Below are 57,671 nucleotides of genomic sequence, written 5' to 3'. Positions count from 1 at the left end.
CGCGAATGCGGCGGATGAGCAGCACCTCATGGTGCTGGTAATAGCGGCGGTTGCCGCGCCGCTTCATCGGCTTGAGCTGGGTGAATTCCTGTTCCCAATAGCGCAGCACATACGGCTTCACGCCGCACAACTCGCTCACCTCACCGATGGTGAAGTAGCGCTTGGCGGGAATGGCGGGAAGCGTGATGTCCATTGGAATCAGGTGCTCCGGCAGCTGGAAGGGAGGTCAGACTCTACTCGAAGTCTCCGGCAGCAGGCGCGTTCCCTTGCACAGCTTCTTTCAATTTGTGACTGGCATGAAATGTCACAACGTTACGAGCCTTGATGGGAATCGCCTCGCCGGTGCGTGGATTGCGGCCAGGACGGGGCGCCTTGCGGCGGATGTTGAAGTTGCCATAGCCCGACAACTTCACTTCGCGGCCACTGGAGAGGCTGTCGTGGATGATGTCGAAGAAGGCCTCGACCATGTCCTTGGACTCGCGCTTGTTCAGGCCGAGCTTGTCGAACAGCAGTTCGGCCAGCTCCGCCTTGGTCAGCGTCGGCGTTTCCAGGCTGCCCAGCAGCACCCTCGCCTGGTCCTTGATGTCATCGTCGCTCATCGGCTTCCCTCTTCTCTCCCGCGTCCTCGTTCCTTTTCCTCAGCCGGGGCCACCCTGACCGGGGCGGCCCAGCGTGGCCGGGGCCTCAGCCCCGCAGACGGGCCCCGAGCTGTTCTCCCAGCCGGGTCACCACCTTGGCCACCGCCTGCTCGATGCGTTCATCGGTCAGGGTGTTGTCGTCATCCAGCAGCTCCAGGCGCACGGCCAGGCTGCGTTCACCCGCCTTCAGCTCCGCAGTCGGCTGGGCCGGCTTGAAGACATCGAACAGACGGGCGGAGCGTACCAGGGTCTCGCCGCTGCCTGTGATGGCATTCATCAGGGCGGCATGGGTGACCTGTTCGCCCACGATGACGGCCAGGTCGCGCTGCACGGCCTGCAAGCGCGCCACGCCCTTGCCCTGCGGCACCAGCCGCGACAGCACCGCATCCAACGCCAGTTCGAACAGCACGGGTGCGGACGGCAACTCGTAGCTTTGGCGCCACTTTGGATGCAGTTCACCCACCACGCCGATGTCCTGCCCGTCCAGCAGCACACGGGCGCTGCGGCCCGGATGCAGCGCCGGATGCACCGTCGCCTCGAACTGCAGGGCGCGCGGCGCAAACAAGGCTTCCAGGTCGCCCTTCACATCGAAGAAGTCCACCGGACGATCGCACTCACCCCACTGCTGCTGGTCCGCACTGCCCCAGGCCAGGCCAGACAGGCGCAGCGGCTGGCGCACGCCGGCAATGGTGGTGTCGCTCTCCAGCACGGTGGCGTCACGCAGGAATACGCGGCCGATCTCGAACAGCCGCACGCGCGGCGCCTTGCGGGCCAGGTTGTTGCGCAGGGCCTGGATCAGGCTGCCCATCAGGCTGGAGCGCATCACCGCCAGCGGCGCGGCGATCGGGTTCAGGAGCTGGATCGGCTGTTCATTGCCGGCCAGCTCACGCTCCCAGCGCGATTCCACGAAGCTGAAATTGATGGTTTCGAAATAGTCGCGTGCGGCCACGGCGTGGCGCAGCGCATGCACGCTGCGACGCGCTTCGCTCGGCACCTTGCCGACCACCGGCGCCAGCGGCGGCGTGGCGGGCAGCTTGTTGTAGCCCAGCACCCGCACGACTTCCTCGATCAGGTCTTCCTCGATCTGGATGTCGAAACGGAAACTCGGCGGCACCACCGTCAGCACGCCAGGGGCGGAGACGGTGTAATCCAGGCTCAGACGTGTGAAGACGGTTTCGCAGTCCGCTTGCGTGATGGCCATGCCGATCACCTTGGCGGCCCGTGCCACCCGCAGGGCCACGGGCCGGCGCTCCGGCATGGCGACCACGTGGTCGTCCATCGGGCCGGCTTGGCCGCCGCAGATCTCCTGGATCAATTGGGTGATGCGTTCGATGTGGTCGGTTGTGCCCGAGGGGTCCACGCCGCGCTCGAAGCGATGGCCCGCGTCAGTCGAGAAATTGAACTTGCGCGACCGGCCCATCACAGCCTTGGGCCACCAGAACGCGGCCTCGACATAGACATTGGCCGTCTCGTCCGACACGGCGGTGGCGTCACCGCCCATGATGCCGGCCAGCGATTCCACCTGTTGGCGGTCCGCGATGACCCCCACGGTCTCGTCCAGCTCAATGGTGTTGCCGTTCAGCAGCTTGAGCTGTTCACCCTTGCGACCCCAGCGCACCACCAGTTCGTCATGGATCTTGTCCAGGTCGAAGATGTGAGAGGGGCGGCCCAGCTCGAACATCACGTAGTTGGAGATGTCCACCAGCGGGGACACCGAACGCTGGCCGCAACGGGCCAGGCGGTCCACCATCCATGCGGGCGTGGCGGCCTTGGTGTTGACGCCGCGCACGATGCGGCCGGAGAAACGGCCACACAGGTCGGCGGCTTCCACACGCACGGGCAGCTTGTCCTGATGCGTCACGGCCACCGGCGTGATCTGCGGGGCCTGCAGCGGCGCGCCGGTCAGCGCGGAGACTTCACGCGCAATGCCGTAGACGCTCAGCGCATGAGCCAGGTTGGGGGTGAGCTTGAGGGTGAACAGCGTGTCGTCCAGCTGCAAGTGCTCACGGATGTTCTGGCCCAGGGGCGCATCGGCGGCCAGCTCCAGCAGGCCACCATGGTCCTCGGCCAGCTTCAGCTCACGGGCCGAGCACAGCATGCCGAAGCTCTCGACACCACGCAGCTTGCCCACCTTGATCTTGAAAGGCTTGCCGTCTTCACCGGGCGGCAGTTCTGCACCCACCGTGGCCAGCGGCACGCGGATGCCCACGCGCGCATTTGGCGCGCCGCAGACGATCTGCAGCAGCTCGGGCCCACCCGCATTGACCTTGCACACCCGCAGGCGGTCGGCATCCGGATGCTGCACGGCCTCGACGATCTCGGCCACCACGATGCCGTGGAAGGGCGGCGCCACCGGGCGAAGCTCTTCCACCTCCAGGCCGGACATGGTCAGCAGCTCGGCCAGCTCTTGTGTATTCAGCGAGGGGTTGCAGAAGGCCCGCAGCCAGGACTCAGGGAATTGCATGTCGATGTCTTTCGAGTTCTTCTTACTTGAATTGCGACAGGAAACGCAGGTCGCCATCAAAGAACAGGCGCAGGTCATTCACGCCGTAACGGAGCATGGCCAGGCGGTCGATGCCGGAACCGAAGGCAAAGCCGATGTACCGCTCCGGGTCCAGGCCCATGTTGCGGATCACCTGGGGGTGCACCTGGCCGGAGCCGGACACCTCCAGCCAGCGCCCCTTCAGCGGACCGGTGCCGAACATCATGTCGATTTCGGCGCTGGGTTCGGTGAACGGGAAATAGCTGGGACGGAAGCGGATCTCCATGTCCGTCGTCTCGAAGAACTGCTGCATGAAGTTCACGTAGACCGACTTCAGATCCTTGAAGCTGATGTTCTCGCCCACCCACAGGCCTTCGACTTGGTGGAACATGGGGGAGTGGGTGGCGTCGCTGTCCACCCGGTAGGTCCGGCCCGGCGCGATCACGCGGATCTCGGGCATGGCCTGGCCCGCATCGATCCGGTGCTGATGCTTCTTGACGTGCTGCACCGCATAGCGGATTTGCATCGGGCTGGTGTGGGTGCGCAGCACAAAACCGTTCTCGACATAGAAGGTGTCATGCATGGAACGCGCGGGGTGATCCGCCGGCGTGTTCAGCGCGGTGAAGTTGAACCAGTCGTTCTCGATTTCGGGGCCATCGGCCACATCGAAACCCATCGAACCGAAGATGGCCTCGATCCGCTCCATCGCCCGAGTGATCGGATGCAGCGAGCCCATGCCGCGTTGGCGGCCCGGCAGCGTCACATCCAGCGCCTCGGCCTTGAGCTGGGTCTCGAGCTCGGCATCCGCCAGGGCCTGGCGACGTGCCGTGAGCGCCGACTCGATGCCCTGCTTGAGCAGGTTGATCTGCGCACCGCGAGTCTTCTTTTCCTCGACCGGCAGTTGGGCCAACCCCTTCATCAGCTCGGTCACCTGGCCGGCTTTGCCCAGGAAGCGGGCCTTGGCGTTTTCCAGGTCAGCGGACGTGGCGGCGGCGGCGAATTCACCGCTGGCCTGTTGCAGCAATTGATCGAGATCGTTCATCGCGGGGCGACTCAATTCGGAACAGACAATAAGAAAAGGCCGAACACCGAGGTGCCGGCCTTTGAAAAGTGGCGCCTCGGCGAACCGAGGCGGCCGCAGCCGCCCGCGTGAGCGGGCAGCATGAGGCCATTAAGCGAGAGCGGCCTTCACCTTGGCGAAGATGCTGGCAAAACCAGCAGGATCGTTGACGGCGAGATCGGCCAGGACCTTGCGGTCGATGTCGATCTGAGCCTTCTTCAGGCCAGCCACAAACTTGCTGTAGCTCAGACCCAGGCCACGGCTTGCCGCGTTGATACGGGCAATCCACAGCTGGCGGAACACGCGCTTCTTGGCACGGCGGTCACGGTAGGCGTATTGGCCCGCCTTCATCACCGCCTGCTTGGCGATGCGGAAGACGTTCTTACGACGACCACGGAAGCCCTTGGCCAGAGCCAGGACCTTCTTGTGACGAGCACGTGCGGTTACACCACGTTTGACGCGAGGCATGTTGTATCTCCTTCTCTACAGCTGGATTACAGACCAGCGAAAGGCAACATCGCAGCGATGTGGCCCATGTTGGTCTCATGCACGTTCGTGGCGCCGCGGAGCTGACGCTTGTTCTTCGTGGTCTTCTTGGTCAGGATGTGGCGCTTGAACGCCTGACCGCGCTTGACGGTACCACCCGGACGAACGCGAAAACGCTTCTTCGCGCTGCTCTTGGTCTTCATTTTGGGCATGACTGCTCCTTAGAAATGCGTCCCTTCAGGCGGCCGCGTGAACCGCTGCACTTGATGGCCTGGAGGAGACTAATAAGCCCGTCGACGACCCATCGACGGGCTGAACCTGCACGGAATGTTTCCGAGGAGACATTCGCCGAGCCGCCCCACGTTCCCGTGAAGGACAAGGACGGCTCACGTGCATTCTTAACGGGCCCAGGTGACACACCTGGGTCTCGTTAAGAATGCACCCCCGAGGGGGAGGCACCCACCCTGTAGGGGTGGGGGATGGCCCCGCGTCGCTGCGGAGCCGGAAGCATCAGGACGGCCGCATCAGGACCGTTTCTTGGGCGCCAGCACCATGATCATCTGACGACCTTCGAGCTTGGGCATGTGCTCAACAACCGCCACATCCGACAGCTCATCACGAATGCGCTCCAGCATGCGCATGCCGATGTCCTGGTGGGTGATTTCGCGGCCGCGATAACGCAGCGTGACCTTGCCCTTGTCGCCGTCTTCAGCGATGAAGCGACGCAGATTGCGCATCTTGATCTGGTAGTCGCCTTCGTCCGTACCCGGACGGAATTTGACTTCCTTGACTTCGATGACCTTCTGCTTGGACTTGGCCTCCGCCGCGCGCTTCTGCTCCTGGTACTTGAACTTGCCGTAGTCCATCAACCGGCACACCGGCGGAACGGCCGTGGCGGCAATTTCGACCAGATCGACGTCCAATTCTCCAGCCATGCGAAGCGCTTCCTGGATGCTGACGATACCGATCGGCTCGTTTTCAGGACCATTCAGGCGGACTTCAGGGGCAAGGATTTCACGGTTCAGCCGATGCTTACGCTCGGGAATCGCACGACGGTCAGCAAAAGTAGCGATGGTGGTTACCTTTCAGCGGGCGTTGGCAGGGCCCGGATGATCAACAAAAAGCAAAGCGCGCCCGACTCAGGCCTTCTCAGCGATGGCGGAAGACAGCTTTGCAGCGAAGTCTTCCAGCGACATCACCCCCAGGTCCTGGTTGCCACGGGCGCGCACTGCAACAGCCCCGTTCGCCTTCTCTTTGTCGCCGACGACGAGGATGAACGGGGTCTTCTGCAGGGAATGCTCACGGATTTTATACGTGATTTTTTCATTCCGCAAATCCGCCTGGGCCCTAACCCCTTGTTTTTGCAGCGCTTTCACAATATCAGCGACGTAATCCGCTTGGGCATCAGTGATATTTGCCACGACGACCTGCGTCGGCGCCAGCCAAACCGGCAGTGCGCCGGCATGTTGCTCGATCAAGATGCCGATGAAACGCTCCAGACTGCCGACGATGGCGCGGTGCAGCATCACCGGGGCGTGGCGCTCGCCATCCTCCGCGACATATTCCGCCCCCAGGCGGCCCGGCATCGAGAAATCCACCTGCATGGTGCCGCACTGCCACTGGCGGCCGATGGCGTCCTTCAGCGTGTATTCGATCTTGGGGCCGTAGAAGGCGCCATCGCCCGGGGCGATGATGAAGTCCACGCCGGAGGCGCGCAGCGACTCCATCAGCGCGAACTCGGCCTTGTCCCAGACCTCGTCGGAACCGATGCGGGCCTCGGGACGGGTGGCGACCTTGTAGATGATGTCGCTGAAGCCAAAGTCCTTGTAGACCTTCTGCAGCAGCGCCGTGTAGGCGACGCACTCGGCCAGGATCTGGTCTTCGGTGCAGAAGATGTGGCCGTCGTCCTGCGTAAAGCCGCGCACCCGCATGATGCCGTGCAGGCCACCGGTGGGTTCGTTGCGGTGGCACTGGCCGAACTCGCCGAAACGCAGCGGCAAGTCGCGGTAGCTCTTGATGCCGTGCTTGAAGATCAGGATGTGGCCGGGACAGTTCATCGGCTTGAGCGCGTAGTCACGCTTTTCCGACTCCGTCGTGAACATGTTGTCGCGGTACTTGTCCCAGTGGCCGGTGGCTTCCCACAGCGACTTGTCCAGCAGCTGCGGGCCCTTGACCTCCTGGTACCCGTTGTCACGGTACACGCGGCGCATGTACTGCTCCACCTCCTGCCAGACTGTCCAGCCCTTGGGGTGCCAGAACACCACGCCGGGCGCGTGTTCATCGATGTGGAACAGATCCAGATCCTTGCCAAGCTTGCGGTGGTCGCGCTTTTCCGCCTCTTCCAGCATGCGCAGGTAGTTCTGCAGATCATCCTTGGTGGCCCAGGCCGTACCGTAGATGCGCTGCAGCTGTTCGTTGCGATGGTCGCCGCGCCAGTAGGCACCGGCCACCTTCATCAGCTTGAAGTGCTTGAGCTTGCCGGTGGAGGGCACGTGCGGGCCGCGGCACAGGTCGGTGAAACCGCCCTCGGCATACAGCGACACATCCTCATTGGCCGGGATGCTCGCAATGATCTCGGCCTTGTAGGCCTCGCCGATGCCCTTGAAGTAGCTCACCGCCTCGTCACGCGGCAGCACCGAACGGACCACCTTCTCGTCCTTCTTCGCCAGTTCGGTCATCTTGGCCTCGATGGTGGCCAGATCCTCGAGCGTGAAGGGGCGCTTGTAGGAGAAGTCGTAGAAGAAGCCGTTCTCGATGACAGGGCCGATGGTGACCTGCGCCTCGGGGAACAGCTCCTTGACGGCGTAGGCCAGCAAGTGGGCGGTGGAGTGACGGATCACATCCAGGCCTTCGGCGTCCTTCTCGGTGATGATCGCCAGCGGCATGTCGCGGTCGATCAGATAGCTCGTATCAACGACCTTGGCGTCTTCGCCGGCACCCACACGGCCGGCCAGGGCGGCCTTGGCCAGGCCTGTGCCGATGGACGCAGCCACTTCGGCCACGGTGACCGGCTGGGAAAACTCACGCTTGGAACCGTCGGGGAGTTGGATGGAAATCATGAACTGTTACTCCGGAAAACGAAAAGCGCGGCCCACTTGCCGCGCTTTTGCTGGGCCCCCACAGATGGCGCCTAGAGCGCCATCTGCCGCCCACCGCCCCCCAGGGGGCTGCGGGCCGGCTTGGGGCGCCCCGGCGCCAACCCTCTGCGCGCACCAGAACCCCGATGGAACCCCGCTTGAAAGGGCACTTGAAAAGGCGCTTGAACGGCGCTTGAACGGCGCTTGAACGACGTTTGAAAACGACGCTTCGCGCGTCCGGCGCGACTGGATGCAAAAAAGGCGGCACTGATCATAACCGAGGCCGCCTGAGGCTGGCCCGGGGGACGGGTCAGCGCGACAGACTGAGCCTGGCGGGGGAACGGTTCATAGTGCCTGCACTTCCAGGCTCGGGCGGGCGCAGGCGGCTTGCAATTCCTCGCGCAGGCGCTCCGCTTCGCGCACGGCTTTCAACCAGTCGCGTGCGCGGCTCGCCACGTCCTCGCCATAGAACCTGAAATCATTGCGATCAGGCAATTTGCCGTTGGGCAAGGTCTTCACCCATTCCGGATTCGGGGTCAGCAACACCACGTTGTCCAGGAAACCACTGGGGCGGTGGCGGTGGCGCAGCGCCTTGTCCAACCAGCCCGGGATGACCTGGCGCTGGAAATGCGGGTAGAGCACAAGCCCCTCCCCCACCATGGCCGCATAGTTGAGGTGGAGGTGATAGTCGGTGATCCCGCCGTCCCAATAAGCCCCAGTGGGCGCGCCGGCAATGTCCTGAACGGCCAGCAGCCAGAACGGGATGGAGCAACTGGCCAACACACTGGGCAGAAGATTGCCGGCATTCAACACCACCTGCTGACTGCGGTAGTCATGCAAGGGCATGGGCAGCGGTGAGCGCTCATCCGAAAACACCACCCGCTCCAGCCAGGTGCCCATGGCCCGCCGCGATACCGCGTTGGTGGCAAAGGCGCCCAGGTAGCCCAGCGGCGTACGCCAGCGGCTTTCGCGCCCCAGCACATGCCGCCCGCGCGAGGTGAAGACATGGAGCCGGTATTGCGGGTGGTTCAGCACCTCGGCCTCCCGCCCTCCAAACACTTCTTCCAGCTTCGCCAGAAACTGGCGCGAGACCGTGCTCGGCAACGGCTGCTTGCCAGGACGGGTGTCGTAGGTCTGGTGCGCATAGTCGTGCGCCAGCCGCGCAAATTCATCCCGCGTCTGAGCCGCTCCCCGAGCGACGCAGGCCGTGGCCATGCGCCACGCGCCAATGGAGGCCCCCAGCAAGTGGACCGGCAGCCCACCCGACGGCAGGAACTCGCCAAACAGGAACTGGTCCACCGGGTTGAGGATCAAGCCCTTGGGCCCGCCCGCCGCACCAGGCACCACATGAACATCTTCCGCGCGAAGGCCTCGTTCACGCAGACGCGCACGCGCCTTCGGGCCAGCCAGGATCTGCAATGCCTGCATCAGCGCAACGTCCTTTCTTCGCACCCGGGTGTGCCCCGGGGCGCCCTGTTGTCAGAGCTTCATTTCAAGGGCCACGCCCAGCCAGGTGCGCATACCGCGCTCGACCCAGCCGTAATCGCCCGCCACCGTGGTGAGCGTCTGCGTGTCCAGCGGGGCCAGATTATTGGCCGAGACACGCAAGGAAGTCCTGGGGGAGAAAGTCCATTGTGCGAATACGTCCAGTGACCGCGCACGCGAGGTCTCCAGCGACTGCAGGTCCGTCTGCCGGGTCACATACCCGGGCGTGAAACTCAGGTTGGCGCCGGTGCTCAGCGGCAGGCTGGTCATCCGGTAGTCAAAGCCGACGTTGCCCATCCACGGTTGCTGCTGGTCCAGCCGGTTGTCCGGCCCGTTCACGGCCTTCACGCGGGAGCGATACACGCTCAACGAACTGCGCAGGTTCAACGCCGTCTTGGGGTTGACCAGCCAAGGCAGGAGCTCCCCCGCCCTCCCCTTGAGCTCCATCTCCACGCCGGAGGTCTGCGCCCGCGAGAAGTTGGTGGGCCGCAGCACGTAACGCGGCGTCGGCACCAGAACGCTGGCGGGCTCCAGCGTGGTGACGTTGCGGATCAGGTTGTTGATGTTGCGGTGGAAGAAGCCCAGGCTGAACAGCCCGCCGCCGGTCAGGTAGTGCTCATACGCCACATCCAGCCCGGTAGCCAGCTCGGGCTTGAGCGTGGGGTTGCCCACCCGGTCCGGCGAGAGCTGGTCGTTGGCCTGCGTCTCCAGCGGGTACTTGCTGTTCAGCGTGTAGCGGCCCATCAGCTGGGTCAGCTCCGGCGCCTTGTAGCTGCGGGTGATGCTGCCCCGGATCATGTCCTTGCCCTTGGGGTCGAACTTGTAGTTCAGGTGCCACAAGGGGGTGAGCACGCTGCTGGTGTTGCGCGCGTCCAGGTCCACGCCGTGGCTGGTGCTGACGATGCGCTCGTTACGCAACCCGATGTAGGTGGACCACTGCGGGCTGATTTCCCATTCGTCCTGGATGTAGAAGGCCTGGCGCTGGATGCGCGCGCCGAAGTCCTCGCCGTTCAGGGTTTCCAGCTGCGGCAGGCCGTTCACCAGCGTGGTGCGTGATTCGGTACGGCGGCGCCATTCGAGATCCCAACCCACCGTGACGGTATGGTCCTCGCCCAGCAACTGGCTGTATTTGCCGGCCTGCGTGTAGCCCCGGTCGCGATTGCTGCCCAGCGCGTCGATCGGCTCATCCGGGTCGTAGGTGGTGTTGTTGAAGCTGGCGCGGGCATCCTGGATCCCCGCCTTCAACTCCACCCGCTGGGTGTCGCTGAAGCGGTTGTTCCACTGCGCATTTGCACGCAGCATCTGCCAGGTGCCGTCGTTGTCGGAGTCGTGGTCCAGTTCCGGGGTCTTGTAGACACCGTCCGGCGTGGTGCGCACGTCGGTGCTCCACCAGCCCTTCTGGGCAAACCCCTGCAAAGCCACGGTCTGGTCGTCGTCAATGCGCCAGTTCAGGCGCGGCGAGCTGTTGAAGCCGTGGCCATAGTTCAATTGGCTGCCATGCTGGGAGGCGACCACCGGCTGGTCGTTTTCGTCGGTGCCGGGCCGGGCCGCATCCACCGTGGTGCGGGCCCGCCACTGGAAGCCGGACAGCGGCACCGAGATGGCCGCCGGGCCGATCTTCTCGCCGAAGGTGAAGGTGGCGCTGGGCACCGGATGCTCGATGTTGTAGCCCAGCCCCACACGCAGGTCGCGCTGGCTGACGCGGGGAGCGTCCTTGAGGATGATGTTGATGGCGCCGGCCACCGCTTGGGCACTCTGGTCCGCCGTCGGCCCCTTGGTCATCTCGATGCGCTCGACCTGCGCGGGATCCAGCTGGTCCAGCTTGAAGCCGGGAGGCGCCGGGTCCCCATTGATCAGGATCAGCGTGTAGCCCGACCCCAGCCCGCGCATGCGAGGGGAACCGTCGGCCACATTCACGCCGGGGAGGCGCTTGAGTACGTCGGCCACATTGGTGTCGCCGTACTTGTCCAGTTCATCGCGCCCGTAGATCTGCTTGGCCACAGGCGCGCGGCGGCGCAGGTCGGTGTCGCTCTGCTGGCGGCCGGAAATCTCCACGCGATCCAGGCGGCGGGAGCTGGTTTCGGCGCCCGGGGCGCCGTTGATGTCCTGCGCGAGCAGGGCGGGAGACGTGAGGGCCAGGACGGGCAGGGCGACGAGGGCGGAGAGGGCCGTAAATGGACAGGTCCGGACGACGACATGCGAGGCAAAGAGGCTGGACTTCAAGCGGAACTCCGCAGTGGACAGTCAATGGAGGGGATGGCCGGCCCCCTACCCACCCCTCCCCTGCTGCCGCACCGGTTCTTCGCCCGATTGCCGCTCTTCCTGGGGGTCCAAGTACGGACGACTGCCACGATGCGCCCATCATGGCAGGCCCGTGTGTCCGTGCTGAAGGTCAGTGGCGCGCTTTCAACACAATCCCGCAACGAATCATGAAAAACGCCGCCCGAAGGCGGCGTTCAACACATCATCAGGCCCGGAGCCGGGCACGGGTCAGGCTGCCCGCCGGTGCTCAGCGCTTGAGCTTGGCGAACGCGGCTGCCATGGCATTGCCCGCCGGTGCGGCGCCGCGATCACCCCCGCGGTCACCGCCACGATCATTGCCACCGTGAGGCCGCCCACCCTGGCGCTCATGACGTGCCGCCGGACGGAAGCTGTTGTCCGGCTTCGCGCCGCCACGCGGGGCCTGGGCGTCCAGCTTCATGGTCAGCGAGATGCGCTTGCGGGCCATGTCCACTTCCAGCACCTTCACCTTGACGATGTCGCCGGTCTTGACCACCTCGCGCGCGTCGTTGACGAACTTGTTGGAAAGCTGGCTCACATGCACCAGCCCGTCCTGATGGACCCCCAGATCCACAAACGCACCAAACTGGGCCACGTTGGAAACCGTGCCTTCCAGCACCATGCCTTCCTTGAGGTCCTTCAGGTCTTCCACGCCGTCATTGAAACGGGCCACCTTGAAGTCCGGACGCGGGTCCCGGCCCGGCTTTTCCAGCTCGGCCAGGATGTCTTTCACCGTGATGGCACCGAAGCGCTCGTCGGCAAAGGCTTCCGGCTTGAGCGTGCGGATCACGTCGCTCTTGCCCATCAGCTCGGTGATCGGGCGAGCCATCTTGTCCAGGATGCGTTGCACCACCGGATAGGTCTCCGGGTGCACGCCGCTCACGTCCAGCGGGTTGTCGCCATCGCGGATACGCAGGAAACCCGCCGACTGCTCAAAGGTCTTCGGGCCCAGGCCACTCACGTCCAGCAGCTGCTGACGGTTGCGGAAGGCACCATTGGCATCACGCCAGCGCACGATGGCGTTGGCCACGCTGCCCGACAGGCCGGACACCCGTGACAGCAGCGGTGCGGACGCCGTGTTCAGGTCCACGCCCACCGAGTTCACACAGTCTTCCACCACCGTGTCCAGCGTACGCGCCAGCTCACTCTGGTTCACATCGTGCTGGTATTGGCCCACGCCGATGGACTTGGGATCGATCTTGACCAGCTCGGCCAGCGGATCCTGCAGGCGACGGGCAATGGACACCGCCCCGCGCAGCGACACGTCCAGTTCCGGCAATTCCTTGGAGGCGAATTCGGACGCGGAATACACCGACGCACCCGCCTCGCTGACCACCACCTTCTGGATCTCGGTGCCGGACGCGGCATCACCCAGCATCTGCTGGATGCGCTTGATCAGGTCGGCGGCCAGCTTGTCGGTTTCCCGCGAGGCCGTGCCATTGCCGATGGCAATCAGGTTGACGCCGTGGGTGGCGCACAGCCGGCCCAGCGTATGGATGGAACCTTCCCAATCCCGCTTGGGCTCATGGGGGTAGACGGTGGACGTATCCAGCACACGGCCGGTGTTGCTCACGATGGCCACCTTCACGCCGGTGCGGATGCCAGGGTCCAGCCCCATCACCACACGCTTGCCCGCCGGTGCGGCCAGCAGCAGGTCGCGCAGGTTCTCGGCGAACACCTTGGTGGCCACCTTCTCAGCCTCTTCGCGCAGGCGCGAGAACAGGTCGCGCTCCAGGCTCAGGGACAGCTTGACCTTCCAGGTCCAGGCGATGGTCTTGCGGATCAGTTCGTCCGAGGCACGCTTGGTATGGGTCCAGCCCAGGTGGCGCGCGATACGGCCTTCGGCCATCGTGGGCTGGCCAGGCACGACCTCCTCGTCCAGCACCAGCTTGGCGTCCAGGAATTCCTGCGTGCGGCCACGGAACACGGCCAGCGCCCGGTGCGACGGCACGGTACGGATGGGTTCTGCGTAGTCGAAGTAGTCGCGGAACTTGGAGATGTCGGGGTTGTTCTCGTCCTTGCCGTCCATCAGCTTGGACTTGAACAGGCCTTCTTCCCACAGCCATTCACGCAGCTTGCCGATCAGCGCGGCGTCTTCCGCCCAGCGCTCGGAGAGCAGGTCACGCACCCCGTCCAGCACCGCCAAGGCGTCGGCAAAACCGGCGTCGGCATTCAGGAAGCTGGCGGCCTCGGCCATGGGGTCCAGCGAGGGGTCGGCATACAGCTTGTCCGCCAGGGGCTCCAGGCCGGCCTCGCGGGCGATCATGCCCTTGGTGCGGCGGCGCGGCTTGTAGGGCAGGTAGAGGTCTTCCAGCTCCTGCTTGGTGGGCGCGGCGCTGATGGCGGCGGCCAGATCGGGGGTGAGCTTGCCCTGCTCCTCGATGCTCTTGAGCACCGCCTCGCGGCGCTCTTCCAACTCGCGAAGGTAGGACAGGCGCACTTCCAGTTCGCGCAGCTGGATGTCGTCCAGGCCATCGGTGGCTTCCTTGCGGTAACGCGCGATGAAGGGCACGGTGGCGCCTCCATCCAGCAGTTCCACAGCGGCGTTGACCTGTGCCGGGCGCACGTTCAGCTCGGCGGCAATCTGAAGAAGGATTTTGTCCAAGACAACTACGGCCCGGGTCGGGCGATGAGAACAGAAGGAACGTGGCAGTTTGCCACAGCCCCCGGGCTCGCCTTTCACCCCGTCAGGCGGGAAACGCGCGGGCCAACAAGGTATCTGCCGGTAACGCGGACACGTCCAGCGCCCCCACCACGCCCCCCCAGCCTGCGGCGGTGTCAGGCCCCCACCGTGTGGCGATGAAGGCGTCCGCCACGACGGTGGGCGCGCGTTCACGCAGCAGCGCGGCCTGGGCCAGCAGCACCAGGTTCATGGCCAGCCGGCGGCCCTGCCCTTCCAGCGTCTCGGGTGGCAGGCCCGTCATGCGGCGCAGGTCGGCCAGCGCACGGCGCAGCACCGGGTCATCACGGCTGATGGCGGCCAGTTCCTCCAGCAAGGCATGGAAGGCCTGCGGGTCCCGGGCCACCGCACGCATCACGTCCAGGCACATCACATTGCCCGAACCCTCCCAGATCGAGTTCACTGGCGCCTCCCGATACAGGCGCCCCATGATGCCGTCGTTGATGTAGCCATTGCCGCCCAACACCTCCATGGCCTCGCCGCTCAGCGCCACCGTGCGCTTGCAGACCCAGAACTTGGCGGCCGGCGTCACCAGCCGCATCCAGGTGCGCTCGCGCGGGTCGTCCTGGTGTTCGAAGGCCTGCGCCAGTCGCAGGCTCAATTGCAGGGAGGCCTCGCTCTCCAGCGCCAGGTCCACCAGCACTGCACGCATCAAGGGATGCGCCACCAGCGGCTTGCCAAAGGCCCTGCGGTGGCGCGCGTAATGCAACGCCTGCACCAGCGCCTGGCGCTGCATGCCGGCACTGCCCACCACGCAGTTGAGCCGGGTGTAGGTGGCCATTTCGATGATGGTGGGGATGCCACGGCCCTCCTCCCCCATCAGCACCCCATACGCATCCTGGAACTCCACCTCGGCACTGCTGTTGCTGCGGTTGCCCACCTTGTCCTTGAGCCGCTGGATCATCACCGTGTTGCGGCTGCCGTCCGGCCGCCATCGCGGCACAAAGAAGCAGCCGGGCGCACCGTCCGGCGTCTTGGCCACCACCAGGTGCGCATCGCTCATGGGTGCGGAAAAGAACCACTTGTGGCCGGTGAGACGGTATTCCTGGCCCCGACCACCCGCGCCCACCGGCTCCGCCCGGGTGGTGTTGGCCCGCACATCGGAACCGCCCTGCTTCTCGGTCATACCCATGCCAACGAGCAGGCTCATCTTGGACGGCATGGGCAGGTCGCGCGGGTCATGATCGGTGCTGTAGAGACCCGTGTGCAACGCGCTCCAGAGGCCAGGCTCGCGTTGCAGCACCGGGATGCTGGCCTGTGTCATGGTGGGCGGGCACAAGCTGCCGGCCTCCACCTGCCCATGCAGGTAGAAGCCCGCAGCCCAGGCGGACCAGCGGCCGCGGCGTTGGTCCCGCCAGGGCATGGCAATCAGGTCGGCATGCCGGTACATCGCCAGCAGCTCATGCCAGCCGGGGTCGACATCAACCTCATCCACGCGCCGGCCGCGCTTGTCAAAGCGTTCCAGTGCCGGGGTCAGTCGATTGACGCGTTCGGCCAGCGCGAAGGTCTCGGCCCGGCCCAATTGCCAGGCATAGTCCGACAGCCCCGGCTCAAAGGCGGCTGCTCCTGCGTGTCGCAGCCCATCCTTGAGCGCCTGATCCGTCTCCAGCAGCGAGTAATCCACCAGTTCATCGACCTGGTTGCTGATCTCGTGCGTCGCCCACGCTGGGGTGCCGGTCATGGGAGCCTCCTTGCCTGCGTGACGCCTGGCGCGGTCTCACGTCTCGGGCCAGTATAGGAAACCTCGGCTCGCGTGCGTTTGCAGAGGTCCCCAGGCGCATCATGCCGGCACGACCGGCCGCGGGTTTATTGCGCCGGCGTCGGCCGCTGCTGGCACCAGGCTGCCGCGCCGTCACCCGCCACCACACCGCTGGCCATGGCGGCCGTCAGCAGGTAGCCGCCGGTCGGCGCTTCCCAATCCAGCATTTCACCGGCCACGAACACGCCGGGGCGGGTTCGCAGCATCAGCGTCGGGTCCAGGGACTCCAGGCGCACACCACCGGCCGTGCTGATGACTTCCGCTACCGGCCGCGCCGCCACCAGCCGCAACGGCAGCGCCTTGAGGGTGCGGGCCAGGGTAGCGACATCCCCGTATTGCTGCTTGTCCAGCACCTCGTGCACCAGTGCCGCCTTGAGCCCATCCAGGTTCAGCCGGCTCTTGAGGTGCGAGGACATCGAGCGCGAACCCCGCGGGTAGGCCACCTGTTCGGCCACCCAGGCCGCCTCGCGGCCGGGAAACAGATCCAGATGGATCAGCGCTTCACCGTGCTGCTCGATGATGTCGCGCAACAGGCCGGACGCCGCGTAGACCAGCGAACCTTCGATGCCGGTGGTCGTCACCACGAACTCGCCCTGGCGGGCAAACGAACGGCCGTCCGGCGCGCTCACCTGCAGCGCCACCGGCTTGAGCGGCTGCCCGGCGAATTTCTCGACGAAAAACGGGGTCCAGCCCGCCGTCGTTTCCCCTTCGCGGCGCAGACCCAGGTCAAAACCGCAATTGGCCGGGCGCAGCGCACGGACGTCCGCGCCGGCAGCGCTCAGGTGCGGCACCCACTGGCCGTCCGAGCCCAGTTGCGGCCAGGAGGCCCCACCCAGGGCCAGCACCACGGCGTCCGCTTCCCAGGTGGTTTCCCCTTCGGGGCTCTGGAATCGGCAGGCACCGGTGTCGGTCCATCCCAGCCAGCGATGCCGCATGTGCAGGCGCACGCCCTGCCCACGCAGGCGCTGCAGCCACGCGCGCAGCAGTGGTGCGGCCTTCAGGTTGCTCGGGAAGACACGGCCGGAGGTGCCAACGAAGGTCTCCACGCCCAGCTCGGCCGCCCAGCGGCGGAGCGCTTCCCCGTCAAATCGGTCCAGCCACGGCGCGACATCGGCCTGGCGCTCGAAGTAACGCTCATCAAAGCGGGGCCGGGCTTCGGAATGCGTGAGGTTCAGGCCGCCCTTGCCGGCCAGCAGGAACTTGCGGCCGACGGTGGCCATGGCGTCGAAAAGATCGACCGCCACGCCGGCTCGGGCCAGCCGTTCGGCGGCCATCAGGCCGGCAGGGCCACCACCGATGATCAGCGCGCGCCGCTGCGGCGCTGCCGGCGCGGCCGGAAGGGAAGAAGAGGAAGAGGAGGAAGACACGGAGGAGGCGTTCTGATCGGGCATGTTGGACCCGGCGCTGCACCACATGAACAACAGACGCCGGGTCGGCAGTGTGCCAGATCAGGCTGCCGGCCTGCCCTTGACCTCATCAGCTGTCCGCATCAGCTGCCCCAAATGAACTGACCGTATCAGCTCTCTCGGAGCGCCTGGCGCAGCTTGGCACCAATCTCCGGCCTGTCCTTGAACGGGTCGGTCGGGTTGCGCCGCTGCATCACATCCTCCAGCCGCGTCTGCACGCCCTGCAGGGCCTGCGGGTGGCTGAAGATGTAGAAACGGTCCTCCTCCATGGCCTCGAAGACCAGCCGGGCCACGTCCGCGGCGGTCAGCTTGCCCGAGGAGACGGCCTTGTCCGTCTGGGCCTGCGAGATGAGCTGGCTGCGGGTGGGCTTGTCCGCACCCAGTGCGTCGGGCCGGTTGCGCTGGCTTTGCGTGATGCCGGTGGGCACGAAGAACGGGCACAGCACCGAGCAGCGCACCTGGTCGGTCACCAGCGACAGGTCCTGGTAGAGCGTCTCGCTCAGCGACACCACCGCATGCTTGGAGACGTTGTAGACACCCATGTTGGGCGGATTGAGCATGCCCGCCATGGAGGAGGTGTTCACGATGTGCCCCTGCCAGGCCGGGTCCGCCTTGGCCGCTTCCAGCATCATCGGCGTGAACAGGCGCACACCGTGCACCACCCCCATCAGGTTGACGCCCAGCACCCAGTCCCAGTCATTCAGGCTGTTTTCCCAGATCAGGCCGCCCGAGCCCACCCCTGCGTTGTTGAACACGAAGTGAGGCGCGCCAAAACGTTCCCGCACGGCGGCGGCCAGCGCCTCCATCTGGTCGGCCTTGGCCACGTCCACCTGGCGCGCCAGTACCGGGTGCGCCGCGAACTCTGTAGCCGCGCGGTCCAGCGCATCCTGCTGCACGTCACACAGCACCAGATTCATGCCGCGAGCAGCGGCGATGCGCGCCACCTCCAGGCCGAACCCGGAGCCCGCGCCGGTGATGACGGCGGTCTTGCCCTGATAGTCCTTCATGCGCGTGTCTCCTCTTTTCTCAGCGTGTATCGGATACGGGGGAAGTGCACATGGACACGGCCGGCGCGTTCGTCCTCACGCGCCAGGGTCACGGTGTGGGTGTCCAGGCCGACCAGCAGGCCGGCAACTGCATCGCGGGCGTAGTCACTTGGGGCGACCGTGACTGGGTCACCCAGGTTGAAGCCCAGGCCAGGCGTCACCCGCGCGGAGGCGGGTGTACTCGCTTGGGCGTGGGCAATGGCCTCGGTGCTGTCCAGCTTGCCCGTTCGCTCACCGTGGCCCAAGGCGGCCACGCGTTCCATCCAGGCTTTGAGGGCGGTGTGAGGAGAGAGGATCTCCGCCATGGGGCCCGCACGGCTGACGAACCACAGCGGGTGATAGACGCTCACATCCGCGATGCTGGGCTCATTGCCCAGCAGCCAGGGGCGGCCGTCCTGCAGCATGGCATCCAGGCACTGCAGATGGCTGGTCAATGCGGCGGTGGCATCCGGCCCGTTGGGGCGCGGCACACCTTCGGACATGGCGCGGCGGTCCGCTGCAAAGGCCTTCAGCGCTTCGGGCGGGGCCCCTGCAAACACGGCCTTGGCGCCTTCGGGCTGCATCGCGTAAGGCAAGGCGGTCCAGAACAGGTCGCTGTCGGCCCACTGCGCCAGCAGCCGGGCCTGGCCGGCCACGGCGCCGGGATACAGGCTGGGCATGGGCTGGCGACGTTCCAGCACATCGGCGATCAGGGCGGTGTCGCAATAGATGTCGGCACCGATCTGCAGGAAGGGGGTGCGGCGGTAGCCACCCGTCAAGGCCACGACATCCGGCTTGGGCAGGATCATCGGCACGGTGACCGATTGCCAGGCCAGGCCCTTGAGGCCGAACATCAACCGCGTCTTCTCCGCGAATGGCGAGCTCGCATAGTGATGCAGGATCAAATCACTCACAGCTGTCTCCTGTGTGTTGTCAGGACCGGCCCCGGTCTTTCTCGCAGGGGTCCCGTCCGGGAAGGATGTCTGCGGCCAGCGCCTGGCAACTCAGCCGGCGGCCTCGCGGCGCATGTCCACGTGCGGGATGCCGTCCTCGTCGTAGACCTCGGAGATCGGTTGAAAGCCGAAGCTGCCGTAGAAAGCCCGCAGGTGCGCCTGAGCGCCCAGCTCGATGGGTGCGCCGGGCCACAGCCGTTCGCAGCCCGCCAGCGCCTGGCGCATCAGCTCGCGGCCCATGCCCGTGCCGCGTGCGGCGGGCGCGATGATCACGCGGCCGATGCGGGCCACCTTGCTCTGGTGGCCGTCGTGGTTGCCGGGGCTGTCACCACTACCGTGAGCAGCGCCGGGCGCCAGCAGGCGCGCATACGCCAGCAGCGCACCGCCCTCGTCCAGCGCCTGCAAATGCCAGGCCTCTTCGTCCAGTCCGTCCGGGTCCAGGTAGGCGCACCGCTGCTCCACCACGAACACTTCGGAGCGCAGCTTCATCAGGCGGTACAGGCTGCGAGGTGTCAGCGCGTCCAGAACCTCGCAGCGCCAGGACAGTGCCACCATCAGATCAGCTTGACCAGTTGCTTGCCGAAGTTGCGGCCCTTGAGCAGGCCCAGGAAGGCGTCCGGTGCGCTGGCCAAGCCTTCTGCCACCGACTCCCGGAACTTGAGCTTGCCGGTGGCCACCAGGGTACCCAGCTCCTTCAGCGCCTCCGGCCACACGTCCATGTGCTCGGAGACGATGAAGCCTTCGATCTTCATGCGGTTGATCAGGATCAGCTGTGGCGCCGCCAAGGGGATGGGTTCGCCGTTGTAGCCCGCAATCATGCCGCACATGGCCACGCGGCTGAAGGCGTTGGCACGCAGCATCACCGCATCCAGGATCATGCCGCCGACGTTTTCGAAGTAGCCGTCGATGCCCTTGGGGCATTCGGCCTTCAGCGCCGCCGCCAGGGACTTCACGTCCTTGTGCTGTTTGTAGTCGATGCAGGCATCAAAGCCCAGCTCCTCCACCACATACCGGCACTTCTCGGCGCCACCGGCCAGGCCCACCGCCCGAGCACCGCGCACCTTGGCCAATTGGCCGACTGCGCCGCCCACGGCACCGCTGGCCGCGCTCACCACCACCGTCTCACCGGCCTGGGGGTTGATGATCTTCACCAGGCCGTACCAGCCCGTCACGCCGGGCATGCCCACAGCCCCCAGGTAGGCGGACAACGGCACATGCGTGGTGTCGACCTTCTGCAGCACACCGCGCTGGTTGGCATCCACCAGTTGGTATTCCTGCCAGCCGCCCATGCCCACCACCTTGTCGCCCACGGCGAAGTGGCTGTTCTTCGACACCACCACCTCGCCGACGGTGCCGCCGATCATCACCTGGTTCAGGGGCTGCGGGTCCGCATAGCTCTTGCTCTCGCTCATGCGGCCACGCATGTAGGGGTCGAGGCTCAGGTAATGGTTGCGCACCAGCACCTGGCCGTCCGCGACCTCCGGCAGCGGGGTCTCCACCAGCTTGAAGTTCTCGGCGCTGGGTTCACCGGCAGGGCGCGAAGCCAGCTGGATCTGGCGGTTGGTCTGGGTCATGGGAGGCTCCTCGTTGGTCATCGCCGCCGGCCGGCTCACCAGGTGTCCGGCTGGCAGATCACGGCAATTGAACCACGCCGTGCGCCGGAGCAAACGTCCCTTGGGTGACAAAAAAAGAACGACCGTTCGTTTCCCGGATCGAGCACTCCCGGGGGCGCCGCAGGCGCAGGCGATGCGCGCTCAGTCGCCCTCCATGACGCTCGCCCTCGGTGGCGATTGCTCAGTGACTCTCGGGCCCGTCCGTACGTTGCAGCGCCTTCAGGCTACGCCCTCGGCCCGGCAGCGCTTTCAGGTATTTGAAGGTGCCGGTGGCATGGGCGCAGAGCTTGCCGTCCTCGCCATAAACCGAGCCGTCGCAGAACGCCATGGTGGTGGAGCGGTGCAACAGGCGGCCGACGGCGCGCAGCCCCCCCTCGCCGGGCCGCATGAAGCTGGTCTTCATCTCCACCGTCACCACGCCGGGGCCCCAGCCGGGCTGGTCCCGGTGGATGCTGCGCGCGGCGTGGGCCATGGCCACATCCAGCAGGGTCATGAGCACGCCGCCGTGGGCAACCTCCCAGGAATTCAGATGCAGCTCGCGGATGGCCAGGCTCAGTTCCGCTTCGCCATCGTCAAGCCGCACGAGTTCAAAGCCCAGTTGCTGGACGAAGGGGATGTGCACGGGGAACTGCAGGGTGTCGCTCATGGTCGGGAGGATACCGCTCAGGCGCCGTGCACGGCGGACACCCCACCGTCCACGGCCAGCACCTGCCCGGTGATGTGCTTGCCGGCCCGGCTGGCGAAGAGCAGCGCGGCGCCCTTGAGGTCGTCGTCGTCGCCGATGCGGCGCAGCGGGGCGTGCGAGGCCAGTTTGTCCTCGCCGATGGTGGCCATCAGGCCCTTGGTCATCTTGCTGGGGAAGAAGCCAGGCGCGAGGGCATTCACGGTGATGCCGTACTCGCCCCATTCGCCCGCCAGTGCGCGGGTGAAGTTCACCGCCGCGCCCTTGCTGGTGTTGTAGGCAATGGTCTTCATGACACCAGTGTTGCCGCCCAGCCCGGCGATGGACGCCACGTTGATGATGCGGCCATGGCGGCGCGGGATCATGCTCTGGCGGGCGGCCTCCTGGCTCATCACGAACAGGCTGCGGATGTTCAGGCCCATCACCTTGTCCCAGGCCTCGACCGGGTGGTCTTCGGCGGGTGCGCCCCAGGTGGCACCGGCGTTGTTCACCAGGATGTCGATCTGGCCGAGCCGTTCCACGGTCTGGCTCACGATGCTGCGGGCCTGGGCCTCGTCGGAAGCGTCAGCGGCGATCCAGGCGGCCTCGATGCCACGGGCCTTCAGGTGGGCCACGGCCTCCTCCAGGTCGGCTGCCTTGCGCGAGCTCAGCATGATGCTGGCGCCCGCTTCTCCCAGTGCCTCCGCGATCTGCAGGCCCAGGCCGCGAGAGCCGCCCGTCACCAGGGCCACCTGGCCGTGCAGGTCAAACAGTTGCTGTACTTTGGTGCTCATGGGGGTCTCCTCTTGGTTCCTCTTGGTTCATCTGTCTCGGGTCAGAACCAGCGGTCCTGCATCTCGCGGGTCAGCGGCTCGCGGCGTTCCACCACCGACAGCCAACCTGGAATCTTGGGCACTTCATAAGCGAAGAAGTAGCGTTGCGCGGCGCGTTTGCCATGGGCCGCATCATCGTCCCGGCCTTGCACCGCCAGCGCCACATCCAGCCAGATCCAGGCCAGCACGGTGTGGCCGAAGGCCTGCAGGTAGGGCGTGGCATTGGCCAGCGCCTCTTCCGGATCGCCGGTCGCCCAGGCCTTCTTCGTGGCGGCGCCCACGGCGCCCAGCGCACCGGCCAACGCGTTAGCCGCCGCGGACAGTTCTGGGACCTGGGCCGCAGCTTGCACGGTTTCGTTGATGCGGTTGGCCAGGGCCAGCAGGGCTCGGCCGCCGTCCATCACCACCTTGCGGCCCAGCAGGTCCAGCGCCTGAATGCCATGGGTGCCTTCGTGGATCATGTTGAGGCGGTTGTCCCGCCAGTACTGCTCCACCGGGAAGTCACGGGTGTAGCCATAGCCGCCCAGCACCTGGATGGCCAGCGAATTCGCCTCCAGGCACCACTCGCTGGGCCAGCTTTTCGCGATGGGTGTCAGTACTTCCAGCAGCAGCTTGGCCTGAGCGGCGGCTTCCGGCGTCCCGGTGGCCTGCTCATCCACCAGCTGGGCGCAATACAGCGCCAGCGCCAGTCCGCCTTCCACATAGCTCTTTTGCGCCAGCAGCATCCGCTTCACGTCGGCATGCTCGATGATCAGCCGCTGCGGCTGTGCGGCGTCCTTGCCTGCGGCCGTCACGGGGCGGCCTTGCGGCCGTTGCCGCGCGTAGGCAAGACTTGCCTCATAACCGGCAAAGCCCAGCATCACCGCACCCAGCCCGACGCCGATGCGCGCCTCGTTCATCATGTGGAACATGCAGCGCAGCCCCTCCCCCGGCGCACCCACGCGGTAGCCGATCGCCCCAGCGCGTCCATCCGGCTTGAAGCGACCCTCGCCGAAGTTCAGCAGGCAGTTGGTGGTACCGCGATAGCCCAGCTTGTGATTCAGGCCCGCCAGGGTCACGTCGTTGCGTTCCCCGGTCAGTTGCCCATGGGCGTTCACCAGATGCTTGGGGACGATGAACAGCGAGATCCCCTTGGTCCCGGGCAAGGGCTTGCCATCGGGCCCAGGGATCTTTGCCAGCACCAGATGCACGATGTTCTCGGTGATGTCGTGCTCACCGCCGGAGATCCACATCTTGTGGCCGGTCAGCCGATATCGCGGCCCGAGCACGTCCGCCTCGAACGCCTCGCCGTCAGGCTCCGCCCGTGTTGACACGTCCGACAGCGACGACCCGGCCTGCGGCTCCGACAGGCACATCGTGCCGAACCACCGCCCGCTGAACTCGTTCATGGCAAACACGTCCCGTTGCGCGGGCGTGCCATGCGTCATCAGCAGGTTCGCATTGCCGTAGGTCAGCATGGCATAACCCCCGAGCGCCACGCTGGCCTTGCTGAAGAACGCATTTGCCGCCATCTTCACGGTCAACGGCAGCTGCATGCCGCCGATCTCGTAGTCCTGGGCGGCGGCCAGCATGCCGGAACCAACGTAGGCGGCCAGGGCCTCGTGGGTCGCCTGAGGCAGATGCACACGTTCACCGTCGAAATGGGGCTCCTCGGTGTCCACCAGGCGATTGACCGGCGCGAACTTCTCCCGTGCGATCTTTTCGCAAGTGTCCAGCACGGCATCGAAGGTCTCACGCGAATGCTCGGAGAAACGCTCGCGCTGCGTCAGCCCTTGCACCTTCAACCAGTCGTACAACAGGAAATCGAGCGTTTGACGCATGTCGGTCTACCTTGGGGCAACTCGCTCCGCCGGGGCTGAAGGCGGTGGGGGGCGGTGGGCGCGACGCGCGGTTCGACCGCGCCATCGCAGGACTGAGTCAAAGGACTTCGAACACCCCGGCAGCACCCATGCCCCCGCCGATGCACATCGTCACGCACACGCGCTTTGCGCCCCGGCGTTTGCCCTCGATCAACGCGTGCCCGGTCAGCCGCTGCCCGGACACCCCATACGGATGCCCCAGCGCAATCGCCCCGCCGTTCACATTCAGTCGATCCATCGGAATCCCCAGCGTGTCGGCGCAATACAGCACCTGCACCGCGAAGGCCTCGTTGAGTTCCCACAGGTCGATGTCCGACACCTTCAGCCCGAGCCGCTTCAGCACCTTGGGCACGGCAAATACCGGCCCGATGCCCATCTCGTCGGGCTCGCAACCGGCCACGGCAAACCCCAGGAAGCGCCCCAGCGGCTGGAGGCCCCTGCGCTGCGCATACGCCTCACTGACGATGGCGCAGGCACCCGCGCCGTCGCTGAACTGGCTGGCATTGCCGGCCGTCACCACCCCACCCGGCACGGCGGTGCGGATATCCCGGATGCTTTCGTAGGTCGTACCCACGCGCAGGCCTTCGTCGATGCTCACCGTGGCTTCCTGCGTCACCATGCCGCGCACCTTGTCGGCCACGCCACGCACCACGGTGATCGGGGCGATCTCGGCGTTGAACAAACCTTCGGCCTGGGCCGCGCAGGCCTTCTGCTGGCTGCCCGCACCGTACTGGTCCATCCGCTCCTTCGGGATCTTGTAGCGCTGCGCCACGTTCTCGGCGGTTTGCAGCATCGACCAATAGATCTCCGGCTTGTTCTGCGAGAGCCAGCTCTCATGCAGCATGTGGCGGTTGGCCTCGTTCTGCACACAGGAGATGCTTTCCACCCCGCCGGCCACATACACATCGCCCTCGCCCGCGATGATCCGCTGCGCCGCGGTCGCGATCGTCTGCAGCCCGCTGGAACAAAAGCGGTTCACCGTCACGCCCGCCACCGTCACCGGCAGCCCCGCGCGCAGCGCGATCTGGCGCGCGATGTTGCTGCCCGTGGCGCCTTCCGGCGTCGCGCAGCCCATCAACACATCCTCGATCTCTCCGGGCTCCACGCCCGCGCGCTCCACGGCCGCGCGCACCACGTGCCCGCCCAGCGTCGCGCCATGCGTCATGTTGAAGGAGCCCTTCCAGCTCTTGGCCAGCGGCGTGCGGGCCGTCGAAACAATCAGTGCCTTGCTCATTACCTTGCTCCTTCGCGTCTTATTCGGTGAAGCCCTTGCCCTGCTCGGCCAGGCGCGCCAGCAACGGCGCTGGCTCCCAGAACTTTCCGTCGTCCAGCGGGTTGCGCCCAAAGCGCTTCATCGTCTGCACCACGTTGTACAGGCCCACCGTGTCGGCGTAGCACATCGGGCCACCGCGCCACAGCGGGAAACCGTAGCCGGTCAGGTAGACCATGTCGATGTCCGAGGCCCGCAGCGCAATGCCCTCGTCCACGATGCGTGCGCCCTCGTTCACCAGCGCAAACACCAGCCGCTGCACGATCTCCTCGTCGCTGATCTTGCGCGAGGTGATGCCCAGCGTCGCGCGATGCATGTCGATCATCTGCAGCACGGTCTTGGACGGAATCGCATCGCGCTTGCCCGGCTGGTAGTCGTACCAGCCCGCACCGGTCTTCTGGCCAAAACGTCCCATCTCGCACAGGAGGTCGGCCGTCTTCGAATAACGCAGGTCCGGTTTCTCCAGGTAGCGGCGCTTGCGGATGTACCAGCCCACATCGTTGCCGGCGAGATCGCCCATGCGGAAGGGCCCCATCGCGAAACCGAAGCGCTCTACCGCCTTGTCCACCTGCTGCGGGGTGCAGCCCTCTTCCAGCAGGAAGCCCGCCTGGCGGCTGTACTGCTCGATCATCCGGTTGCCGATGAAGCCGTCACACACGCCCGACACCACACAGGTCTTGCGGATCTTCTTGCCCAGTGCCATCACCGTGGCCAGCACGTCCTTGGCCGTGGCCGCGCTGCGCACCACCTCCAGCAGCTTCATCACATTGGCCGGGCTGAAGAAGTGGGTGCCAATCACATCCTGAGGACGCTTGGTGAAACTGGCGATCTTGTTCACGTCCAGCGTGGACGTGTTGCTGGCCAGGATCGCGCCGGGCTTCATGACCTCGTCCAGCCGGCGGAACACCTGCTCCTTGACGCCGATATCCTCGAACACGGCCTCGATGACCAGATCGGCGTCGCCGATCTCGGAATAACTCAGCGTGCCCTGCAGCAGCGCCATCCGCTGGGCGTATTTGTCTTCCTTGAGCTTGCCCTTCTTGATCTGCGCTTCATAGTTCTTGCGGATGGTCTCGATGCCACGGTCCAGCGCCTCGACCTTCATTTCCAGCAAGATGACGGGGATGCCGGCATTCAGGAAATTCATCGCGATGCCACCGCCCATGGTGCCCGCACCGATGATGGCCACCTTGTTGATGGGGCGCAGCGGCGTGTCCTCCGGCACATCGGGAATCTTGGCAGCCGCACGCTCGGCGAAGAACGCATGCCGCAAGGCCTTGGACTCCGGCGTCAGCATCAGCTGGGCAAAGGCGTCTCGCTCCGCCTTCATGCCGTCTTCGAACTTCTGGCTCACGGCCGCAGCCACCGCATCCACGCACTGCAGCGGCGCGGGGAAGTTCTTGCTCATCGCCTGCACGGTATTGCGAGCGAACTGGAAGTAGCCCTGGGCCTCCGGATGCTGGGCCTTCAGGTCCCGCACACGCGGCAGCGGGCGCTGGTCCGCCACCTCCATCGCAAAGGCCACCGCGCCGTCGATCAGGTCCCCTTGGACGATCTTCTGGAACAGCACCTGGCCCGGCACCTGGGCCAGCAGTTCGCTGTTGACCGGCTCGCCGGTCACGATCATGTTCAGCGCCGGTTCCACGCCCAGCGCCCGGGGCAGCCGCTGTGTGCCACCGGCGCCCGGCAGCAGGCCCAGCTTCACTTCCGGCAGGGCCACCTTGGTGCCGGGCGCCGCCACGCGGTAGTGACAACCCAGCGCCAGCTCCAGGCCACCGCCCATGCAGACGCTGTGGATCGCGGCCACCACCGGCTTGCTGCAGGATTCCACCCGGTTGATCAGAGACAGCAGATTGGGCTCCGCCAGTGCCTTGGGCGACCCGAACTCCCGGATGTCGGCCCCACCGGAGAAGGCCTTGCCGGCCCCGGTGATCACCACCGCCTTCACGGCCGGGTCGTTCTCGGCCTGCTCGATGCCTTCCGCCGCAGCCTTGCGCGTGGCATGGCCAAGGCCGTTGACCGGCGGGTTGTTCAACGTGATCACGGCCACCGAGCCGCGAACTTCGTAACTGGCACTCATGCTTGTTCCTTCCAGTACTGGTGAGAGGCCTCGCGCTGGCCCCGGGCTTTGTCAGGCCTTGTCTCGAGCAGGGATGAGCGCGAAAAGAACGATCGTTCGATTCTAGGCAGTGCCGCACGCCCTGTGATGTCCCTGCGGCGACAAACGCACGCAGCATGCTGATCGCGGAACTTTGACGGAACTTGTCCAACCTGTGCGCGCACGAAAGGGCTTGCCTAGCTGCGGGAGCGTTTCATGTGGTGTTGTCGGCCCGCAAGACATTCAAACGCGGAGGCTGCAGTGGAGCCGGAGATCCGGATGGCGCTGCTTCCGGAGAGCCGGCGGCCGCGACTCTCGGGTCATCGCGACGAGCGCCCTGCAGGAACGAGCAGCACTCTCCTGGACATCCGCAACCTGACCGCAGCAGCGCTACGTGACTGGACGGATGCCGAGATCGCCCGTGCGGGTGCTTCCCTGCAGCAATTGATCCTGCCTGACGCCTGCGACGCGCGCACGGTTCAGCGCTGGTTACACGCTTGCCCCAATCTGCAGGACGTGACCGCCTGTGATATCCAGGAAGATGGCTGCGCGATCTACGCTCAGCAACTCCAACGCCTGCGCTGGTTTCGGACGGAGCCGCCAGGACCCAGCCAGCTCATCCTGGGGCTGGGCACGCGCATGGTGATCCCGGCCTGGCTCGTGACCGGGCCGCGTATGTATCAGCTGGACCAATGGGTTCAGGGACGCTCCCCCATGCCAGAGCTCAACACCGAGGTATGGAAGCTACTCATCAGGGGGGTAGCGCCTCTGATCGAGGAACCCGCTTCCCGTCACAGGCAGGGCATTGTGCTCGGTGTCAAACAGCGCCAGGCCGTGGTCGAGCTCCTGCGTGCCGCGCCCCAGGAGTTGCTATCCGGCCCGAACGCGCACAACCATCGTGCCGTACTCGCCCGGCTGCAGCGCGGCACGGGCGCCTGGGAAGTCGGCTACGCGGAGTTTCTAAACTTCCTGCAGCCAACACTCAGGGCCTGCTGGGAAGCCCTCACCAAGAGGGACGAGGGGCGCTCAGTCTGGGTGCGGAAATCAGCGTCCGACCTTCAATCGCTGGCGACCTTGCGCCGGTGGATGTGGCGAGCGGCTGCGGGTAAGAGCGCGGAGATACATCAACGGATAGCGGACGACCGACATGCCTGGGCACGGGCGCATGCGCCCTTCCAGCTTGACCCCATTCCCGAAGCGCCCCAGCCTGGCCCGTCCAATGCCCCGCCGGCACGCGGCCCGAGGGAGGACAGCACATCCTCCTCGCTGTTCCGCCTTGGCGCATGGCCCATCGGCAGCACAGGGCGCTCCAGTGACACCTACCCGTGAGCTGTTGGCCAGATGGAGCGGGAGTGATGCACTGGTTTCTTAACGACCGCGCGAGCGATCGAACTGCGTCGGTGCGAAGCCGCTCTTGTCGTCCGCCTCGTCGTAAGACGTGGGCACAAACCCGGCGCTCGCTTGCGGCGCCCGTGGCGCCAGTGCCACCACCTGCGTGGCCAGCGGCGAAGCCCCCCGAGGCTCCAGCGGCGGGCCCAGCGTGTCCGGTGGGCTCACCGTATTGGCAGCGCGGCGTCGCACCCGTTCCGCGATGATGCGCAGCTCCCCCAGCTCCAGCTGCAGCTGTTCGATCTGGCGGCGGGCCTGGCTGTTCTGCTGGTTCAGCAGATCGCGGGAGGCCTTCAATTGCTCGATCAACCGGCGGGCCTTGCCCAGCCGGGTGTTCCACCACCAGCTCACGCCCGCACCAGCCGCCACCAAGCCAGCGGCGGCGCTTGCGGCGATCATCCATGTGTGCCCGATGTCCATGTCTCGCTCCTTATATACAGCTGGTGCGAGTCAATGTAGCCCTCGGTCATCAGGCTGTAACGCAGAGCACCCACCCGGAACAGGGGAGCCGCTTCGCGGATTCACCCACAGGGGAAGCAATTTGTCACAGCTGACTGTCCCCAATTCAAACCTCCAGCCACTCCTTGCGAACATAGGCGTTGGCCTTCAATTCCGCCGGTGTGCCCTCGAAAACGATGCGGCCGTGACCCATTACGTAGCAGCGTTCGGAGATCTCCAGCGCGATGGCCAGCTTCTGCTCCACCAGCAGCACCGACACCCCGCGCCGCTTGAGTTCCTTCAGGTACTCCGCCACCAGCTCCACGATCTTGGGCGCCAGGCCCTCGGTCGGCTCGTCGATCATGATCAGGTCCGGATCGCCCATCAGCGTGCGGCACAGCGTGAGCATCTGCTGCTCGCCGCCGGAGAGCACGCCGGCCTCGGTATGCTGGCGTTCCTTCAGCCGGGGGAACATCCCGTACATGTCCGCGAAGTCCCAGCGCTGCCCCTTGGCTGCGGCACCGGATTTCTGCCCCAGCAGCAGGTTCTGGTGCACGGTGAGCTTGGGGAAGATGTCCCGGTTTTCCGGCACATAACCGATGCCCTCATGGGCGATCTCGTAAGCCTTCATCCCGAGCAGGGCGCGGCTGCCCCACTGGATGGTGCCCGTGCCCTCCACCTGGCCCATGATGGCCTTCACGGTGGTGGAGCGGCCGGAGCCGTTACGCCCGAGCAGACTGACGATCTCGCCAGGCCGCACCTCCAGGGTCACGCCATGCAGCACATGGCTCTTGCCGTAGAAGGCGTGCAGGTTCTCAAGCTTCAACATCCGGATCTCCATCGGACTTCATCATCGGGTGGCCATCAGCGGACCCACGTCAGGCCGCGGCGCCCTGCGCCTGCGCCTCGGCCAACACCGAGCCCAGGTAGGCCTCCTGCACACGCGGGTTGGCACGCACGGCCTCCGGCGTGTCGAAGGCGATGACCTCCCCATACACCAGCACGGCGATCTTGTCGGCCAGGCCGAAGACCACGCCCATGTCGTGCTCCACCGTCAGCAGCGTGCGGCCTTCGGTCACTTGCCGGATCAACTGGATGAACCGCCTGGTTTCGCTCTTGCTCATGCCCGCGGTGGGTTCGTCCAGCAGGATGACCTTGGCGCCACCGGCGATGGTGAGCCCGATCTCCAGCGCTCGGGCTTCGGCGTAGGTGAGGTTCATCGCCGGCACGTCACGCTTCTTGTCCAGGTGCAGCATCTCCAGCAGTTCGTCGGCACGGTCGTTCAGCTCGTCCAGGCCAGCCAGGAATTTCCAGAACGCGTAGCGATGGCCCATGGACCACAGCAATGCGCAGCGGATGTTCTCGAACACCGACAGCCGCGTGAACAGGTTGGAGACCTGGAAGCTGCGCGCCAGGCCGCGCCGGTTGATCTGGTGCGGCGGCAACGAGTCGATGCGTTCGCCAAAGAGGCGAATCTCGCCGCTGCTGGCGGCGAACCGGCCGCTGATGAGGTTGAACAGCGTGGACTTGCCGGCGCCGTTGGGGCCGATGATGGCCACCCGCTCGCCGGGCCGCACCGCCAGCTCCGCGCCACGGATGATCTCGCTCTTGCCAAAGCTCTTGCGCACGGCGCGCAGCTCCAGTGCATAGGGAATCTGCGGACCGGGCGCCGGGGTGGCGGCAGGCGGGTGGGGGGATGTCTGGCTCATGGAGAGGTCCTTGCCGTCTTCACAGGCTTTCCCTGCGTTTGATTTCCTTCTCGATCTCTTCCTGCGCCTGGTCCCACTCGCGGCGGAACTGGCGCCGGGCCAGCTCGAACAACGCCACGCCGGTCACCAGCACAAAGCCGGCACCGAACCAGGCGTCCAGGCCCTTGGCGTTGAGCGACATGCCCAGGTAGCGCATCTGCGGCCCGAGCGCCTCGTTGAGCTGCAGGTGGTAGAGCATCTCCACCATGGCGGAGCCGCCCAGCAGCGCCGTCAGCCCGGTAAGTGCGAGTGCCAGGTAGGAGGTCCACAGCGGCCGCAGCTTGCCAAAGGCGGCCACCCGCAGGTTCATCATGACCAGCGAGGCGAAACCGCCGGGCGCATACATCACCATGAACAGGAAGGTCAGGCCCAGATAGAGCAGCCAGGCCTTGGTCAGCTCGGACAGCAGCACCAGTGCCACCACCATCAGCACCGCACCGATGATGGGCCCGAAGAAGAAGGTGGCGCCGCCCAGGAAGGTGAACAGCAGATAGGCGCCGGAGCGCGCCGCACCCACCACCTCGGCCGTCACGATCTCGAAGTTCAGCGCCGAGAGGCCTCCGGACACACCCGCGAAGAACCCGGCAATCAGAAAAGCCAGGAAGCGCACCCACTGTGTGTCGTAGCCGATGAACTGCACCCGTTCCGGGTTGTCGCGCACGGCGTTGAGCATGCGGCCCAGCGGCGTGCGGGTGAAGGCGAACATCAGCCCTGTGCAGACGAAGCAGTAGACGGCGATCAGGTAGTACACCTGCACCTGCGGTCCGAAGCTGATGCCCAGCACCGGCTGGCCGACCACCCGGTTGCCGGAGATGCCGCCCTCGCCGCCGAAGAACTCCGGCAGCATCAGGGACATCGACCAGATCAGTTCGCCCAGGCCCAGCGTGATCATCGCGAACGGTGTGCCCGACTTCTTGGTGGACACATAACCGAACAGTGCGGCAAAGCCCAGCCCGCCCACGCCGCCGACAAGCGGCACCAGACTGACCGGCAGGTTCAGCTGGCCGGCGCTCACCGCATTCAGTGTGTGGATAGCGAGGTAGCCACCCAGCCCGCTGTAGACCGCGTGGCCGAAGCTCAGCATGCCGCCCTGGCCCAGCAGCATGTTGTAGGACAGGCAGGCAATGATGGCGATGCCGATCTGGGACAGCATGGTCTGCGCCAGGCTGCTGGTCCACAGCAGGGGTGCCACCAGCAGGGCCGCCGCATACAGGCCCCAGACGAGCCAGCGGCCGACGTTATGGGGTTTGAAGTGATAACTCTCGCCGCGCGGCACGCGGCCGCGTCGATGGGCGTGGGGGGTGGCGCCGGTGGACCCCGCCGGGGGGGACTGGCCGGTGACACTGTTGGAGGATGGGGGGGAAATCACGGCCGACATCGTCAGTCCTCCCGGTTGCCCAGCAGGCCCTTGGGCCGGAAGATCAGGATCAGCACCATCAGCAGGTAGGGCAGGATGGGCGCCACCTGGGCGAGCGTGAGCTTGAGCAGCGGATAACCGAAGGTCTGGGGTGTGGCGTTGAAGAGGCCGGCCAGGGAGACGTCCACGGTCAGTGGCAGGGTCTGCAGCAGGCCGATCAGCAGCGAGGCCACGAATGCGCCGGCCAGCGAGCCGACGCCCCCGATCACCACCACCACGAAGATGATGGACCCGACGATCACGGCCATGGACGGTTCGGTCACGAAGGTGATGCCACCGATGACACCGGCCAGCGCGGCCAGGGCGCAGCCGCTGCCGAACACCAGCATGAACACCCGGGGCACGTTGTGGCCCAGGGACTCCACCATTTCCGGGTGGGTCAATGCGGCCTGGATGACCAGCCCGATGCGTGTGCGGGTGAGCAGCAGCCACAGGGCCACCAGCATGGCCAGGGCCACCAGCATCATGAAGGCGCGGGTCAGCGGGAACTTGGAGCAACTGGCGGCGGCGCACAGGGCTGGCGCGGCTTCGCCCCACACCCATTGCAGCGCCTGGCCTGGCGCATGCACCAGCGTGAAGGCGGCGCCTTGCAGTGATGGGGGTGGTGAGAACGGCAAGGCGCTACGGCCCCACACCAACTGCACCAATTCCAGGGCCACGTAGGACAGCCCGAAGGTGATCAACAACTCGGCCACATGGCCGAACTTGTGCACGCGCCGCAGCGCAGCGCGCTCGAACAGGGCGCCCAGCAGGCCTACGGCCAAGGGTGCCACCAGCAGCGCTGGCCAGAACCCGATCCAGCCGGACACGCTATAGGCCACATAGGCTCCTAGCATGTAGAAGCTGGCGTGGGCAAAGTTCAGCACGCCCATCATGCTGAAGATCAGGGTCAGCCCTGAGCTGAGCATGAACAGGAGCAATCCTGAGGACAGCCCGTTCAGCAGATTGATCAGTATTTGTTGCACGACATCACCTGAAACCCCTCGTCATTTTTCGCCCCGCCCCAGACTCGTCAAACAGCCACCACGCAGACCCCAAAACGGATCCCAGTCGAAAACCTGGCCACGCAGCTGTATCGGTTGGTCCAGCTTCCGTAGCGAGCGGCCCGAGGTTGCGTCGAAGCGCGCAGCCGTACTTGCGTACGGCGAGCACTGCAGGCGCAAGATCGGGCCGCGCAGTAGGAAGATGGCCCAACCGATGCGAGGTTGCGTCGAAGCGCGGAGCCGTACTTGCGTACGGCGAGCACTGCAGGCGCAAGATCGGGCCGCGCAGTAGGAAGATGGGCCAACCGATCAGGGGCGTTTCATTTGGCAGGAGGTCGGGGTGGAGGAGACATACGCGTCATACGTCTTCACCGCCGCGAAGTTATACCCGGTGTTCTCCACGTTGTAGGGGTGTTTGGCGTCCACCTTGTCCCAGACGGAGATGTAGAGCGGTTGCTGCAGTTGGTGGTCGGTCTTGCGCAACTCCACGTCGCCATTGAAGGTCTTGAACCGAAGCCCTTCCAGCGCGGCGGCCACCTTCACCGGGTCTGTGCTCTTGGCTTTGGCGATGGCGGTGCCCAGGGCGTTGTAGATGTGGATCACGCTGCCGGTATAGAAATCGTCGGCGAATTTGGCCTTGTACTCATTGGCCCACTGGTCCATCTGGCCGCCCATGTTGCTGTAGTTGTAGGCGACCATATAGACCCGCCCGGCGCCCGCCGCGCCCATGGCCGTGGGCGTGCCGGTGACCCCGGCGTAATAGGTGTAGAACTTGCCGTTGTAGCCGGCCTCATTCGCGGCCTTCACCAGCAGCGCCAGATCCGACCCCCAGTTGCCGGTGATGACCGTGTCCGCCCCGGCGGCCTTGATCTTGGCCACGTAGGGCGCAAAGTCCCGCACCTGGGCCAACGGGTGCAGGTCCTCCCCCACCACCTGGATGTCCGGCCGCTTCTTGGCCAGCATCTCCTTGGCGTACTTGGCCACCTGGTGGCCGTGCGCATAGTTCTGGTTGAGCAGGTAGACCTTCTTGACGTCCGGCTGTTCCTTGAGGAAGGTGGTGATGGCTTCCATCTTCATGGAGGTATCCGCATCGAAGCGGAAGTGCCAGTAGCTGCACTTGCTGTTGGTCAGGTCCGGGTCCACCGCCGAGTGGTTGAGGTAGAGCACCTCCTTGCCGGGGTTGCGCTCGTTGTGCTTGTTCACCGCATCGATGATGGCCAGCGCGGCGCCCGAGCCATTGCCCTGCGTCACGTAGCGCACCCCCTGGTCGATGGCGGACTTCAGCGCGTTGAGCGACTCGGCCGGGCTGAGCTTGTTGTCGATGGGGATCACCTCGAACTTCACGCCGGCCGGATTGGTGGCGTTGAACTTCTCCGCAAAGAACTGGAAGCTCTTCACCTGGTTCTGCCCCACCGGCGCCATCAGGCCGGACAAGGGGTCGATCCAGGCGATCTTCACCGTCTCCCCTTTCTGCGCATGGGCCGTGCCGGCGGCCAGCGCCAGCAAGGCGGCAAGCGCCAGGGGTGATGGGGACAGGCGGGTCGAACGCTGGCTGTGCGGGCTCATGGGTTTGTCTCCTGATATGGTTGTAGGCACGGCGTTGAACAGCGAGGAATCTCCGGCATGGCGCCGGAGCAGGACTCACACCGTCGGCAATGGGTGCGACTTGAACTGCTCACGCAACTTCAACTTGAGCATCTTGCCGGTGGCGGTATGGGGGATCTCGGTCACGAAGACCACGTCGTCGGGCACCTGCCAGCGGGCGATCTTGCCTTCATAAAAGGCCAGCATCTGCGCGCGGTCCAGCGTGGCGCCAGGCTTGGTCACGACCACCAGCAGGGGCCGCTCGTCCCACTTGGGATGTGCCACCGCGATGACCGCAGCCTCGTGCACGGCGGGGTGCGCCATGGCGATGTTTTCCAGGTCGATGGAGCTGATCCATTCCCCGCCCGACTTGATCACGTCCTTGCTGCGGTCCGTGATCTGCATGAAGCCATCTTCATCGATGGTGGCCACGTCCCCGGTCGGGAACCACAGGCCGGCATCACGGCCATCACGGCCGGTCACCGAGACCAGCGGCGAGTCTTCCTGGCCGTAGTAGCTGCCAATCACCCAGGGGCCGCGCACCACGAGGTTGCCGGCGCTACGCCCATCCCAGGGCAGTTCCTGGCGGCTGTCGTCGATCACCGTCATGTCGATGCCGTAGATCGACTTGCCCTGCTTCTCCAGCAAATGCCGCTGCGCCTGCGCGGACAACGCGAAGTGCTTGCCGCTGAGCTTGCTCAGTGTGCCCAGCGGGGAGAGTTCGGTCATGCCCCAGGCGTGGATCACCTCCACGCCATAGTCATCCATCAGCGTGGCCAGCATGGCGGGCGGGCAGGCGGAGCCGCCGATCACCGTACGCTTGAAGCTGCTGAACTTCAGCCCCTGGCTGCCGACGTAGTTGAGCAGGCCCAGCCACACCGTGGGCACGCCGGCGCTGAAGGTCACCTGCTCCTGCTCGAACAGCTCGTAGAGCGACTTGCCGTCCAGATGCGGCCCCGGGAACACCACCTTGGCCCCGACCAGCGCCGTGCTGTAGGGCAGCCCCCAGGCATTGACATGGAACATCGGCACCACGGGCAGGATCACGTCGCGTCGCGTGCAGGCCATGGCATCCGGCAATGCCGCACCGAACGCGTGCAGCACGGTACTGCGGTGGCTGTAGACGGCGCCCTTGGGGTGGCCGGTGGTACCGCTGGTGTAGCAGATGGTGGAGGCGGTGTCCTCGTCCAGCGCCGGCCAGATGTAGTGGCCGTCTTCGGCGGCGATGAGGTCCTCATAACAGCGCAGGTTCGGCAGCGTGCTGGCCTGTGGCATGTGGGCCCGGTCTGTCATCAGGATGAAGTGGCGCACCGTCTTCAGTTGCGGCGCGATCTTCTCCACAAGCGGCAGGAAGGTCAGGTCCATGCACAGCGCCGTATCACCCGCGTCATTGGCGATCCAGGCAATCTGCTCGGGGAACAGGCGGGGATTGATGGTGTGGCACACCAGGCAGGAGCCCGACGTGCCGTAATACAGCTCCAGGTGGCGGTGGCCGTTCCAGGCCAGGGTACCCACGCGCTCGCCGGCCTGCAGGCCCAGCCGCGCCAGCGCCTGTGCCAGTTGGCGCGAGCGCAGCTCCACCTCCGCCCAATTGCTGCGATGCAGGTCGCCCTCGCAGCGCTTGCTCACGATCTCGGTATCTCCGGCGTGCCGGGCCGCGTGCTGGATCAATGAAGAGATCAGCAACGGCATCGACATCATCTGGCCCAACAGTGCCATCCATGTCTCCTTGATCTTGGGGAAGCGCCGTGGCGCCTTCCGTATCCCGTCCGGCCCCTCATGCCTGGCATGAACGAAGACCCTGCGAGCTCGTCTTCGGGCCAGTCTACTGTCCAGCCCTGTGCGATTAACGTCACCCTAGTGACGCCACAGACCGTACGGCATAAGGATATTTACCTACGCAACCTGATCGAGGGGGCGGCGGGCACCCTGGCCGGCTTGCCCCTACGGCCACTGCGGCGGGGGGCGCTCGCTACACTGGCAGCATGAATGCGCCAGAGATGTTTGCGCCGAACGGGCCGGCCGCAGCGCCCTTTGCCCCCGGTTTCACCAACCGGTTCCACGGCCTCGGCCCGGATTTCTTCACCGAGTTGCAAGCGGCCTCACTGCCCAACCCGCACTGGGTGGCCGTGAGCGCCGGTTGCACGGCGCTGCTGGGCTGGCCCGCCCAGTGGTGGCAGGAGCCAGGTGCGCTTGCAGCCTTCAGTGGCAATGCCGCCTGGCCCGGCATGCGGCCACTGGCCAGTGTCTACAGTGGGCACCAGTTCGGTGTCTGGGCCGGCCAGTTGGGTGATGGCCGGGCACTGTGGCTGGGCGAGGTCGAGTCGCCGAGCGGGCCCCAGGAGTTGCAGCTCAAGGGGGCCGGGCAGACGCCCTACTCCCGTCGCGGCGACGGGCGCGCGGTGCTGCGCTCCTCCATCCGCGAATTCCTCTGCTCCGAAGCCATGGCGGCGCTCGGCATCCCCACCACCCGCGCGTTGTGCCTGGTGGGCTCGGGCGAGCTCAAGATCCAGCGCGAAGCGGTGGAGACGGCCGCCGTGGTGACGCGTGTGGCGCCCAGCTTCCTGCGCTTCGGCCACTTCGAGCACTTCGCCCATCACGGCATGCCGGACCAGCTGCGTCAGTTGTTTGACTATTTCGTCGCGCACTACGCACCCGAGTGCGCGCAGGCGCCCAACCCGGTGGCGGCGGTACTGGCCCGTGTGGCCGGCCAGACGGCCGAGCTCATCGCCCAATGGCAGGCCGTGGGGTTCATGCACGGCGTGATGAACACCGACAACATGTCCATGCTGGGCCTGACCATCGACTACGGCCCCTTCGGCTTCATGGACGGCTTCGACCCCGGCCACGTCTGCAACCACTCGGACCACCAGGGCCGCTATGCGTTCTCGCGCCAGCCCCAGATCGGCTTCTGGAACCTGCACGCGCTGGCGCAGGCCCTGTTCCCGTTGATGCCCAACGCGGAATCGGATGCGGATGCCGCCAGTGAAGAGCTGCAAGCCTCGCTGGAGGTCTACCGCGAACGCTTCGGTACCGCGCTGCCGGCGGCGATGCGGGCCAAGCTGGGCCTGTGGGAGACGCTGGACGAGGATGGCCCGCTCATCGACGACTGGCTGCGCCTGCTGGCCAAGCACCACACCGACTACACGATCGCCCACCGCCGCCTGGCCGTATTTGACCCGGCACAGGCGCTGGATGCGCCCGCCAATGCACCGGTGCGTGACCTCTTCCTGGACCGTCCCGCCTTCGACGCCTGGGCGGCCCGGTATGCCGAGCGCTTGAAGAAGGCCCCGGCAGACACATCTATGGCCCGTGCCGCACGGATGAATGCGGTCAATCCGGCGGTGGTGCTGCGCAACCACCTGGCCCAGACCGCCATCCAGCGTGCCGAGGCTGGCGACTTTTCCGACGTTCAGCGGCTGCAGCAGGTGCTCAGCCGTCCGTACGACGAACCGGCCAATCCTGCCGATGCCGATTTCCCGCCCAACTGGGCCCAACATCTGGAGGTCTCCTGTTCATCATGAGCAAGCCTGACAACAATCAAGAACGCGACCGCGACCACGACTACGAGGTTCAGAAGACCGATGCGCAGTGGCGCGAACAGCTGGACCCCATCCAGTACGAAGTGGCCCGCCATGCCGCCACGGAGCGGGCCTTCACCGGCAAGTACTGGGACCACTGGGAACAGGGGCGCTACAACTGCGTGGGCTGCGGCACGCCGCTGTTCCAGGCCGACACCAAATTTGATGCCGGTTGCGGCTGGCCGAGCTATTACGAGCCTGTGAATGCCGAAGTGGTGGAGCGGGTGGTGGACAAGAGCCACGGCATGGTGCGGGTGGAAGTGCGTTGCAACAAATGCGGCACCCATCTGGGCCACGTCTTCCCGGACGGCCCGGATCCGACCGGTGAGCGTTTCTGCATCAATTCGGCCGCGATAGACTTCGAGCCTCAGCGCTGAGCGCGTCCATCCTCCGCCGGGTCCCGCCCTGGGCCCTGGCTTTCCGGTATTTCGAATGAAGTTGTTGCTCGATTTCCTGCCGCTCCTGCTGTTTTTCGTGACGTTCAAGTATGCGGACGGGCAACCGGCGTGGGCCGCCAGTTTCGCCACGGAGCATCTGGGGTTCATCGTCTCGGGCGGCCAGGTGCCGGTGGAGGTGGCGCCGGTGCTGCTGGCCACGGTGGTGGTGATGGCGGCCACGGTCAGCCAGGTGCTCTTCCTCAAGATCACGCGCCGCAAGGTGGACCTGATGCTTTGGGTGAGCCTGGCACTGGTGATGGTGATGGGCAGCGCCACCATCTACTTCCACAACGAAGACTTCATCAAGTGGAAGCCCACGCTGCTGTACTGGGCCGTGGCCATTTCCTTCCTGTTCAGTCACCTGGTGCTGGGCCGTGTCCTGCTGCGCAAGATGCTGGGGGCGGAGTTGTCGCTGCCCGATGGCGTCTGGGCCCGGCTCAACTGGGCGTGGGTGGTGTTCTTCGGGCTGATGGGGTTTGCCAATCTTTACGTCGCTTACCACTTCGGCACGGCCGCCTGGGCCAACTTCAAGGCCTTCGGTTCGACGGGTTTGATGGTGCTGTTCATGCTGGCCCAGGGCGTCTATATCAGTCGTCATCTTCCAGAGACGGCCGAAGATGCCAACGGTGATGAAAACGCCGTGGCGCCAGAGGAGCGGCGGGGATGAACGAGCTGCAAACCCCGATGGAAAGCCCGCTCTCGGCTGTCATTGAAAGCCGTGTGCGAGCGGTGCTGACCCCTGACTTTCTTCACGTGCGCGACGACAGTGCCCAGCATGCTGGCCATGCGGGGGCGCGTGAAGGGGGGCACTATTACCTTGAAATCGTGAGCTCGCGCTTTGCCGGTTTACCCAGGGTGGCGCGACATCGGCTCGTATATGATGCCCTCGCCGATCTGATGAAGAAGGGCATTCACGCGCTGGCCATTGATGCACGCGCGCCCGACGAACAGCAGAACAAGGTCCATGAGCAGCGCCGTTGATCGGCGCTTTGTTTTGGAGCGTCATTGACGCTCACCGGGAGTCTCTGAAAGGCCCTTTATCCATGAAGAAGTTTGTGCTTGCCGCCACCATCGCGGCCATTGGCGCCCTGTCCCTGCCGGCCATGGCGCAGAACATTGCAACCGTGAACGGCAAGGCTGTGCCGAAGGCACGTGCTGACCTGCTGATTGCCCAGATCACCAAGGCTGGCCAGCCCCGCAATCCGGAAATGGAAGCCAAGGTCAAGGACGAAGTCGTGCTGCGTGAGATCTTCATGCAGGAAGCCGAGAAGCGTGGCCTGTCCGGCACGGCCGACTACAAGGCCCAGCTGGAACTCGCTCGCCAGTCGCTGCTGATCCGTGAGCTCTTTGCCGACTATGCGAAGAAGAACCCGGTGACGGACGCTGAAGCCAAGGCCGAATACGACAAGTTCAAGGCGCAGGCCAGCGGTACCGAGTACCACGCTCGTCACATCCTGGTGAAGACGGAAGACGAAGCCAAGGCGCTGATCAAGCAGCTCAATGGTGGCGCGAAGTTTGACGACCTGGCTGGCAAGAACTCCACCGACACGGGCTCTGCGGCCAATGGTGGTGATCTGGGCTGGTCCGCACCGGACGCCTACGTGCCCGAATTCAGCCAGGCTCTGGCCAAGCTGAAGGCTGGTGAAATGACGCAGACCCCGGTGAAGTCGCAATTTGGCTTCCACATCATCAAGCTGGAAGAAACGCGTGACGCGCAGTTCCCGGCTTTCGACGATGTGAAGGCCCAGATCGTCCAGCGCATCAGCCAGCAGAAGGTGGGCGCGTTCCAGGAAGAACTGCGCACCAAGGCCAAGACGGACTACAAGTTCTCGAACTGATTTCCGAACTGAAAGCGCTCGACGGCTGAGTATTCGGCCGTCATGATGCTGGCCCGCGATGCTGAACTTCAGCCGCGGGCCTTTTCATTTGTGGATGGACTTCCTACATGACGGCTTCCCGCCTTGCGAAGCGACTGCTTCCCTCCCCCGAATTTCTCTCCCGCACCAAGGGGCTGGGCTGGCTGGGGGGCTACCTGCGGGAGCGGCCGTGGCTGTGGGTAGCACATCGTCGGCGGGTGGCCTTGGGGGCGGCGCTGGGGTTGGCAGTGGGGGTGATCCCGTTGCCCACGCAGATGTTGCTGGCGGCGTTCGCGGCCATTGCCTTCCGGGCGAATGTTGCGGCGGCCATTGCGGCCACCTGGCTGACCAACCCGCTGACGCTGGTGCCCATCTGGGGGCTGGCCATCTTCCTGGGCCGCCAGGTGCTGGGCATTCACGGGCCGATCTCGGCGCCGCGTGAGCTGGCGCTGGATTGGGGAGACCCGGGCAGTTGGTGGCATGCCGTGACCCAGTGGTTCGCCGAACTCGGGACACCCCTGCTGGTGGGGCTGCCGCTGGCCGGCGTGGTCCTGGGGGCCGGGCTCTATGTGATCGTCTACGTCGGGTGGTGGGCGGTCATTCGGCTTGAACGGCGGAGGCGGTTGCGGGAACGGGCATTGCGGGGCTGAGCGGCATGCTGGATGGTGGGGGAGCGATATGGGCTTGCCTGTGGGTGGTGCGTGGGAGGAACCACGACCAAACCCCCGATCCCCTCAAGCAGGCAGATCCGCCAGCGTCACATCCTGAAGATGTCCCGCCGCAATTTTCAGTTGTCGATCGCATTGCCGCGCAATGTTCTGGTCGTGCGTGACCATCACCAGCGTGGTGCCCAACTCCCGGTTGAGGTCGAACATCAGCTTCATCACCTGTTCGCCGGTGGCGAAGTCCAGGCTGCCTGTGGGCTCGTCGGCCAACAGCAGATCGGGTTGCTGCACAAACGCGCGTGCCAGCGCCACCCGCTGCTGCTCACCGCCGGACAGCACACGCGGATAGTGGGCGAGGCGTTGCCCCAGCCCTACCCGCTCCAGCATCTGGCGCGCCAAACCGCGCGCATCGCGCTCACCGCGCAACTCCAGCGGCAGCATCACGTTCTCCAACGCCGTCAGGTGACCAAGCAGTTGGAAGCTCTGAAACACAAACCCCAAATGCGCGCCCCGCAATGCGGCGCGACCGTCCTCGTCCAGCGCGAACATGTCTTGCCCGCGCAGCTTCACCGTCCCGGTGGTCGGTGTATCCAGGCCCGCCAGGATCGACAGCAACGTGCTCTTGCCAGACCCGGAAGCGCCCACGATGGCCACAGATTCCCTGGCCTGCAACTGGAAGTTGATGTCATGCAGAATGGTCAGCACGCCACTGGCGTCCTGAACCGATTTGTTGACGTGATCGACCTCGAGGATGTTCTGAACCATGAATCAACCGCTGTTGCGCCGCCGTGAGTGGATGTTGCACTGTAGCGCCAGTCTCCTGACCGCGAGTCTGACACTGCCTTTGGCGGCACCTGCCGCCGCACAAGGAAAGTCCGCATCAGCCGCCAGGCCCGCCGCCGCTGGCGCCCCGCGCATCCTCGTGCTGGGCGACAGCCTCTCCGCCGAATACGGCCTCGCCCGGGGCACCGGCTGGGTCGCCCTCCTCGGCCAGCGCCTGCAGGCCCAAAAGCTGCCTGCCGACGTGGTCAACGCCAGCATCAGCGGCGACACCACCTCCGGCGGCGCCTCCCGCCTGCCCGCCCTCCTCCAGCAGCACCACCCCACCCTGCTCATCATTGAACTCGGCGGCAACGACGCCCTCCGTGGCCTCCCACTGAACATGACGCGAGACAACCTGCGCGCCATGGTCAAGGCCGGCAAGGCCTCGGGCGCCAAAGTCCTGCTCGTCGGCATGCAAATCCCTCCCAACATGGGCCCCGGCTACACCCGCGACTTCGAGGCCGGCTTCAAGACCGTCGCCCAAGAGGAGAAAGTGCCCCTGGTGCCCTTCCTGCTGGCCGGCGTCGCCGACCGGCCCGATGCCGCCGACTGGTTCCAGGGCGACCGTATCCACCCCCTGGCCAAGGCACATCCGCAGATGCTGGACAACGTCTGGAAGGTGCTGCGGCCCATGCTCTGACACCGCCGCAGGCGTTCCACACGCCATGCGCACCCGCCATCTGCACAGAGCCCGCAGGTGCGCTGCTCGGTTGTACCGAACACATCCGCAGCCCCGACCGGCGCCCACCCACCCCGAGCGCGGCGATCATGCCAGGCACCGTCGTTTGACATCCCATGTTTGACCAGGAGTCTTCATGACCGCTGTTGTTGCCCAGGCCGCACTGGCCCTCACCCTGGCCGCCTCGGCCATCGCCGTCACTGCCGCACCGGCGCAGGCGCCTGCCGCCCCCACCTATGGCCCGCAGCTCGAAGGCTTCACCTACCCCTACCCCATCCAGCGTTTCCGCTTCACTTCCCAGCAGCAAGCGCTGGAGATGGCCTACATGGATGTGCCGCCCAAGGGTGAGCCCAACGGCCGCGTCGCCGTGCTGCTGCATGGCAAGAACTTCTGCGGCGCGACCTGGGAATCCACCATCCAGTCCCTCACTGGCGCAGGCTTTCGGGTGATTGCACCCGACCAGATCGGCTTCTGCGCCTCCTCCAAGCCGCGCGGCTACCAGTTCAGCTTCGCCCAATTGGCGGCCAACACCCATGCGCTGCTGCTGTCGCTGAACATCCCCCGCGCCACCATCATCGGCCACTCCATCGGCGGCATGCTCTCCCTGCGCTACACCCTGCAATACCCGCAGGCCGTGGAGCAGCTCGTGGCCGTCAACCCCATCGGCCTGGAAGACTGGCAAGGCCTGGGCGTGCCCTACGCCACCGTGGACTCGCTCTACCAGGGTGAACTGAAGACCAGCTTCGACTCCATCAAGACCTACCAGCAGCGCTACTACTACCACGGCAACTGGAAGCCGGAGTACAGCCGCTGGGTCTCCATGCTGGCCGGCCTCTATGCGGGCCCCGGCCGCGAAACCTTCGCCTGGAACCAGGCCCAGACCACCGAGATGATGTTCACCCAACCCGTGGTGCATGAGCTCGACCGCATCAAGGTCAGGACCGTGCTCATCATCGGCCAGAAGGACCGGACCGCCCCCGGCGCCACCCGCGCCAGCGCAGAGCTGCAGCAGAAGCTGGGCGACTACCCCACGCTGGGCCGCCGCGCGGCGCAGGCCATCGAGGGCGCCACCCTGATCGAGCTGCCCGAACGGGGCCACGCGCCGCAGATGGAAGCCCCGGAGGAGTTCAATGCCGCACTGCTCAAGGGCCTGGGCGTCAGCAGCAACTGATACCGACCCGTTCGCGACTTGATGCACACTGAGACAGGATCTTCACCGTATTGCATCAGGTTTGACAAACTCGCTTTACCGCCGAGTCAACACCCTCAGGCGGGCTTGCTGCATCATTCCGGCGACATTGTTCAGAATGACTCATGCCCTTGCCTGACGCCTCCGGGCGGTCGCCCCGCGGCCGCCATGCACGCCCCGCCATTGCTTCCCGCCAGTTCGTGTCCCTGCCCCTGCCCGCCTCGCTGCTGAGTCTGGTGCTGGGCCTGACGCTGGCCGGCTGTGTCAACCTGGCACCCGACTACGCCCAGCCCCGCCCCGCCGTGCCCCACGAGGGCATCGCTGCTGCGCAGGACGCCGCCCAGGTCCCCTGGAAAACCGTCTTCACCGACAGCCGGTTGAAGGACACCGTGGCCCTCGCGCTGGCCAACAACCGCGACCTTCGCGTCGCGGCACTCAACGTCGACAAGGCCCGCGCCGCCTTTGTGCAGACCGATGCCCAACGCTGGCCCACCGTCACGGCCGGTGCCAGCGCCAGCCGATCCAACGCCGGCCAGGCCGTTTCGGCCCAATTGGCCCTCACCAGCTTTGAACTCGACTTCTTCGGCCGCGTCCGCAACCTCAGCGCTTCGGCCGAAGCCTCCCTGTGGGGGCTGGACGAAACCCGGCGCAGTGTCCAGATCAGCCTGGTGGCCGAAGTCGCCACCGCCTGGCTGACCTGGGCCACCGACCTGCAGCGCCAGGAACTGGCCCGCCAGACCCTGACCAGCCAGGAACGCACCCTGGCCCTGACCGAACGCCGCCACCTCGTGGGCGCGGTCTCCGGCCTGGCCCTGGCGCAGGCCCAGACGTCGGTGGAGTCGGCCCGTGCCGATGTCGCCGCCTACCCCGCCACGCTCGAACAGGACCGCCACGCGCTGGAACTGCTGCTGGGCGCCGCCCTGCCCGAGGCGCTGCTGCCCCGCGCGGAGGATGCCCAGCGCGAACTCAGCGCCCTGGTGGACCTCCCCGCCGGCGTGCCCTCCAGCGTGCTGCTGCGCCGCCCCGATGTGCGCTCGGCCGAGCAGTCGCTGATCGCCACCCATGCCGACATCGGTGCCGCCCGCGCCGCTCGCTTCCCCACCATCAGCCTGACTGCCAGCGCCGGCCGCAGCAGCACGGCGCTGTCCGACCTCTTCAAGTCGGGCAACGGCAGCTGGAACATCGGCCCCTCGCTGTCGGTGCCGGTCTTTGATGCCGGCGCCAGCCGCGCGGCCGTGCGCCAGGCCGAGATCGGCCGTGACATCGCATGGGCCACGTACGACAAGACGGTGCAGACCGCCTTCAAGGAAGTGGCAGACGCGCTCTCCGTGCGCGCCACCGTCGGCGACCGGCTGGCCGCCCAGCAGACCCTGCTGGACGCCACCGAACGGCAGGTGCAGCTGGCCGAGGTGCAATACCGCGCCGGCAGCAGCACTCAGCTCGACGTGCTGGATGCCCAACGCTCGCTCTACGCCGCGCAGCAGTCGCTCATCACGCTGCGCCTGACCGAACAGCTCAACCGCATCGCGCTCTACAAGGTGCTCGGTGGCGGTTGGAGCGAAGACAACACCCCATCCATCTGAGGATTCCGGAATGAAGAACTGGTTGAGGCCAGGGCGGCTGGCGCTGCTCGTGCTCGTACTGGCGGTGCTGGCCATGGTGGCCAAGCAGATATGGTTCAGCCCCCCGCCCCCGCCACAGGTCACGACCGCCGCGGTGGAACGTGGCGACCTGGAGGAATCGGTGCTGGCCACCGGCACCATCAACGCCTTCAAGCTGGTGAGCGTGGGCGCCCGCGCCACCGGTGAAGTCAAACGCCTGCATGTGGCGCTGGGCGACAAGGTCAAGGAAGGCCAGTTGATCGCCGAGATCGACGCCCTCACCCAGCAGAACTCGCTGCGTGACGCCCAGGCCTCCCTGCGCAGCGCCGAGGCGCTGCTCGCCTCCCGCCGCGCCACACTGGCCCAGGCCGAACTCACGCTCAAGCGCCAGCGCGCCCTGAGCGAGGCCGACGCCGGCGCTCGTGCCGACCTGGAAACCGCCGAGGCCACCCTGGGCACCGCCCGCGCCGACGTGGACTCCCAGCAGGCCCTGGTGGCCCAGGCCAAGGTCAATGTGGACAGTGCGGAGCTCAACCTCGGCTACGCCCGCGTGCTCGCCCCGATGGACGGCACCGTGGTGGCCATCGTGACGGAACAGGGCCAGACGGTGAACGCCACCCAGTCGGCGCCCACCATCATCAAGCTGGCCCGCCTGGACACCATGACCATCAAGGCCAAGATCTCCGAGGCCGACGTGCCGCGCGTGAAGCCCGGCATGCCGGTCTACTTCTCGCTGCTGGGTGAGCCGGACCGCCGCATCCAGGCCAGGCTGCGTGCCATCGAGCCGGGCGACACCACGCTGGCGGACTCCAGCACCAGCTCCTCGACCACCACCTCCAGCAGCTCCAGTTCCAGCACCACCAGCGCCATCTACTACAACGGCATCTTCGATGTGCCCAACACCGACGGCCTGCTGCGCATCAACATGACGGCGCAGGCCACCATCGTGCTGAACCAGGCCAAGGGCGTGCTGACCGTGCCCGCCGCCGCACTCGGCAAGAAGGACCCGCAAGGGCGCTACCAGGTGCGGGTGCAGTCGCCGGACGGACGCATGGAGCCCCGCACCGTGCGCATCGGCCTGAACAACCGTGTGCGCGCCCAAGTGCTGGAAGGCCTGAACGAGGGAGACCGCGTCGTCACCAGCGAAGCGCTGGCCGGTGCCAAGCAGGACAACGGCGGCCACCGCGGCCCGCCGCCGATGTAAATGGCAGCGCTGCTCGAACTGCGCGGCCTGGTCCGCGAATTCCCCGCCGGTGACGGCGTGGTGGCGGTGCTGCGGGACGTGGATCTCAGCATCGAGGCCGGCGAGATGGTGGCCATCATCGGCCCCTCCGGCTCCGGCAAATCCACGCTGATGAACATCCTGGGCTGCCTGGACCGCCCCACCCGCGGCAGCTACCGCGTGGCCGGCCAGGAGACGGGCGCCATGGGCCCGGACGACCTGGCGCGCCTGCGCCGTGAGCACTTCGGTTTCATCTTCCAGCGTTACCAGTTGCTGGGCGACCTGAATGCGCTGGGCAATGTCGAGATCCCCGCGATCTACTCCGGTACTGCCGCGCAACACCGCCACGAACGCGCCCGGGCGCTGCTCACGCGGCTGGGCCTTGCCGAGCGCCTGACCCACCGCCCCGGCCAGCTCTCCGGCGGCCAGCAGCAACGGGTTTCCATCGCCCGCGCGCTGATGAATGGCGGCGACGTCATCCTGGCCGATGAACCCACCGGCGCGCTGGATCAGGCCAGCGGCCGCGAGGTGATGAAGATCCTCGAAGAGCTGCATGCGGACGGACACACCATCATCCTGGTCACCCATGACCCGCAGGTGGCGGCACACGCGCAGCGGGTGATCGAGATCAGCGACGGTGTCATCGTGGCCGACAGGCGGCGCCCGGACGCCGCCGCGCCGGCGGTGAAGGCCGCGTCAGAAGCGGCCTCGGCCGGCACCTCCTGGGCCGCCGTCCTGGGACGCGTGGCCGAAGCCACCCGCATGGCGCTGCGCGCCATGGCGGCCCATCAGTTGCGCACGCTGCTGACCATGCTGGGCATCATCATCGGCATCGCCTCGGTGGTGTCGGTAGTGGGCCTGGGCCAGGGCACCCGGGAGAAGGTCCTGGCGGACATCAGCTCCATGGGCACCAACACCATCGACATCATGCCCGGCAGCGGCTTCGGCGACCGCCGGGCGGATGCCGTCCGCACCCTGCGGGCTGGCGACGCCACTGCGCTGGGCCAACTGGACTATGTGGACAGCGTCACACCGTCCGTGAGTGTCAGCGCCGGCCTGCGCTACCGCAGCATCGACGTCACCGCCACCATCACCGGGGTGGGAGAGCAGTATTTCCGGGTGCGCGGCTACACCTTTGCGCAAGGGGCTTCCTTCAGCGCCGAGGAGGTGCGCGCCCAGGAACAGGTGGCGGTGATCGACGACAACGCCCGCAAGACCCTGTTCCCCAACGGCGAAGCGCCGCTGGGCGAGGTGATCCTGCTGGGCAGCGTGCCGGTGCGCATCGTGGGGGTGACGGAGAAGAAGTCCAGCGCCTTCGGCAATGACGACGCCATCAATATCTGGCTGCCCTACACCACGGCGATGACCCGGATGACGGGGCAGGACTACCTGCGCAGCATCACCGTGCGGGTGAGCGATGCGGTGCCCAACGCGGCTGCGGAGGAAGGCATCAAGACCTTGCTGGCGCAGCGCCACGGACGTGTGGACTTCTTCATGATGAACACCGACAGCATCCGCAAGACGGTGGAGCAGACCACGGCAACGATCACGCTGCTGATCTCCTCCATCGCGCTGATCTCGCTGCTGGTGGGGGGCATCGGCGTGATGAACATCATGCTGGTGTCGGTCACCGAGCGTACCGGCGAGATCGGCGTCCGCATGGCGGTGGGCGCGCGGCAGAGCGACATCCTGCGCCAGTTCCTCATCGAGGCGGTGCTGGTCTGCCTGATCGGCGGTGGGCTGGGCGTGGGGCTGGCGGTGGGCGGCAGCCTGCTGTTCGACCATTTCGCCAGCGGTGCGGGCTTCCGCATGGTCATCTCCACCACGGCCATCGTCGGCGCTTTTGGCGTCTCCAGCCTCATTGGCGTCATCTTCGGCTTCCTGCCGGCACGCAATGCGGCGCGGCTGGATCCGGTGGAGGCGCTGGCCAGGCCCTGAGCTGCCTGGGCGCGGACATGTTCCGGCCCCTTTGTGTCGAAGCTGACGCCAATCGTGCATACGGCGGCGAAGCTCGCACACTAGGCTTGCACCTGTGCGTTCAACCCTGCGCACAGGAGCACCTGCATGATGATGCAAAACCTGGGCGCGCGAAGCTTCGCCTTCTGCGCCGCCTTGACCTTTTCCCTCGGTCTTACCGTCCCATTGGCCGGCTGCGGTGGCGGCAGTTCCAGCAGCGACAGCAGCGCGGAAGCCACCACCAGCAGCGCCCCCACGGTGACCACCCAACCGGTGTCGCAAAGCGTGATTGTGGGCGCCAGTGCGTCCTTCTCTGTCGCGGCCAGTGGCAGTGGCACCCTGGCCTATCAGTGGCGCAAGGCGGGCAGCGCCATCAGCGGCGCCACGTCGGCCAGCTATGCCATCAGTGCCGTCGCCACGGGAGACGCTGGCAGTTATGACGTGGTTGTCAGCAACAGCATTGGCAGCACCACCAGCAGCACCGCCACACTCACGGTGACAACGGCCGCTGGCGTCACGGCTCCGGCCATCACGACGCCACCCACGTCGCAGGCGGTCGCCACGGGCGGCAGCATCACGCTGACGGTGGTGGCCAGCGGCAGCACGCCGCTGACCTACCAATGGGCCAAGGACGGAACCGCCATCAGCGGCGCCACCTCGGACAGCTACACCATCAGCGCGGCCACCAGCAGCGATGCCGGCAGCTACACGGTGACCGTGAGCAATGCGGCCGGCACCGCCACCAGCAGTGAGGCCACGATCACCGTCAGCACCAGCAGCGGCAGCAGCGCCCTCGCTGCCACCGTGACCACCGCCGCCCAGAGCTTCTACGGCACGCTCAGCAGCAGCCAGCAAAGCAGCGTGCAGCTGAGCTGGAGCCTGGACACCGCCCGCAAGTGGTCCAACCTGCCGGCCGCCATGGTGGCACGCAATGGCGTGGCCCTGAGCAGCCTGAGCACGGCCCAGAAAACCGCAGCCAACACGATGATCGCTGCGGCCCTGAGCACCAGCGGCAACACCCTGTGGCAGGGTCTGCTGGCTGCGGACGACTACCTCTATGCCATTGGCGGGGGCAGCAGCTATGGCAGCGGCAACTACTACATCGCCTTCATTGGCACACCGTCGGCCACCAGTTTCTGGGTCTTGCAGCTCACTGGCCACCACCTCACCTACAACATCGCATTCAACGGCACCACCAAGGGCCCCACGCCGCTGTTCCTCGGCATCGAACCGCGCACCAGCTTCACCGTCAACGGCGCCACCTATGACCCGATGTCGGCCCAGCGCACCAGCGTGTCCGACCTGGCCACGGCGCTGAAGAGCTACAGCGCGGCCGCCCTGAGCGGCACCTACGCGGACCTGCTGTTCGGCGCCAATGGCTCGGGCAATATTGACGGCACCTACCCCAAGTCCTACCCCAGCGGCACCAGTGGCCGGGGCGTGCTCTACAGCGCCCTCTCCACGGCCGACCAGGCCAAGGTCAAGGCCGTGATCCAGGCCTATATCGGCACCCAGGCCACCGAATACGCCGATGAGCTCAGCGCCGCTTACCTCAGCGACACCGCCTTGGCCCAGACCTATGTGGCCTATGCCGGCGCGGGTGACGTGGCCACGTCGGGCAGCTACGTGCGCGTGGATGGCCCACGGGTGTGGATCGAGTTCTCGGTGCAAGGGGGCGTGATCGTGCGCAACGACACCCACTACCACACCATCTTCCGAGACAAGACTGGAGACTACGGTGGCAAGTGCTGCTCATGAGCCTGGTGACGCCAATATGGCCGATTCGAAGGTTGGCCATGGTGCCCGTGCACCGGCCCGCAGCCGCCGCCTGGGTCTGGCCAGCATGGCCGACGAGGTATGGGCCTGGCTGGCTGCCCTGATGGGTGCGGCGGTGGCGGTGGGTGCCACCCTCTTGCTGGCGCTGTTCGGCCTGCTGGGCGGTGCATCGGACGCCGCTGCTCACCCCATGCCTGAAACCCGAATGTGGGTAGACAGCATGCATACGGGCGTGCGGCTGACCCTGCAGATCCCGCTCAACCGCCTGGAGTTTGCCTATGGCCAGCCACTGGCGGCGACACCGGAGCGGGTGTTGCCGGCGCAGGCCGAGGGGCTGTCGCGTTACCTGCTGCAGCATATCGGCGCCCGCTCGCGCCATCTTGATTCCGGCACCGACGGGGACCTGGGCGGCGAACTGGGCTGGCAGGTGCTGCGCCCCACGCTGCGGGTGATCGGTGAGGCGCCCTTTGCCGAACTGGAAGCGGTGCTGGAGCTGCGCGCGCCACCGAAGGCCGATGCGCGCCACTTCGAGCTGCTGTTCGACGTCGTGACCCATGAAGTGCGCACGCATCGGGCGCTGGTCTACCTGCGCAACGATTGGGGTGCCGGCCAGGTCAACGAAGCGCCGCTGTGGTTGGGCGGCTTCGACACGGAGACCCGACGCATGCAGGTGGACCTGGGCGCTCCCCAGGCGGGCGCCAGCTGGCAGCGCCTGCTGGCCCAGGGGGCCCATCACATTGCCGAAGGCACGGACCATCTGCTGTTCCTGCTCACGCTGCTGCTGGTGGCGCCGCTGGCCGCGCACCGTCGTCGCTGGACGCTGGTCCGGGCGCCACGTGCGGCCGTGCGGCAGATCCTGTGGGTGGTCAGCGCCTTCACCTTCGGTCACTCGCTGACCTTGGCGCTGGGCGCCTGGGGCTGGATACGGTTGCCGTACGACCTGGTCGAGGCGCTGGTAGCTGCCTCCATCATCGTGGCGGCATTGCACGCCTGGCGGCCCTTCATGGGCTCGGCGGGTGCGGCAGTGGCTGGGGGCTTCGGCCTGTTGCATGGCCTGGCCTTCGCCAGCAGCCTCTCCGGTGCAGGACTGACGTGGTGGCAGCTGGTGCAGGCGCTGCTGGCCTTCAACCTCGGCATCGAGGCCATGCAGCTCGTGGTGGTGGGTGTGGTCATGCCCCCTGTGCTGCTGCTGGCGCAGCATGCGCCCGCTGCCTATGCCAGGCTGCGTGTGAGCGGTGCCATCCTGGCCGGCCTCGCAGCCGGGATCTGGCTGATGGACCGGCTGGGCGCGCAGGTCGCGCCGCTGACAAGCGCTGTCGACCGTGTAGCCGACTTCGCACCGGCTGCTGCTGCAGCGCTGTGGTTGGTGGCACTGCTGGCCTGGTGGAAAGACCGGCATGGTGGCCGCAAGGGCCAGCACCGGGCCATGGCGCTATGAACAAGGCCCGACACGGGTGCGCATCTGGCGCATCCGTGTCGGGCCCTGGACAGGGGCGAGTGGATCAGCGCCCGCTCAACGTTCGTTCTGGCGGCGGTCGTCACCGCGACCACGCGGCGGCTCGGCCTTCTGATTGGGCTGGCCCTGTGCCTGCTGCTGTTGCTGCTGTGGCTGTTGTTGCGGCTCCGGTCGGCGTTGAGGCTCGCGACGCGGGGGTTCCACGCGCATTTGCGGTTGCTGCTGGGGTTGAGGCTGCTGCTGCTGCTGCGGTTGCTGCTGCGGCTGCACCGGGCGCGGCATCTCCACACGCGGCGCCTCACGCTGCACGTCGCGGATCATCTCGCGCGGGTTGTCGCGGCGCGGGTCTGCGCGCGGCGTTTCCACACGCGGCGCCTCGAAGCGCGGTTGCTCGACACGCGGTTGCTCCGTGCGGGGCGGCTGGGGGACGTTGAAACGTGCCGGCTCGTCGCGCCGCCCGTTGTCCTGGCGGTCATCCCGTTGATAACGCGGCTGATCACGCTGCTGATCCCGTGTTTGCTCACGTTGCTGTTCACGCGGCTGATCCCGCTGCTGCTCCACTTCGCGGATCAGGTTCTGCATCCGTCCGCCGGGTTGGTTGGCCGGTTGCGCAGGCTGCGGGTTGCCAGGGCGGCCGTCATTGCCGCGTCCGTCATTGCCACGGCCATCGTTCCCACGGCCATCGTTGCCGCGGCCCTCGTTGCCCCGACCGTCGTTGCCCCGTCCCTGGCTGCCATTCTGGATACCCGGTGTGGGCACCTGGATGGGTCGGCCTTGTTGGGCCCGATCGTCCCGGCCATCGCGGCCCGGACGGGTGTCGGCCCGCCCGCCGTCCGGGCGTCCGTCCGGGCGTCCATCCGGACGTCCTTCAGGCCGACCATCGGGTCGGCTTCCGGCGTTGCCGCCGGGACGGTCCTGCCAGGTGCGTTGAGGCGCTCGGGGCGCGGCGATTGGCAGTGGGCGGGTCACCGGCATGGCATTGAACAGCCGGTTGTGTTCGCGCTCGAAGCGGAACTGCGGCGAGGGGTCGTTCGGGCGCGGCACGCGGCCGGGTTCGATGCGTGGGTTCACACGGCGCCAGTAGTCTTGCGAATAGCGGCCACCGGGCGGCATATAGGCTTCACGCGGGGCCAGCGGCACCCAGGCGCCGTAGCGGGGCGGGGGTGGGCGGCGGCCGCCGATGGCGACGTTGATGCTCAGGCCGGCGCCGCCGACCCAGCCCACCATGGCGGGCGCGTAGGCGGGGCGTGCCTCATAGGGGCCGGGCACCCAGCACCAACGGTCGCGCCAGTAGGCCCAGCGGCCGTAGTGGAAGGGGGCGAAGCCCCAGGGCATGTCGTCCACCCAGGTCCAGCCCCAGCGGGCGCTCCAGACCCAGCGGCCATAGCGGTACGGGGCCCAGTCTTCCACGACCACGGTGGTGGGCACCCACACGTTGCCGTATTCCGGCGATTGCTGCCAGGTCCCGTAGCGGCCCAATTCTTCCACCCCGGTCATTTCCGGCGACACCACATTGGCGGGCACTGGCAGGTTGATGGCGGCCCGCTCGTCGGTCAGGAGGACCTGGGCGAACTCATCGCGATCCAGGGGTTGGCGTTCCGTTCTGGGGCCATCGTCCCACCAGAACTCGGCCTGTTCATTCGTGGCCATCCACACCGGGGGCACATCGCTGGCGCGGGAGTCGAAGCGCAGCTTGCCTTGCCAGGCCTGGGCCTGGCTGCCCCTATCCAGTTGCGTCACGCGGTACAGGCCTTCGCGTTCAAACGAGAAGCGGCCTTCCAGCGTCTGCAGCGTCCATTCGTCAGCTGCCTGGGGCGAGCGCAGCCGCACACCGGCGGCACCCCGCACGATCTGCACGGACACCCGTTGATCGGCCAGCGCATTGAATTCGATTTCCGAACGTTCATCCAACCAAAGGGTGCTGGAGCCGACGGTCAGAGTGGCGCCGGAGCGGTCGTCGCTGCGGATGCGGTCCCCTTCGCCGAGGCTCTGGTTGCGTTGCAACTGCTGCCATTCCCGGCCTTCCGGGTCGTAGATCCAGACCCCGGCGCTCACTTCGGCGACTCGGCCGGCCCGGGTGGGCACGTCGCCCTGCCCTGCGGACGACTGGGCCAGCGCGGCCGTACTGCCGCCCACCAGCATCAGAACGCCGAGCAGCGCCTGTCCGGCCTGGCGCAACAGCGCACTGGACGGGTGCCGCGCGGGGGCGACGACTTGGGTGGTCGCCTTGGAGAACAGGCTGTCGAGGGCCTGGAATGGTCGTGAGATGAACGACAAGAAGGTCATGCGATCGGCTCCACCGGAATGGAAACTAAGGAACCCGGCACCCTCATCACAGATCCCACGAGGGATGCCGAAGTTTCTTAACGGTTTTGACACCATTTGGTGGACGCCCGCTTACAACTTGACGCCCTGTTGCCATGGCGTCAAGCGACGTCGTCCACGAAGACTCCCCGCTAGCCGCTACCGCAATTTGCAAGGTCGGCAGTACTCGGTTGGGGAAAGTGACGGTTGGGTGCCCTTTTCCGGAAGTGAAGGAAGGAATGGCCCGCGGAGCGGGACAGGAGGGACATGAAGGAAAAGGGTAGCCGGCCGGCGCTTTCCCGCGCAGTACTCCGTTGGGGACAGTGACAGATGAGCAAGGGCCGTAACGGGCCCGACCGCTCAATCGTCGCTCTTCGGATCCATCCCCGGAAACAGGATCTCCGTAAACCCGAACCGCGAGAAATCCTTGATCCGCATGGGATACAGCGTGCCCACCAGGTGGTCGCACTCATGCTGTACCACGCGTGCGTGGAACCCATCCACCTCCCGGTCGATCGTATTGCCCTGGGCGTCCACCCCTTGGTAGCGGATCCGTTTCCACCGTGGCACCACTCCTCGCAGACCGGGCACGGACAAACAACCTTCCCAGCCCTCTTCCTGCTCCTCGGACAGCGGCGTGATCACGGGATTGATCAGCACCGTCATGGGCACTGCCGGCGCGTCCGGATAACGTTCATTGCGATTGAACCCGAACACCACCACCTGCAGGTCCACGCCGATCTGCGGTGCTGCCAGCCCGGCGCCGTTGGCGTCGGCCATGGTGTCGAACATGTCTTTGAGCAGGGCGTGCAGCTCGGGCGTGTCCAGGGCGGCTACGGGTTGAGCGTGGCGCAGCAGGCGGGGGTCGCCCATTTTCAGGATTTCTCTAATGGCCATGGGGCCTCCTCGAAGGGATGCGTTATCGCGTAATCTGGGGCCATTCTAAGAAGCCACCGGGAGACACTGCTTGAGTGATCCATTGAGTCAGCCATCGAGCCAACCAGCCAGCCCGCCGTCGAGTCACCGACCGAGCCCCCCGTCGGGAGGGAGGCTACCGCTTCCCCACTATCTCGAAGACCTCGGCCACGGCATTTTTGCCATCGACACCGCCTTCCAGCGCGACCACTTCGACGCGGCCTATCTGGTCGTTGACAACGGCCGGGCGGCCTTCATCGACACGGGCACCCGCCACGCCGTGCCTCGCCTGCTGGGGGCACTGGAGGCGCTGGGGCTTCCTGCGAGTGCAGTGGACTGGGTGATTCCCACGCATGTCCACCTGGACCATGCGGGTGGTGTCGGGCCCTTGATGGAGCGCTTGCCTGCAGCGCGGCTGCTGGTCCACCCGCGTGGCCTGCGGCACATGGTCGATACCTCGGCTTTGTGGGCGGGCGCGCTGGCGGTGTATGGCGAGGCGGAGATGCAGCGCTCTTATGGTGTGCTGGTGGGGGTGCCTGAGGCGCGGGCGGTCTCCAGCACGGATGAGCAGTGCATCACCTTGGGGACGCGCACCCTGCGGCTCATCGACACACCGGGCCATGCCCGCCATCATCATTGCATCTGGGATGAGGCCAGCGGCGGCTGGTTCACCGGAGACACCTTCGGTCTTTCCTACCGTGAATTTGACGACGGGGGCGGTCGCGCGTGGATCATGCCCACCAGCACCCCGGTGCAATTTGAACCGGACGCCTTGATCGCCTCCATCCAACGGATGCTGGAGACCCGACCCCGCCAGATGTTCCTGACTCACTACGGCGCGGTAGGACGAGACCAGGCCGATGTGCAACGGCTCGCGGACCTGCTGATCAGCCAGATCCGCGAGATGGCCGCCCTGGCCCAGCACCTGCGCCACGCGCCTGACCGGCATGATGCACTCAAGCGCGAGTTGCTTGCGCTCTATCAGCGCGGCGTGGCCCAGCACCTGGGCGGCACCATGGACCCCACCCACGTAGCCGCCCTACTGGCCATGGACGTGGAGCTGAACGCCCAAGGCCTGGCCGTCTGGCTCGACAGGAATTAGCACACCACCCGGAGCACACCACCGAGAGCACACCACCGAGATCCCCTTAGCGTGGGAGCGCTGGTTAGGGGCGAGCAGGCCGGCGCCGGGCCGCCCCAAGGCGGCCTGCCAGCCCCCTTGGGGGGCGGACTGACCGAGCGCGTTCAGCGCGAATCAGGCCGGGGGCCAACATCCACCGAGCCCGTTCAGCGCGAATCAGGCCGGGGGCCAACATCCACCGAGCCCGTTCAGCGCGAATCAGGGGGGGCCAACCACTGAGGTCCTTAGCGTGGGAGCGCTGGTTAGGGGCGAGCAGGCCGGCGCCGGGCCGCCCCAAGGCGGCCTGCCAGCCCCCTTGGGGGGCGGACTGACTGAGCGCGGTCAGCGCGAATCAGGCCGGGGGCCTCATCTATGCATCCAGGTTCAGTTCCTGGATCTTGCGCGTGATGGTGTTTCGACCGATGCCCAGCTTCTGCGCCGCCTCGATCCGACGCCCACGCGTCAGGTCCAGCGCTGTCAGGATCAGGCTAGCCTCGAAGCGCCTTGTCAGCACGTCCCACACATCCGGCTCGCCCGCGGCCAGCAGGCGACGCGCTTCACGCGCCATCTCCGCCACCCAGGCATCCGGCGACGCCATCACCGGCATGGCCCCGGGTGCCGCCACCGGCAACGGCAGGCTGGTCAGCCCGCTGCTCACCGGCACGACATCCGACACACCAGACGACACCGTGCCCGGCGTGGCCAGCAGTTCCTGCGGCAGGTCCTTGGCCTCCACCACGAGGCTGGGCGCCATCACGCTCAGCCAGTGGCAGATGTTCTCCAACTGCCGCACGTTGCCGGGGAAGTCGAAATTCACCAGCCGCTGCAGCGCGGCCTCGGACAGGCGCTTGGTCTCCACCCCCAGCTC

General features: G+C 66.2%; 48 protein-coding genes (2 of these 48 only partly in view). 15 read left to right on the top strand and 33 right to left on the bottom strand.

Features of this window, described 5'->3' with window-relative positions:
* From BMY53_RS26360 to BMY53_RS10980, 22 genes are all read right to left on the bottom strand, one after another.
* Positions 1–193: the start of a MerR family transcriptional regulator gene (locus BMY53_RS26360; RefSeq protein ID WP_255370139.1), read on the bottom strand. The gene continues 341 nt to the left of window position 1, outside the view; only the first 193 of its 534 coding nucleotides appear in the window; the start codon lies at positions 191–193; the stop codon falls past the left edge of the window.
* Positions 194–233: 40 nt separating this feature from the next.
* Entirely contained in the window at positions 234–599 is a 366-nt protein-coding gene (locus tag BMY53_RS11080; RefSeq protein WP_092946471.1) for an integration host factor subunit alpha, read from the bottom strand.
* An 85-nt stretch (positions 600–684) separates the two neighbouring features.
* A complete protein-coding gene (gene pheT, locus BMY53_RS11075) occupies positions 685–3,102 on the bottom strand; it encodes a phenylalanine--tRNA ligase subunit beta (protein ID WP_092946469.1) in 2,418 nt (805 codons plus the stop codon).
* 22 nt (positions 3,103–3,124) lie between these two features.
* A complete protein-coding gene (pheS, locus tag BMY53_RS11070) occupies positions 3,125–4,162 on the bottom strand; it encodes a phenylalanine--tRNA ligase subunit alpha (protein WP_092946467.1) in 1,038 nt (345 codons plus the stop codon).
* 129 nt (positions 4,163–4,291) lie between these two features.
* A complete protein-coding gene (gene rplT, locus BMY53_RS11065; protein ID WP_058934277.1) occupies positions 4,292–4,648 on the bottom strand; it encodes a 50S ribosomal protein L20 in 357 nt (118 codons plus the stop codon).
* Between the two features lie 26 nt (positions 4,649–4,674).
* Positions 4,675–4,878, bottom strand: a complete 204-nt coding sequence (gene rpmI / locus BMY53_RS11060; RefSeq protein ID WP_092946465.1) for a 50S ribosomal protein L35 — start codon at positions 4,876–4,878, stop codon at positions 4,675–4,677.
* Positions 4,879–5,190: 312 nt separating this feature from the next.
* Complete coding sequence (infC, locus tag BMY53_RS11055) at positions 5,191–5,739, bottom strand: translation initiation factor IF-3 (RefSeq protein WP_218151220.1); 549 nt, start codon at positions 5,737–5,739, stop codon at positions 5,191–5,193.
* Positions 5,740–5,805: 66 nt separating this feature from the next.
* Positions 5,806–7,725 carry a threonine--tRNA ligase gene (gene thrS / locus BMY53_RS11050; protein WP_092946460.1) on the bottom strand — a complete coding sequence of 640 codons (1,920 nt, stop codon included), beginning with the start codon at positions 7,723–7,725 and terminating at the stop codon, positions 5,806–5,808.
* Between the two features lie 363 nt (positions 7,726–8,088).
* Positions 8,089–9,171 carry a patatin-like phospholipase family protein gene (locus BMY53_RS11045; RefSeq protein WP_092946458.1) on the bottom strand — a complete coding sequence of 361 codons (1,083 nt, stop codon included), beginning with the start codon at positions 9,169–9,171 and terminating at the stop codon, positions 8,089–8,091.
* A 51-nt stretch (positions 9,172–9,222) separates the two neighbouring features.
* Positions 9,223–11,451, bottom strand: coding sequence for a TonB-dependent receptor plug domain-containing protein (locus BMY53_RS11040; protein WP_092946456.1), 2,229 nt, complete (start codon positions 11,449–11,451; stop codon positions 9,223–9,225).
* Between the two features lie 286 nt (positions 11,452–11,737).
* Entirely contained in the window at positions 11,738–14,113 is a 2,376-nt protein-coding gene (locus BMY53_RS11035) for a Tex family protein (protein WP_092946454.1), read from the bottom strand.
* Between the two features lie 82 nt (positions 14,114–14,195).
* Positions 14,196–15,869 (bottom strand): acyl-CoA dehydrogenase family protein, encoded by a 1,674-nt coding sequence (locus tag BMY53_RS11030; protein ID WP_092946452.1) that lies wholly within the window; start codon positions 15,867–15,869, stop codon positions 14,196–14,198.
* Between the two features lie 125 nt (positions 15,870–15,994).
* Complete coding sequence (locus BMY53_RS11025) at positions 15,995–17,338, bottom strand: BaiN/RdsA family NAD(P)/FAD-dependent oxidoreductase (protein ID WP_177200827.1); 1,344 nt, start codon at positions 17,336–17,338, stop codon at positions 15,995–15,997.
* 125 nt (positions 17,339–17,463) lie between these two features.
* On the bottom strand, positions 17,464–18,360 hold the full coding sequence (locus BMY53_RS11020) for an SDR family oxidoreductase (protein ID WP_092946450.1): 897 nt from the start codon (positions 18,358–18,360) through the stop codon (positions 17,464–17,466).
* On the bottom strand, positions 18,357–19,292 hold the full coding sequence (locus BMY53_RS11015) for a glutathione S-transferase family protein (RefSeq protein ID WP_092946448.1): 936 nt from the start codon (positions 19,290–19,292) through the stop codon (positions 18,357–18,359). The genes BMY53_RS11020 and BMY53_RS11015 overlap by 4 nt, the downstream gene beginning before the upstream one ends.
* Positions 19,293–19,382: 90 nt before the next feature.
* Positions 19,383–19,886: a GNAT family N-acetyltransferase gene (locus BMY53_RS11010; RefSeq protein ID WP_092946446.1), complete on the bottom strand. Its 504-nt coding sequence runs from the start codon at positions 19,884–19,886 to the stop codon at positions 19,383–19,385.
* Entirely contained in the window at positions 19,886–20,905 is a 1,020-nt protein-coding gene (locus tag BMY53_RS11005) for an NADP-dependent oxidoreductase (protein ID WP_092946444.1), read from the bottom strand. The genes BMY53_RS11010 and BMY53_RS11005 overlap by 1 nt, the downstream gene beginning before the upstream one ends.
* Before the next feature lie 220 nt (positions 20,906–21,125).
* Entirely contained in the window at positions 21,126–21,590 is a 465-nt protein-coding gene (locus BMY53_RS11000; protein ID WP_092946442.1) for a PaaI family thioesterase, read from the bottom strand.
* 17 nt (positions 21,591–21,607) lie between these two features.
* A complete protein-coding gene (locus BMY53_RS10995) occupies positions 21,608–22,399 on the bottom strand; it encodes an SDR family oxidoreductase (protein WP_092946440.1) in 792 nt (263 codons plus the stop codon).
* Between the two features lie 41 nt (positions 22,400–22,440).
* Positions 22,441–24,258 carry an acyl-CoA dehydrogenase family protein gene (locus BMY53_RS10990; RefSeq protein ID WP_092946438.1) on the bottom strand — a complete coding sequence of 606 codons (1,818 nt, stop codon included), beginning with the start codon at positions 24,256–24,258 and terminating at the stop codon, positions 22,441–22,443.
* 97 nt (positions 24,259–24,355) lie between these two features.
* Positions 24,356–25,531, bottom strand: coding sequence for an acetyl-CoA C-acyltransferase (locus tag BMY53_RS10985; RefSeq protein WP_092946436.1), 1,176 nt, complete (start codon positions 25,529–25,531; stop codon positions 24,356–24,358).
* Positions 25,532–25,550: 19 nt separating this feature from the next.
* The gene (locus BMY53_RS10980) at positions 25,551–27,647 is read right to left on the bottom strand and encodes a 3-hydroxyacyl-CoA dehydrogenase NAD-binding domain-containing protein (RefSeq protein WP_092946434.1); all 2,097 of its coding nucleotides are present in this window, start codon (positions 27,645–27,647) and stop codon (positions 25,551–25,553) included.
* A gap of 297 nt (positions 27,648–27,944) precedes the next feature.
* On the opposite strand from BMY53_RS10980, the gene BMY53_RS10975 reads away from it, so the two are divergent.
* Complete coding sequence (locus BMY53_RS10975; protein ID WP_143074027.1) at positions 27,945–28,994, top strand: hypothetical protein; 1,050 nt, start codon at positions 27,945–27,947, stop codon at positions 28,992–28,994.
* 39 nt (positions 28,995–29,033) lie between these two features.
* Here the strand turns inward: BMY53_RS10975 and BMY53_RS10970 are convergent, their stop codons facing one another.
* The 7 genes from BMY53_RS10970 to BMY53_RS10940 form a co-directional block, all read right to left on the bottom strand.
* Positions 29,034–29,474, bottom strand: coding sequence for a hypothetical protein (locus BMY53_RS10970; RefSeq protein WP_092946430.1), 441 nt, complete (start codon positions 29,472–29,474; stop codon positions 29,034–29,036).
* Between the two features lie 145 nt (positions 29,475–29,619).
* A complete protein-coding gene (locus BMY53_RS10965; RefSeq protein WP_092946592.1) occupies positions 29,620–30,321 on the bottom strand; it encodes an ABC transporter ATP-binding protein in 702 nt (233 codons plus the stop codon).
* Between the two features lie 49 nt (positions 30,322–30,370).
* Complete coding sequence (locus BMY53_RS10960; RefSeq protein WP_092946428.1) at positions 30,371–31,201, bottom strand: ABC transporter ATP-binding protein; 831 nt, start codon at positions 31,199–31,201, stop codon at positions 30,371–30,373.
* 19 nt (positions 31,202–31,220) lie between these two features.
* A complete protein-coding gene (locus tag BMY53_RS10955; RefSeq protein WP_092946426.1) occupies positions 31,221–32,618 on the bottom strand; it encodes a branched-chain amino acid ABC transporter permease in 1,398 nt (465 codons plus the stop codon).
* A gap of 2 nt (positions 32,619–32,620) precedes the next feature.
* Complete coding sequence (locus BMY53_RS10950) at positions 32,621–33,565, bottom strand: branched-chain amino acid ABC transporter permease (RefSeq protein ID WP_404947869.1); 945 nt, start codon at positions 33,563–33,565, stop codon at positions 32,621–32,623.
* Between the two features lie 384 nt (positions 33,566–33,949).
* A complete protein-coding gene (locus tag BMY53_RS10945) occupies positions 33,950–35,206 on the bottom strand; it encodes a branched-chain amino acid ABC transporter substrate-binding protein (RefSeq protein ID WP_092946422.1) in 1,257 nt (418 codons plus the stop codon).
* Positions 35,207–35,281: 75 nt separating this feature from the next.
* Positions 35,282–36,943 carry a 3-(methylthio)propionyl-CoA ligase gene (locus BMY53_RS10940; protein ID WP_092946420.1) on the bottom strand — a complete coding sequence of 554 codons (1,662 nt, stop codon included), beginning with the start codon at positions 36,941–36,943 and terminating at the stop codon, positions 35,282–35,284.
* A 281-nt stretch (positions 36,944–37,224) separates the two neighbouring features.
* On the opposite strand from BMY53_RS10940, the gene BMY53_RS10935 reads away from it, so the two are divergent.
* The 6 genes from BMY53_RS10935 to BMY53_RS10910 all read left to right on the top strand — a co-directional run bounded on the left by BMY53_RS10935 (position 37,225) and on the right by BMY53_RS10910 (position 41,748).
* Positions 37,225–38,748, top strand: a complete 1,524-nt coding sequence (locus BMY53_RS10935) for a protein adenylyltransferase SelO (RefSeq protein ID WP_255370138.1) — start codon at positions 37,225–37,227, stop codon at positions 38,746–38,748.
* Positions 38,745–39,182 (top strand): peptide-methionine (R)-S-oxide reductase MsrB, encoded by a 438-nt coding sequence (msrB, locus tag BMY53_RS10930; protein ID WP_092946416.1) that lies wholly within the window; start codon positions 38,745–38,747, stop codon positions 39,180–39,182. The genes BMY53_RS10935 and msrB overlap by 4 nt, the downstream gene beginning before the upstream one ends.
* A gap of 55 nt (positions 39,183–39,237) precedes the next feature.
* Positions 39,238–39,909, top strand: coding sequence for a septation protein A (locus tag BMY53_RS10925; RefSeq protein WP_092946414.1), 672 nt, complete (start codon positions 39,238–39,240; stop codon positions 39,907–39,909).
* Complete coding sequence (locus tag BMY53_RS10920) at positions 39,906–40,223, top strand: BolA family protein (protein WP_092946412.1); 318 nt, start codon at positions 39,906–39,908, stop codon at positions 40,221–40,223. Before BMY53_RS10925 ends, BMY53_RS10920 begins: the two co-directional genes overlap by 4 nt.
* A gap of 62 nt (positions 40,224–40,285) precedes the next feature.
* Positions 40,286–41,080, top strand: a complete 795-nt coding sequence (locus BMY53_RS10915; RefSeq protein WP_092946410.1) for a peptidylprolyl isomerase — start codon at positions 40,286–40,288, stop codon at positions 41,078–41,080.
* A 107-nt stretch (positions 41,081–41,187) separates the two neighbouring features.
* Positions 41,188–41,748, top strand: coding sequence for a DUF2062 domain-containing protein (locus tag BMY53_RS10910; protein ID WP_092946408.1), 561 nt, complete (start codon positions 41,188–41,190; stop codon positions 41,746–41,748).
* 84 nt (positions 41,749–41,832) lie between these two features.
* Here the strand turns inward: BMY53_RS10910 and BMY53_RS10905 are convergent, their stop codons facing one another.
* Positions 41,833–42,528, bottom strand: a complete 696-nt coding sequence (locus BMY53_RS10905; protein ID WP_092946406.1) for an ABC transporter ATP-binding protein — start codon at positions 42,526–42,528, stop codon at positions 41,833–41,835.
* Between the two features lie 31 nt (positions 42,529–42,559).
* Here BMY53_RS10905 and BMY53_RS10900 point away from each other — a divergent pair, with 31 nt between their 5' ends.
* From BMY53_RS10900 to BMY53_RS10870, 7 genes are all read left to right on the top strand, one after another.
* Positions 42,560–43,225 (top strand): arylesterase, encoded by a 666-nt coding sequence (locus BMY53_RS10900; RefSeq protein ID WP_092946591.1) that lies wholly within the window; start codon positions 42,560–42,562, stop codon positions 43,223–43,225.
* A 175-nt stretch (positions 43,226–43,400) separates the two neighbouring features.
* Entirely contained in the window at positions 43,401–44,435 is a 1,035-nt protein-coding gene (locus tag BMY53_RS10895) for an alpha/beta fold hydrolase (RefSeq protein WP_092946404.1), read from the top strand.
* A gap of 143 nt (positions 44,436–44,578) precedes the next feature.
* The gene (locus tag BMY53_RS10890; protein WP_092946402.1) at positions 44,579–46,036 is read left to right on the top strand and encodes an efflux transporter outer membrane subunit; all 1,458 of its coding nucleotides are present in this window, start codon (positions 44,579–44,581) and stop codon (positions 46,034–46,036) included.
* 10 nt (positions 46,037–46,046) lie between these two features.
* Positions 46,047–47,258, top strand: coding sequence for an efflux RND transporter periplasmic adaptor subunit (locus tag BMY53_RS10885; protein ID WP_092946400.1), 1,212 nt, complete (start codon positions 46,047–46,049; stop codon positions 47,256–47,258).
* On the top strand, positions 47,259–49,214 hold the full coding sequence (locus BMY53_RS10880) for a MacB family efflux pump subunit (RefSeq protein ID WP_092946399.1): 1,956 nt from the start codon (positions 47,259–47,261) through the stop codon (positions 49,212–49,214).
* A gap of 126 nt (positions 49,215–49,340) precedes the next feature.
* The gene (locus tag BMY53_RS10875; RefSeq protein WP_255370136.1) at positions 49,341–50,990 is read left to right on the top strand and encodes a DUF3500 domain-containing protein; all 1,650 of its coding nucleotides are present in this window, start codon (positions 49,341–49,343) and stop codon (positions 50,988–50,990) included.
* 16 nt (positions 50,991–51,006) lie between these two features.
* The gene (locus BMY53_RS10870; protein WP_092946397.1) at positions 51,007–52,446 is read left to right on the top strand and encodes a HupE/UreJ family protein; all 1,440 of its coding nucleotides are present in this window, start codon (positions 51,007–51,009) and stop codon (positions 52,444–52,446) included.
* Between the two features lie 75 nt (positions 52,447–52,521).
* On the opposite strand, the gene BMY53_RS10865 is transcribed toward BMY53_RS10870, so the two are convergent.
* Entirely contained in the window at positions 52,522–54,750 is a 2,229-nt protein-coding gene (locus BMY53_RS10865; RefSeq protein ID WP_092946395.1) for a DUF6600 domain-containing protein, read from the bottom strand.
* A 378-nt stretch (positions 54,751–55,128) separates the two neighbouring features.
* Complete coding sequence (def, locus tag BMY53_RS10860) at positions 55,129–55,665, bottom strand: peptide deformylase (RefSeq protein WP_092946393.1); 537 nt, start codon at positions 55,663–55,665, stop codon at positions 55,129–55,131.
* Positions 55,666–55,735: 70 nt separating this feature from the next.
* Between def and BMY53_RS10855 the strand changes: the two genes are divergently transcribed.
* Complete coding sequence (locus BMY53_RS10855; RefSeq protein ID WP_255370135.1) at positions 55,736–56,785, top strand: MBL fold metallo-hydrolase; 1,050 nt, start codon at positions 55,736–55,738, stop codon at positions 56,783–56,785.
* Positions 56,786–57,173: 388 nt separating this feature from the next.
* On the opposite strand, the gene ntrC is transcribed toward BMY53_RS10855, so the two are convergent.
* Positions 57,174–57,671: the 3' portion of a nitrogen regulation protein NR(I) gene (gene ntrC, locus BMY53_RS10850; RefSeq protein ID WP_092946389.1), read on the bottom strand. 981 nt of this gene lie beyond the right edge of the window; only the last 498 of its 1,479 coding nucleotides appear in the window; its start codon lies off the right edge, out of view; the stop codon is at positions 57,174–57,176.

Source organism: Roseateles sp. YR242 (assembly GCF_900109745.1).
GTDB lineage: Bacteria > Pseudomonadota > Gammaproteobacteria > Burkholderiales > Burkholderiaceae_C > Roseateles.
This window is presented reverse-complemented; position numbering and strand designations above follow the sequence as displayed.

Bases quoted from the DNA above. Each gene is read 5' to 3' on its own strand.
- BMY53_RS10985 (WP_092946436.1), bottom strand. From the start codon at position 25,531: ATGAGCAAGGCACTGATTGTTTCGACGGCCCGCACGCCGCTGGCCAAG.
- BMY53_RS10940 (WP_092946420.1), bottom strand. From the start codon at position 36,943: ATGGCACTGTTGGGCCAGATGATGTCGATGCCGTTGCTGATCTCTTCA.
- BMY53_RS10990 (WP_092946438.1), bottom strand. From the start codon at position 24,258: ATGCGTCAAACGCTCGATTTCCTGTTGTACGACTGGTTGAAGGTGCAA.
- BMY53_RS10995 (WP_092946440.1), bottom strand. From the start codon at position 22,399: ATGAGCACCAAAGTACAGCAACTGTTTGACCTGCACGGCCAGGTGGCC.
- BMY53_RS10885 (WP_092946400.1), top strand. From the start codon at position 46,047: ATGAAGAACTGGTTGAGGCCAGGGCGGCTGGCGCTGCTCGTGCTCGTA.
- BMY53_RS11020 (WP_092946450.1), bottom strand. From the start codon at position 18,360: ATGAAGGACTATCAGGGCAAGACCGCCGTCATCACCGGCGCGGGCTCC.
- BMY53_RS11080 (WP_092946471.1), bottom strand. From the start codon at position 599: ATGAGCGACGATGACATCAAGGACCAGGCGAGGGTGCTGCTGGGCAGC.
- pheT (WP_092946469.1), bottom strand. From the start codon at position 3,102: ATGCAATTCCCTGAGTCCTGGCTGCGGGCCTTCTGCAACCCCTCGCTG.
- rplT (WP_058934277.1), bottom strand. From the start codon at position 4,648: ATGCCTCGCGTCAAACGTGGTGTAACCGCACGTGCTCGTCACAAGAAG.
- BMY53_RS10935 (WP_255370138.1), top strand. From the start codon at position 37,225: ATGTTTGCGCCGAACGGGCCGGCCGCAGCGCCCTTTGCCCCCGGTTTC.
- BMY53_RS10900 (WP_092946591.1), top strand. From the start codon at position 42,560: ATGTTGCACTGTAGCGCCAGTCTCCTGACCGCGAGTCTGACACTGCCT.
- BMY53_RS11005 (WP_092946444.1), bottom strand. From the start codon at position 20,905: ATGACCCAGACCAACCGCCAGATCCAGCTGGCTTCGCGCCCTGCCGGT.
- BMY53_RS10915 (WP_092946410.1), top strand. From the start codon at position 40,286: ATGAAGAAGTTTGTGCTTGCCGCCACCATCGCGGCCATTGGCGCCCTG.
- pheS (WP_092946467.1), bottom strand. From the start codon at position 4,162: ATGAACGATCTCGATCAATTGCTGCAACAGGCCAGCGGTGAATTCGCC.
- def (WP_092946393.1), bottom strand. From the start codon at position 55,665: ATGGCCATTAGAGAAATCCTGAAAATGGGCGACCCCCGCCTGCTGCGC.
- BMY53_RS10945 (WP_092946422.1), bottom strand. From the start codon at position 35,206: ATGAGCCCGCACAGCCAGCGTTCGACCCGCCTGTCCCCATCACCCCTG.
- BMY53_RS11025 (WP_177200827.1), bottom strand. From the start codon at position 17,338: ATGCCCGATCAGAACGCCTCCTCCGTGTCTTCCTCCTCTTCCTCTTCT.
- BMY53_RS10870 (WP_092946397.1), top strand. From the start codon at position 51,007: ATGGCCGATTCGAAGGTTGGCCATGGTGCCCGTGCACCGGCCCGCAGC.
- BMY53_RS11045 (WP_092946458.1), bottom strand. From the start codon at position 9,171: ATGCAGGCATTGCAGATCCTGGCTGGCCCGAAGGCGCGTGCGCGTCTG.
- BMY53_RS10950 (WP_404947869.1), bottom strand. From the start codon at position 33,565: ATGCTCAGCTCAGGGCTGACCCTGATCTTCAGCATGATGGGCGTGCTG.
- BMY53_RS10925 (WP_092946414.1), top strand. From the start codon at position 39,238: ATGAAGTTGTTGCTCGATTTCCTGCCGCTCCTGCTGTTTTTCGTGACG.
- rpmI (WP_092946465.1), bottom strand. From the start codon at position 4,878: ATGCCCAAAATGAAGACCAAGAGCAGCGCGAAGAAGCGTTTTCGCGTT.
- BMY53_RS10865 (WP_092946395.1), bottom strand. From the start codon at position 54,750: ATGACCTTCTTGTCGTTCATCTCACGACCATTCCAGGCCCTCGACAGC.
- thrS (WP_092946460.1), bottom strand. From the start codon at position 7,725: ATGATTTCCATCCAACTCCCCGACGGTTCCAAGCGTGAGTTTTCCCAG.
- BMY53_RS10955 (WP_092946426.1), bottom strand. From the start codon at position 32,618: ATGTCGGCCGTGATTTCCCCCCCATCCTCCAACAGTGTCACCGGCCAG.
- BMY53_RS10875 (WP_255370136.1), top strand. From the start codon at position 49,341: ATGATGATGCAAAACCTGGGCGCGCGAAGCTTCGCCTTCTGCGCCGCC.
- BMY53_RS10895 (WP_092946404.1), top strand. From the start codon at position 43,401: ATGACCGCTGTTGTTGCCCAGGCCGCACTGGCCCTCACCCTGGCCGCC.
- BMY53_RS11030 (WP_092946452.1), bottom strand. From the start codon at position 15,869: ATGACCGGCACCCCAGCGTGGGCGACGCACGAGATCAGCAACCAGGTC.
- BMY53_RS10975 (WP_143074027.1), top strand. From the start codon at position 27,945: ATGGCGCTGCTTCCGGAGAGCCGGCGGCCGCGACTCTCGGGTCATCGC.
- BMY53_RS11010 (WP_092946446.1), bottom strand. From the start codon at position 19,886: ATGGTGGCACTGTCCTGGCGCTGCGAGGTTCTGGACGCGCTGACACCT.
- BMY53_RS10890 (WP_092946402.1), top strand. From the start codon at position 44,579: ATGCCCTTGCCTGACGCCTCCGGGCGGTCGCCCCGCGGCCGCCATGCA.
- BMY53_RS10905 (WP_092946406.1), bottom strand. From the start codon at position 42,528: ATGGTTCAGAACATCCTCGAGGTCGATCACGTCAACAAATCGGTTCAG.
- BMY53_RS10910 (WP_092946408.1), top strand. From the start codon at position 41,188: ATGACGGCTTCCCGCCTTGCGAAGCGACTGCTTCCCTCCCCCGAATTT.
- BMY53_RS10880 (WP_092946399.1), top strand. From the start codon at position 47,259: ATGGCAGCGCTGCTCGAACTGCGCGGCCTGGTCCGCGAATTCCCCGCC.
- BMY53_RS10960 (WP_092946428.1), bottom strand. From the start codon at position 31,201: ATGAGCCAGACATCCCCCCACCCGCCTGCCGCCACCCCGGCGCCCGGT.
- BMY53_RS10980 (WP_092946434.1), bottom strand. From the start codon at position 27,647: ATGAGTGCCAGTTACGAAGTTCGCGGCTCGGTGGCCGTGATCACGTTG.
- msrB (WP_092946416.1), top strand. From the start codon at position 38,745: ATGAGCAAGCCTGACAACAATCAAGAACGCGACCGCGACCACGACTAC.
- BMY53_RS10965 (WP_092946592.1), bottom strand. From the start codon at position 30,321: ATGTTGAAGCTTGAGAACCTGCACGCCTTCTACGGCAAGAGCCATGTG.
- BMY53_RS11000 (WP_092946442.1), bottom strand. From the start codon at position 21,590: ATGAGCGACACCCTGCAGTTCCCCGTGCACATCCCCTTCGTCCAGCAA.
- BMY53_RS10920 (WP_092946412.1), top strand. From the start codon at position 39,906: ATGAACGAGCTGCAAACCCCGATGGAAAGCCCGCTCTCGGCTGTCATT.
- BMY53_RS10970 (WP_092946430.1), bottom strand. From the start codon at position 29,474: ATGGACATCGGGCACACATGGATGATCGCCGCAAGCGCCGCCGCTGGC.